Consider the following 57,671-nt stretch of genomic DNA (forward strand, 5'->3'; position numbering starts at 1 on the left):
TTCCCCCATAATCCGTGCCGCAGCATTGGGGGCATAACACTCCGCTGTAATCCGTTCATTCCAATCATGGTAGGGATACGCACTGTCCTGGCGCTCCACTTCTTCAATCCATGGATTTTCGCGCGGCGGTTGATAAAAATGTCCGTGAATACAAATCAATCTATCCATTGATCAGGAATCCTCCTGCTGAAATACAACCACCTGAAAAGCTTGTAACGTCGTGCTTTGACCGGACAACCTGCCTGGCTTGAAGGTACAACCCCTTCCTCCCCAGGCAGAATCCTCCGAATCCAAGATACAAATCCAGTTCCCTTGCGGGAGCAGACTTGAACAAACATGCTGTTTGGGGTCGCAATGAAAAACACAAAACAACCGTGTTTGCTTCCGCTTCAAATCCAAGGTAATGATTTTTTTGTCCACATCATCTTTGACTACCGATAATACGTGATCCCCGGCCTGACAATCAAGCACGGTTTTACGAATTTCCATCAATTTCCGATAAAACGCCAACAGCTTTTTATGCGCCCCGCGCCGGCGCAGTTCCCAATCCAATCGGGATTCTTTAAACACGGCAAGCGCAAAAGGATCAGGCGGTTCCTGCTTCCAGTTGAAGGTGCTGAATTCATTTTTCCGCCCTTGGCGCACTGCCGCCTTGAGCGCCTTGTCCGAATGATCCGCAAAGAATAAAAAGGGAGCTGTTTCACCGTATTCTTCCCCCATAAAAAGCATGGGGATGTAGGGCGAAAGTAATGTCATGGCTGCCATGCAGCGGACTGCTTCAGGCGAAACCAATTGGGAAATCCGTTCGCCATTGCACCGGTTCCCCACCTGATCATGGTTCTGATCATACACCACAAGTTTTTTGCCTGGCAATTGCTGTCGGGAGCTGCCATACCTGCGTTTTCTAAATTGCGATATCTGACCCTGAAACACATAGCCGTCCCGTAATGCCTGACTAAGTACCTTAAACGAACCATAATCCCGGTAGTACCCCTGTCGCTCACCCGTAAAAAGCGCATGCAGGCTGTGATGCAGGTCATCGCACCAGCTGGCATCCATCCCCAATCCGTTCTCAACCACCGGCTGATGCACCCGGCTTTCATTGAGATCACTCTCAACAATCAGACAAAAATGACGTCCTTGTTTTTGGGAAAAAATTTTCACCTGGTCGGATAGTTCCGCCAAAAAAGGATAGGCACTCTGATCAAAAATTGCCTGAATCGCATCCAATCGCAGGGCGTCAATACGATAATTATCAAACCAGTGCAGCGCGTTTTGAATAAAATAATTCCTCACCTCGTCGCTGTACTGATCATCAAAATTAATCGCCTCACCCCAGGGGACCTTATACCGTTTTGAAAAATAGGGTCCATACGCTCCCAAATAATTACCTTCCGGACCCAAATGGTTGTAGACCACATCCAGCATCACAGACAGACCCAGCTTGTGGGCCGCATTGACCAGCCGCTTCAAGGCCTCCGGCCCGCCATAGTGGTCCTGGACTGCGTAGGGATAGACGCCGTCATAGCCCCAATTACGCTTGCCCGGACAGGCTGCCACCGGCATAATCTCAAGCGTGTTGATACCCAGTTCCTTGAGCTGCGTGAGACGCGGAATCACAGCATCCAATGTCCCTTGAGAAGTAAACGTACCCACATGCAGCTCATAAATAATCATATTCGAGGCAGCAATACCCTGCCAGATTTTATCCTGCCATTTAAATTGAGTATGGTCCACAATCTGCGAGGGACCGTGCACACCCTTCGGCTGAAACTGCGACGCCGGATCAGGCAATCGCTTGCCCTTGTCCAATTCAAACCAGTATGCGGTGCCAGGCACCGCATTCACCTGCCCGGACCAGTAACCCAATTTTTCTGATTCCAATGGAATTGTAACGCTTTTCCCGCCCCGGAGCACCACCTTGACCTGCTTGGCCCAGGGTGCCCACACCCGGAATTCACACTGATTTTTTCCTAAATACGTTGCACCTACACGCATATATCCATCCCCGGCCCGGTTTATCAAGAATAATTATTATATATCATATTAACGGTAATAAGGCGGCCTAATTGATTGAAACAAGCCGATGAAATGATTATTTTTGAGAATAATTCCGCGCAGTTTTAGGTATCTTTTCTTGCCGCATAGGCAAATTGATCAAAGTATTTCCGCCATAAAACAGCAGACGTGGCAAATTGATTTTCTCCATAAAAATAATCAACCATACCTTCCCGCACACGGAACAATTCCTTCAAACGGGAGTATTGCCCAATGGGTTCGATCGTAAACTCCAATAATTCCAATGCTCTGACAAACGCTTTCTTCGCCATGGCATCCTTGCCTTTTTCCTGCCAAGTAAGCGCGCGGCTGACTTCGCTGCCGATATTTGCCATCTGCTCACAAAACGACATCTGCATCCAACGCCCTTGCGCGAGTTCGCTATGCTGAGCGCTCATTGTTTCACCCATTTCTTGACAATGGCCATCACTTTTCATAAGTGCCCTCTATTTGGATTATCACGGTACTATCGCCCGATTCGCGCACCAGAATTATACGCCATCGCAAAGAAAAACCCCACCTAAAAAAAACACCGGATTTTTCCCGTGCTTATGTTAGATTTTTTTTGTTTTTATTATATTTTTTCCTTGATTAATCGCAGGAAATGAATATCATAGTAAATCTTGTTGTTCAGACATTTTTATTCCCTGGTAGCTCAATGGTAGAGCATTCGGCTGTTAACCGAAGGGTTGTTGGTTCGAGTCCAACCTGGGGAGCCAGATTTTCGCTCCGCGAAAATCAGAGCAGTTGAGCAAATGAACAGTTGATCAGTAGAAAAAGCGAAACTGCGGTCTGCTGTTCCACTGCTCTACTGTTCTCGATTTTGCGGTTTATTCTTTCCAGGCCTGGAATCCAATTCCAGGCCTTTTCTTTTCTCATTTTTTTCATTTTCCATACGCCGAGTCCAACCCGTTTTCGCGGAACGAAAAATGCATAACAATTGATCAGTTGAACAGTAAAAGTTCAATTGCGCGCGCAGGGAGTCCCATACGACCCCCAACCGGCCGGGGCGGTCTACTGCTCAACTGATCTACTGCTCTCTCTTTTGACTTTGTTTTTATATTTTTACCCTGCTGATCTTTCAGCAGGTTTTTTTATTATTCAAACATCCGAACTCCGGGACTTCCCACACTCTCTCCTCTTGGGAGCGAGCCGGAGCGAAGAACTATGCTAATATACTAATCAACGTCCCGGATCACGGATCACAAAAGACCGCACAGTTCGCTGAAAGGCCGCCCACCTGTGCCGAAAACGATCACACCGGAAGATTCGGTCAGACTAACACAGTGGGTGGTACAATAATTGGGGGCAGGTCAATGAGAATAGAGAAAATTACCAATAACAAGAAGCAATACCTTGATTTATTGCTATTAGCAGACGAGCAAGAGGATATGATTGACAGATATTTGGAAAGTGGCGATATGTTTGCACTATACGATGATGACTTAAAGACTGTTTGTGTTGTTGTAGCGATAGACAAAGAAACCTGCGAATTGAAAAACATAGCAACATATAAAAAATATCAAGGTAAAGGATATGCTAAGGCTCTAATAAAGTTTGTCTCAGATTATTACAAAAACAACTATAAAACAATGCTTGTCGGAACAGGTGAAACTCCGACAATATTGTCATTTTATGAAAGTTGCGGATTTGAAAAATCTCATTTTATCAAGAATTTTTTTACCGATAATTATGACCACCCAATGTTTGAAGACGGAATACAACTTATTGACATGGTTTATCTGAAGAAAAAATTATAAATGCCTGCTGCTAACAAGCGGTCATACGCCATAGGGGTTTTAGTGGTATATCAATCGTTTCAGCTCGCATCAAGGTCTGTAACGGGTGATACAGACGCAGCTCCGAAATCCCCTACGGCGCATACCGCCAACCGTTGGCGGGCATAAAGGCTGCAGAAATTATAACGAACTGACCTGCCCCCGCTCAGGCCAGCCGGGTTTGCCTTGGTTGTATTTGCAGTCCTCACACCCTAGCCAATCCGGAAAATCCTGTTTTTGCTTGTCCTTGGTTTCATCTTTCATGAATATCCACTCCTTTCATGCGTAAAAATGCCACTTGATTTTTTAAAGGCTGGCTTATTAGGCTTCTGAGCATGCGTTCTGTGATGCGGATGGATGGCAAAGGATCGCCCAGGTTTTGTAGTGCTTGGATGATTTGGGGATTTAGTTGTAAAAGCCTGAGAATTTGGTTAACACGCATCCGAGAAGTACCAAGATGCCTGGCTAGGTCTGCCTGAGTGGAATATTCACCTGATTTTAGATGCGCTTGATATGTTAGAGCTAAAATGATGGAATTTTTATAGACTTTCGGGGTTCGTGGATTTGTTCTTTCGATTATGGGAATTATGAAAGTGTATTGAAAAGTTCTATCTATGGAACAGTATGGGGAGCCTGATTTTCGCTCCGCGAAAATCAGAGCAGTTAAGCAAATGAACAGTTGATCAGTAGAAAAAACGAAACTGCGGTCTGCTGTTCCACTGCTCTACTGTTCTCGATTTTGCGGTTTATTCTTTCCAGGCCTGGAATCCAATTCCAGGCCTTTTCTTTTCTCGTTTTTTTCATTTTCCATACGCCGAGTCCAACCCGCTTTCGCGGGGCGAAAGATGCAAAAAAAATTAATCAATTGAACAGTAAAAGTTCAATTGCGACCGAAGGGAGTCCCATACGCTCCCCCAACCGGCCGGGGTGGTCTACTGATCCCCGCCCCTCTCTTTTGACTTTGTTTTTATATTTTTACCCTGCTGATCTTCCAACAGGGCTTTTTTTTATTATTCGAACATTCGAGCTCCGGGACTTCCCACACTCTCTCCTCTTGGGAGCGAGCCGGAGCGAAGAACTATACTAATATACTAATCAACGTCCCGGATCCTATACAACAGTACTTGAACATCAGCAACAACTAGAAGACTTTTCAAATCCATCATTTTAAGTTTTTCTGATTGTCCTTCAAGGCTTTTATATGCAGCATCAATTTGTGCTTGTTCTTTTTCTGTATAGGCTCCCCAAACATTACTTGTACCTATAATAAATGCAAGGCTTAAAAATATCAGTAACAGATGTTTATTCATAGATAACGCCTCTCAGTTTTAAAATTTAGCTTTTATTAAAAATCATCTTTATTAATTTACTTATTTTTATTTGCTATGCAATCGTTATATTCCTTCAATTGTTTATAATATACTTCACAACCTTCGTTGAATGAGTCTGAATTACCATCACATTCACCACCATTTTCTTTAGCCCATTCAAATCCTGCATAATGACCACTACCTTCAGAATAGGGATTTTGTGGTTCAATACAGTTTATGGTTGAATTCACACTATTATTTTTTCTGTAATTATTTGTATCATTAGAACAGCTAAACAAGGGGATTGATAAAACAACTGTGATTAATAGTATCGTGATTTTTTTCAATATCTTTTCCTCCGAATTAAATACTGTTCGATATTTTAAGCTGCTTTTGTCAGATTGGGAATGATTATTTGACTTCCATATCTCAATAGTACGGTTCTAACATCGTCCACAGTGGGGAGCCTGATTTTCGCTCCGCGAAAATCAGAGCAGTTGAGCAAATGAACAGTTGATCAGTAGAAAAAGCGAAACTGCGGTCTGCTGTTCCACTGCTCTACTGTTCTCGATTTTGCGGTTTATTCTTTCCAGGCCTGGAATCCAATTCCAGGCCTTTTCTTTTCTCATTTTTTTCATTTCCCATGCAAAAATTTTCCATTTTTTCAGTCTAACCATACGAACATGCTTTTCTACTAAAACTGATGAACAATTGATCAGTTAAACAGTAAAAATTCAATTGCGACCGAAGGGAGTCCCATACGATCCCCCAACCGGCCGGGGCGGTCTACTGTTCTCTCTTTTGACTTTGTTTTTATATTTTTAACCTGCTGATCTTTCAGCAGGTTTTTTTATTATTCGAACATTCGAACTCCGGGACTCCCCACACCCTCTCCTCTCGGGAGCGAGCCGGAGCGAGCCGGAGCGAAAAACTATACTAATATACTAATCAACGTCCCGGATCACACACCTCTGTTACGCTCTCTGCATTTTACCCCCGCATTTGGGGCAATTTATTTCATAACAAGGAACACTTTGCTGATGATACAGTATTTCACCGCAACTGGGACAAATGCATTCTCCACTGGGACCTGCCCCCGGGGCATTGCCACCCATTCTGCCCCTGCCGCCACCTTGGCCCATACCCCGGCCTCCTCCTCTGCCACTACCTTGACCCATACCCCGGCCTCCTCCAAACTGACCTTCTCCATCACCTCTTGGCATTTTTCAACCTCCTTTGAAATCCGAAACATTCACGAATTTAAAACTTAGCCTATTTACTAAGTTTCTAATTCAGCAACGTTCTCAATTACCTGAATACTTCATTCAATATGCCGGTTATCTGTTGCTCGTTTTGAATACTGGTTGTGGCTTTAACAACTTTGCCGTTTTCAAAATATACAGTAAAAGGCAGTCCCATAAAATTATTGCATTCCGGAAGATTCTTAATACAGTCAGCAGCCGAAATATCAAAATCCATGTCCGCCATCTTAATATGTGTGTATTGCTTTTCCAATTTTTCCATCAGTCTATAAACCGGAATACACATGGGCCCCATTCTTCCGCAACAAATCATTACATTTTTATTGTTTTTCAATAAATCTTCAAATACTTCAATGCTTTCTAAATGCTCGAGTTTGGTATTCAACATTTATATTTCCTCACTTTTTATTTATTGCTTGGCTGAAATAAAAACAAAGTACCAATAGTCCGGCGATTATTGATATTCTAAAACAAGTCCAGAACCTACTTCCTGTATATCAAAATGTTTCCCGAGTTCTATTTTCGCCTTGAGATCCGTGCAATGACAGGGATGAAAATTTACAATTCTACATGATTCAAGATATTTAATCGTCCTTTGCAATGTTTTTCTTTTAGTATTCAAAAGGTGAAGCCCACCGATAACACCCCATATTTTATCCATATGGCAAACTTTTTTGGCGTATTCAATTGTATTTGAAATACCAGAGTGCGCGCATCCGTTAATAACGACTAATCCTTTTTTTGCTTTGTAGGCCAAGGCGCTGTCATCCATCAAATAATCAGGATATTCCCGGTTGTTTTTTATCACCCTACCGAGCGGCTGCTTTGCTTCATAGTTATTTTTCCTGGGAATCTGGCCCAAAAAGCACAGATTTTCCGTCAACCACAATGGTTTTTTCGATATTTTCAATTTAAAATATTTCTGCATTTCGACTCTTCTTTTTCGGGTCCCAATATCACCAATGCCCTCATAGTTTTTCCTGTTAAAAGCCAACGGGTGGGCCACCAACCTGATGCTTTTTGTTCTTTTCCCGGCAAATTGAATAAACGGCTCTATACCGCCCGTATGGTCAAAATGACCGTGGGATAAAACAATCGTATGCGCCTTTTTTAAATCTATATTCATCATTTTTGCGTTTTTTATAAATATATCCGAATATCCAACATCAAATATTATTTTCTTACCATCAACTTCAAGCCAATAAGAAACCGCCGGTTCGCCAAAATAATATTGATCAATTATCGTATTATTATCCACGAGAACTGTCAGCTTCATAATTTCACCATCTTTTCAATCTCTAACGTACATAATTTATTTCTTATTATGTATGCGGATTCAAACCAAGTTATTATCCTTTTAATTTCACAAGCTCTTCCAATGTTTTTTCGGCAACGAGTTTTTCTCTTTGGAAATGCTTCACTATTCGATTCAAACACTTGTCTTGCTCCCGCTCATCGTTAAGATGCTTGGCACAAGCGTCCATACAATGTTTTGTAAATTCTACATTGTTTTTCACGTCTCCGGGGGTTTTCTCGGCGTCATGCTTTACTGCTTCCTCCGGACACACGTCATGGCAGGTTCCGCAGCGAATACAACCGTCCATGTTGATATTTGCCTTTTCCTTTTCCATTGCAATGGTGTCCACAGGACACCTCGCGACACAAATTCCACAACCGCTGCATTTTTCCACATCAATCCAGGGCATTGAAACCCTCCTCATAATAATTATATATTTCGTGATCAATTGATCGTCCTCTGTCAATCTGGGTTTTGTTCATAATTTTCTCTTTCACTTTATTTTATTTTGCACAGTATTGATCTTGCCTTTCATCGTTAACTTTTTATCAAGCCTATCATCAATCTTAATTGTGGTTACCACCCTTTTAATCTCTCCCTGCAATACCGCATGGTGCATTTCATCCGCTATTTTTAATAATCGCGACGTTGTATCCGCTTCTATAACCGTTCCCATTGAGGTCAATGTATATTTGATATTTTTTTTGCCTTTTATTTTTTTTATACAAACTGCTACATAATCACTGACAGAAGGCGTTCTCGTTCCCAAAGGAATAACGCTGATCTCCATAACCGGCATTCGAGTTACCTCCTTTCTATCCGATTTTCTTTTTCACCTTCGACCGCATTTTTTGTCTCGCAGCTTCTCGCGCCAAATACAACCGTTCCCAACCTCACCATATTCGCGCCTTCTTCAATGGCGATCTTGTAGGAATTGGACATGCCCATGGAAAGACATTTCAAATCAGTATTGGGAATACCCGCCTTTTTCAATTGTTCATAATATTTTTTGATCTTCCTAAAAAAAGGCCTTACCTTTTCCGGGTCCCCCACCCTTGGACCCATGGTCATTAATCCCTCCAGTTTTAAGCAATCCAGACCCGCAATATGTCTGGCCAGTTTTTCAATGATGTCATAGTCCGGTTCAACTCCCGATTTTGTATACTCACTGCCGATATTCACCTCAATATAAACCGCCACCTTCTTTTGCATAACCTGCGCCCTTTTGTTTATCTCATCTGCGAGTCCGGCTGAATCAACGGTTTGTATGCAATCGAATATTTTCACTGCTTTATTAATCTTGTTTTTCTGCAAAGATCCAATCATGTGCCACTTGACTTTTCCGGCTCTTTCCCCCAACGCTGCTTGCATTCTTTCTGCTTCCTGCACGTAGTTTTCCCCAATAATGTCCGCTCCCGTCGAAAGGGCTTCACTTATTTCGTCCGCGCTCTTCATTTTAGCGGCCAAAACAATTTCCACGTGATCAGAAATTGCCCTGCTAACTTGTAAATAATTTTCTTTTATACTCATTATCCCGCCTTCGTACTTCGAATTATTGCTTAGGCTTCTTTAATGTGTTTGGGGGATAGAGTCAGTTTGTCAAGTTCCGGGAAGTTCCGGGGACACCATACTTAATTCCTGTCCGTAGCCCCTCACGCCATCTTCCCCGGCCCGGCAAAATGCTCTGCCAAAGCAATTGAACAACAGAACAATCAGGCCAGAGAAAGGCCTAAAAAACCTAAATTTACTCCATATACTATTCCTTCCGGTTTTGATAGGCAAGGAAATTAATCGCCCCGCACCACGTAGGATGCAGGGCAAGAATTAGACACTGGGAGGGGGGGAAACATTAAATGGGTCTTCTCCCGAACGAGTGGGTAAAAAAACTAGCAAAACTGTGACTTGATACAGCCCTGTATTTGTGAATTGTAATTACAAGTGCGACAGTTTGACGAAAAGGTAATAGAGGTCTTGTTATTAAAAGGAGGCTCCTTGCGTTATCATCCCGGCAATCGTTAAGCCGGGATCCAGTGACTTTAAAACATTTAAAGATCAAAAACAGTGGTCCCCCCCCGGGCAAGCCCGGGGGGCCCTATTCAGCATCTGGATTCCCGCTATAATCATGCGGGAATAACGATCTAAATAAAGAAATACTTTCAGTTAAGGATGTCGCACTATAAGTTACAATTCACCCTTAATTTCCTAGTACCTGAGCTTCCCCCAAAAATACCAACACATATTTAATATCTCCTCACAGGGCAAGATTTTTTTTCGCCTGCTTCACTGCCAGTTTTTGCTTCATTTTAAATTGATAATTATTAAACCCTCCCAGGATGTTTTCCCGATTGAACAAACCTGGATTCAAAAGTATGTCGTCGATCTGCAAAAGCCGGTCATGGAACCACTCCCCAATCATGCCTGCAATGGTCCAGGCCGGAAGAAAAGAAAACGTAACGATTCCGAGCACGTTCAACGGCAAGTTTCTGTAATCCCAGGCACGGGTATGCAGAACATAGACCATAAAAAGCCCGATCACAAATTCGATCAACATGAATACCAAACCGTAGATAATGCCTCTAATCACCCGCCCGGCATTCGGGATAATCAAATCATTTTTTATGATTTTTTTCAGTGGATTGGTCATAAAAGTGAAAGGGATCGCAGCCCAACAATAAACAAAAAAAGCAAAAATCCCAACATGCCCTTGGGTGGCCTGGTTCAGGTCAAAGATGTAATTCGGCACCGTGAAATAACTATAGATCGCTTTAATTAGTGAAATGGTTCCGGTAAAATATATTTCTACAATATACGAAGTCATCCCGATAATAAAAAATCGAATTAAAAATAATCTCAACTGATAGTATTTCATATTGGACATGACCCTGCCTCCTTGATAAAAATCCACAGGCTTACCCGGCATCCGGCATGCGCCGGACAAGTACGCCAGGCAAAAGTCCCGCCGGGCAGGCTGCTCGCAATAACTTCATAGGGGGTTTTGCAGCAGAATCATCCGTTGTAGAGACGTTGCATGTGTAAGTGCCCGTTTTTAGGGTGCAACGGCGCTACAACCAATCCGGTTTATTACCGTATTACCGAACTACTCTGGATTCCGGCTAAAATCATGCCGGAATGACGAGTAAAACATACCAATAGAACGCCAATAGCACACTGGATAAAGTACCAACAGCGTAAGACGTCCCCTATTGCACAACCGCGATTTTCAATGTTTGTTTTTCTGCTCCGTCCATATGGACTTTGACCAAATATATGCCGGGTGCTGCATCTGCACAATTCCAGATCATATACTGCCCTTGTCCGGTTGGCATTGATTGATCAATCGTTGCGATGCGTTCACCTGCCAGATTATAAATATGAATCATCACTTCTGTTGCTGCTTCCAAATGCATGAGGAATCGCACTTCAGTATTGGCGGGATTAGGATAGGCCATTACTGTTTTACCCTTTAAATCAACATTGAGTAATGGATTGTCTGGTGTGACCGTAACTGTCGGCGTTACTGTTGATGTGGGTGTTATTGTCGAGGTTGCTGATATGGTTGGTGTTGGTGTTACTGTTGGCGAATGAGTTGATGTCGGGCTGACTGTTGAGGTTGCTGAGATTGTAGGTGTCAGCGTAGCTGTAGCTGTAAAGGTCATTGTTGGTGTTCCTGTCGGTGGACCCAAAATTTCTAAATTGGTTGATAATTCCGATGTGCCATTGGTCAAATCTGTGGCAGTCGTCACAACATACTCACCGAGTGATACGGCGGGTGAATTCAAGATCCAATTCCCACTACCATCAGCTGTGGCACTGCCAACATAGCTCAGGCTACCGTCCTGACCGGCGACATTTTCCGCTTTAAAAATTTCTATAAAATCATTGGCTGCTGCTGTGCCTTCTATATAAGTATCATATGCTCCGGTAATAGTCGGGCTGGCTTTATCATTATTCGCAGTGGTGCCGCTGGTCATAAATTGAATATTGACTGATGAATTTGCACAAATTGTATTGCCATACATAAACATCCGCATCACATCACTGCCTAAGCGAATACCATTGGTACAATTGGCAACAAGGTTGCCAATCCCCGAATCACGAATACCAATAAAATTATCTTGCGAGGCGCTGGCATAGATTCCATTTAGCGGAGGATCTGATGATGCTGACAGATCAAGGTTCACGCCGATATAATTGCCTACTATGGTATTCCCCTGCGAACTACTGGAAAAGTTAATGCCTGACATGCTGCCACTAATATAATTTCCTTCACCGCTAAGTTGACCACCCAATTTAATTGCTGTTGAGGTTTGCAAGCGAATGCCGGTATTGATATTTTCAATGGTGTTGTCACCGGTACCATTGAGACCTACCCAGTTACCGATAATAGTATGCTCTGAAGTCTCGTAGATACGGATACCGTCATAGGTATTTCCGGAAATAATATTGGCCAGCGCCGGACTACTGCCGCCGATGAGATTGCCTTGCGAACTTGGGTTTGCGATTTGCACACCATAATAATTTGGTATGGCAGCATCACCGGCCGCATTCAAACCAATAACATTACCGACAACAGTATTGCCCAGCCCTCCGCCAAAAGCGATTCCATTACGACCTGTGCTGTTGTGCCCGGAGATGACATTGCCATACATATTCGCCGCATCTGTATTTGGCCCGCCAATCAGGTTACCTGATCCTGTGATATATATCCCCTGGGCGCCGGCATCTCTGGCCGCAGATCCGTCAATAGATGTCCCGATAAAATTTCCGCAAATAGAATTGCTGACAGCCGAAGACCATATATAGACATCATAGGATGTTTGTCCACTGATGACGTTTCCCTGCAACGCGCCCGTACCCCGGTTGCCGCCAATTTGATTTCTTGTTCCCTGATATACATAAACACCATAAACATTCCCAGCAGGATTACCCGCCAAGTCCAATCCTATGATATTATTTTGTACAATATTATCGCTACACAAATCACTATCAACGCCATTGAAATACACAGCAGAATCATTCCCTGAAATCAAGTTACCATAGTTACTGACAGGCAACCCCACCCAATTTCCAGATGCACAAAAAAAATGTATACCACTATTGCTATTACCCGTACCTAATGTCCCGGCAGCGGTTAAACCGATGATGTTCCCGCAAAGTGTATTACCACTAACAGTTGAATCATCAAAAAAAACACCATGCATTGTGTTGCCGGAAATAACATTTCCTTCCGAGGCTGAGCTATCACCGCCAATCAGACAGGTCCACACATTGCTCTGAAAATAAATTCCCGTTGTATTAGGTAGCGCTGTTGCGCCGTCATTGGCCACGCCAATATAATTGCTTTGAATAACCACGCCGGCAGCACTTTGACTTCGTATGCCATTGGTGTTGCCACTGATGATATTTCCATGACCAACAGAACCGATGATTGTCCCATCGGCATTATTGACCACTATTCCTTCATTGCTGTGTCCCCTGCCTGTGCTGCTGGAAAAATCAGTGCCAATAGCACAATCAATGATTCGTACATTATCAGCGCCAAAAATGTTGATACCGGTAACCGCGTCAACAATCGCCAGACCACTTAGAGTTGGACCGCCAAATGGTGATCCCGTGATATAAAACAAATCCCCCACACCTGCATTTCCGCCTACCACCTGTATACCACCGCCGTCAATAGTGACCCGCTTTGTAACATTGAGTGTTGAGTAAACTGTAATCGAATTCCCACCGGTACTGAAATCAATGGTGTCGTTATCTGAAGCTGTGGAGAGTGCCCAACGCAAAGTACCTGCACCGCTGTCTTCAATGCTGGTTACTGTAATTGTTGCTGAAAAAGCCGGTAGGACGATAAAAATCATTGCGAAAGTAAATATTATGCCACTGATCATTCTTTTTAGCATGGTGCGCCTCCAATGGATTAAAATATATCGTAATCACCGAAGAAATCTTACAACGGCTTTGTGTTCCCGTCCATGAGATTTCGACCATTTTTCCCAACACTCTATTCAATATTTTTGGGAGACAAAGCCCCCCCTAAATCCACAACGTCAATGGCTACTTTTGATTCTTCTTAAACTTCTCCGCCTGTTCAAAAATCTCAACATAAACTTCATCTCGTTCTACCGGTGGCTAGTCAAACTCATCTAACAGTAGGATCAAACCGACTTTCAAGGCGGATTTTATATCATCTCGCTTGTTCCAGTCGGGAAATTTCGCTTGCCCTTCTACTAATACTTTTACGGCTTTTGCCAATTCAATCAATTTATCTTCAGGATAAGTAAAATCATTATTCCGGCTTCCTCATTTTTTTTATATCCGCTTCAATTTCGTTGAGGCTTTGTTTGTGTTCGATCTGTTTTTGGGCAACACTGTGTTTTTCAAATTCCGCACCTGCTTTTTCCAATGCCATGTCACGGCTTATTTTCCCTGCATGGTTAAGCAATTCCCTGTCATTAAGTTGCAAGATAACATCGAGCCGCTCAATCCAGTTTTTCATATACATAGGCGTATGTTGTTGCGCCATGGTCTCGGCAAATGCCAAATACTGTTCAACTAATAAGCCGAGTAATTTTATTTCATCTTCGTTCAGATAATTTTTAGCTATGCTTACATCTGATTTTTTAACTGCTTCCGAGCTCTTTTTATCAAGGAATTGCATGCCCAATAATGGCAGTGACGCATCAACCCTGCGATACACCAGTTCGGCAGCTGTTTGTTGGCTAATAGCCCAAAGCAATTTATTTTGTACCATTTTAAAAAAATCTATGGTTTTTTCATCTTTGGGGTTGTAATCAATACTGGTGGTATAAATGTCTTTGATCTTCTGGTAAAAAAAACGTTCCGAAAGGCGTATTTCGCGCAGACGGTCTTGCAATTCATTGAAATAATTCATGAAATCGCCTGATTTAAAACGGTCATCATTGAGTGCAAAACCCTTTATGATATATTCCTTGAGCCGCTGCGTTGCCCAAATGCGGAATTGAGTACCTTGCGGAGATTTGACCCGATATCCAACGGATATAATGACATCGAGGTTGTAGTAATCAATCTCTCGTTCTACCTTCCGGCTGCCTTCCTGACGAACCTGTCGGAATTTCCGACAAGTTCGATTTTGCTCCAATTCGCCTTCTTCATAAACATTTAATATATGCTCGGTTATAGTACTCCTGCCTTTGCCAAACAGCATTGCCATTTGCTCTTGCGAAAGCCAGACCGTCTCATCTTCCAGACGGACATCAATTTTGATAGTACCGTCAGGGTTTTGGTAGAGGAGAATTTCGCTGTTGTTCATGGACTTATTCCTCCACCGTGGCGAGCCTGGAAAGAAGTAAATCTTGCATCTCCGATAGCTGTCGGTTTTGTTGAACTGTATTCAGCAGGTTCTACGCTGCCTCTGAGTTTAGTGGCAGAATCCCATAGGGTTTCTTCGATTGATTTTTGTTTAACTTCTTTTTTCTGCCTGGCCATGGTACTCCTTGGTAAGTTTATTTATTTAATTGTTACTGCTTATTTTTCAAAGATAAAAATCCACGGGCTTACCCGGCATCCGGCATACGCCGGACACAATTCGCCGGGCAGGCTGTCCATCGTGTTCGCGCTAGCACGATAATTCCAGAAATGCAATGCACGCATTATAATACAAGCAATTGATAATATAAAAGCAATTTAAAATGGAGAATTGATAATGATATTTATTCGAAAACAGCATTGGTTTATCTGTTTCCGACTCCGGCTCCTATTTTTTTGCTGCCAAAAAGCCATTGCGTACAAATGAATTTAAGGTTAGGATTTTGTCCGCTTGTATTCTCTGAAAGGACCAACCCATTGCAACTCTTCATGGATGCGGATGCCTGCCCCCGGGTAATCAAAGAGATTGTCTATCGCGCTATTGCCCGAGTAAAGCTGCCGCTGATTATGATTACCAACCAAACGATGTCCGTGCCCCAGTCACCCTTCATCACGCTGATCAATGTCGATGCCGGGGCTGACATGGCTGATGATAAAATTGTCGAATTGGTCCAACCGGGTGATTTGGTAATCACTGCGGATATCCCGCTGGCAGACCGCGTTGTTGACAAGGATGCATACGCGCTTGATCCCAGAGGAGCTTTCCATACCAAAGAAACCATCAAACAGCGTCTGGCAATACGCAATCTGATGGATCATTTAAGAAACAGCGGCATCCCAACCGGCGGTCCGGCAGGTTTCAATCCTAAAGACCGCAAAGCCTTTGCCGATCAACTGGATAAATTTATTGCCAAACAGTGAGTTTACAAACCCCGCGCGTAAAGCCGGCCATCATTGCGGCCAAACCCCTAAAACACCCTATTATTCTGTATCTTTTCCTATTGTACAGGCGTATGCTTGATGCATTGCAGTTTCGCCAATACCACCCTTGCCTACAACACTTCCCGCCAGTCACTTTCTCAATACTTCCCTTGAGGCGAAACAAGCCTGCAACTAAAAAAGTTTATTATATTGCCCTTGCATCGGATCATCGATATTTTTATTAATAAATGGTCCCATCACTGCGCTCTCCGGGAGAACATGATGAATATACTATTGGTTTACCCCCAGCATCCGGAAACTTTTTGGAGTTTTAAATATGCACTAAAATTCGTTGGCAAAAAATCCGCTTTCCCGCCATTAGGATTGCTCACCATCGCTGCGATGCTGCCGGAAGATTGGAATTTAAAGCTGGTTGACTTAAATGTCCAGAAATTACATGACCGGGATTTGCACTGGGCGGATTATGTTTTCATGAGTGCCATTTCCATTCAACATGATTCCGTTCTCAACATTATTAAACAGTGCCAAAAAGCCAAGGTTAAAATCGTGGCCGGTGGGCCGTTATTTACGACTGCGCACACTGATTTCCCGGGTATTGATCACTTCATATTAAACGAAGCGGAATTAACCTTACCGCAATTCATACAGGATATTCAGCGCGGCCAGACACAACACTTATATGCCTCAAATCAATTTTCACAACTGTGCCAAACGCCTATTCCCCGCTGGGATTTGATCAAACAAAGCAAGTATGCCACCATGAGTATCCAGTATTCACGCGGTTGTCCCTTCAACTGCGACTTTTGCGACATCACCAAGCTTTACGGGAAAAAAACCCGCGTAAAATCCCAAACGCAAATCATCGCTGAATTGGACCAAATCTACAGCACCCATTGGAAAGGCTCGGTCTTTTTTGTTGATGATAATTTCATCGGGAACAAACAGGAACTCAAAAAAAACGTCCTCCCGGCAATTATCAAATGGATGAAACAACACCGTTATCCCTTCACTTTCTTTACGCAAGCTTCCATCAATTTAGCCGATGATGATGACCTCCTAAAACAGATGGTAACTGCCGGATTTGATATGGTTTTTATCGGCATTGAGTCACCCAATGAAGCGAGCCTGACCGAATGTTTGAAAAGCCAAAACACCAACCGTGATCTGCTTGATTCGATTAAAAAATGTCAGCAAGCCGGCTTACAGGTCCAGGGAGGATTTATTGTCGGTTTCGACAGTGATCCGCTCACTATTTTCAATCAGCACATTCGTTTCATTCAGCAAAGCGGCATTACCACTGCAATGGTGGGATTGCTCCACGCCATGAAAGGCACGCAATTATTTCAGCGTCTGGAAAATGAAAACCGTATTTTAAAGACATCGACCGGCGACAATACGGATTTCTCCGTCAACTTCATCCCCAAAATGGATATGAAGGTTTTGGTTGACGGCTACAAAGAAATAATCAACCATATTTATTCTCCCGCCAATTATTACAAACGGGTTATTACTTTTCTGAAAAACTTCAATGTCCCGCAAGTCCACCCGCCCAAATTTAAATTTAAGTTAATGATTGCTTTTTTCCGTTCGGTCATACGCCTAGGAATTATCGGCCAAGAGCGCGTCCACTATTGGAAACTGGTATTCTGGTCATTGTTTAACCGCCCGGCTTCTTTCCCCTTGGCCATCAATCTGGCAATTACCGGGTTCCATTTTCGCAAGGTTTTTAAAAACATCAATGCATGATACGGATGACATCACCGCAAGCCATCTTATCCGATGCTCACTTTCCCTTCCGGATATTTCATGTGCGAATTCCGCGTATAAAGCGCCGCCGCCAAACCAATGGTAATCGGGCCCAAACGGCCAAAAAACATCGCGGCAGTCACCAAAAGTTTTCCGGAAGTGGAAAACAAAGCCGACATACTTAAATTGCCGCCATCACCCATGGATAAACCTACTGTTCCAAACGCTGATGTCATCTCGAATAATATTTTTCCCACATCCAGGTTTTCCATGATTTCCAACAGCAAGGTGAAAACAACAAGAAAAACACTCATGATCAGAAAAATAATCAATGATTTATAAATGATATTTTGTGAAAGATGGCGGCGAAAAACAACAATTTCATTTCGCCCCCTCAGCGTAGCCCAAATTGCCAGACACATGATGGCAAACGTAGTAGTCTTGATGCCCCCGCCGGTCCCGCCGGGTGAAGCGCCAATAAACATCAAGGGCGTCATAAAAAACTGTACACGCGGCGCCAAAGCACCGGTATCCTGAATATTAAAACCGGATGTCCGGCCCACTGCGGAAAGAAACAACGCTTGACCCCAATCCATATCCGCCGTGAAATAAAACACCAGTGCACCGATCACAACCAATGCAGACGTGGTAATCAAAACCAATCGGGCGTGCACTGATAATTTTTTCCGTTCTTTTTTATGCCAATAGAGCAATTCATGAATCACCATATATCCCAATCCGCCGAGAATCGCCAGAAAAGAAATGGTGGCCACCACCAAGGTATGATTTCCCTGAGACATTAAATTGTCTGAAAAGAGACAGAACCCGGCATTATTAAATCCTGAAATGGCATGAAAAACACCCAGCACAATGGCCCGGCCGGGTGAATGATCGCCCCAATAGGTTGCTGTGATGATGATGGCGCCTATGAATTCGAGAGATAACGTCACCAAAACGGCATTGCGCACGAATTTCAGCATGCCCTCGCCGGTATCGAGATTCAAGGCCTGCCGAATGGCAACCTTGTCACTCACACCAATGCGGCGGCCCAATAAAATGGCTGCCATGGATGCCATGATCATATACCCCAACCCGCCCACCTGGATCAGCAGTAAAATAATCACCTGTCCAAACGGTGTAAACGCCATGGCCGTATCACGCACGATCAAGCCGGTCACACAGACCGCCGAGGTCGCGGTAAAAAGGGCATCCACCAGGGATAGCGGTTGATCCGTCGGCACGGCCCACGGTATCAAGAGCAGCAATGTGCCGGTTGATATAATAATAGCGAAAGCCGCCACCAAGCGAAGCGCCGGGGTAAGATTGGCAAGGGCGCCCTTGCGGGCATCCTTGCGCGATGTAAACAAATCGTTGATGGATTCTTCGGTTGATTTCATCAATTCCCCTAAAAAATTTTCAACCATTTTAGCATTTTGATTGGATTTGTCATGCATTTTCCTATGCATTCATCCCAGGCTTTTTCTTCTTTCACGCTTATTCCCGGAGCAGCTTTGAAAAACTCCGCTGTTCCGCCGGGCGAAAGCGCCTCACCCCTGCATGGTCACTTAAACGAATGCACTCATCTACCGATACTCTATTATCTCTATCAAGGAAAAAACTATGTCCGAGCAAGCAGTCACACAAGCATGTCCTGTGCACGACACTCTATCTCCCCAGCCCCGGCCCACCGGAAATTTCTGCGCCGCCCCCTGGATCGAAGGGGTCCTCAAACAAAATGGTGACTTGCAAGCCTGCTGCCGCAATTTAAATGTGCTCGGCAACTGGCAAAAAGACGGACTCCGGACTGCCTGGCACAGCAAAGCATTTCAGGCATTTAGAAATCAAATCGCAAGCGGTATTTTCCCGGACGACCAGTGCCAAAAATGTTTTTTAAACGGCACGGCCCGCAATCTGGCCAATGAATTGGCTGCGCCTTTCAACCGGAACCGGCAGGTATTATATCAATTCACAAAAGAAAGCCTGCCCCTGCTTGATGCCGCAGAATCGCTGCTCACCCTGACTGAAATTTCCCCGGCCAGTGCAAGCACCCTCAAAACATACATGCTTGTCTTGGAAACTTTCGAAAACAGTTGCTCCCTGCTTCATGACTATCCGGCGGAAGTAGAACAGGCTGTTCAAAAGCTCATGGTCATCGGCCGCATTATCGAAGCTTTTTTAAACCATGACCCAACCCCGCCTGACATCGTGCCTTACCGGCAGGTCGGTTTGCAGGCCAAGTGCAATGCCCGGTGCATCCACTGCATGTTTTTACCCAACCGTGAAATCATCGAAGGTCCGGAACTGGCTCCCAAGCACATTGACGAGGCTTTTTACGGGAGCAACCAGATCATTGATTTTTTCATGCACGGCTCGGAGTTTCTCTGCTATTGTTCCTGGAAAAGTATTGCCAGGCATTTGAAAAACCATGGCGTTCCGCTGGGCATTTCAACCAATGGTATCGCTTTAACTCCCCCAAACATCATGTTTTTAATTGACCATAAAATCATCCACGCCTTGAACATCAGCCTGGACGGCGCCACCAGGGAAACTGTTGAACGTATCCGCGTCAATGTGAAATTTGACCGCCTGATTCAACAAATCCGTTTTTTGCTGGATTACAGCAATGAGAAAAACTATTTCTTTGCCCTGATTTTTTCCTTTGTCCTGATGAAACAAAATTATCACGAACTGCCCGGTATGATCCGGTTAATGGGAGAACTGCTGGACAAACGAAAATCACCGATTGCCTATGTTTCATGCCAATCATTAATCTTCTATCCCGATCCCCGGTATGAAGCCTTTACGGCCCAGGAACACCATACCTGCATCCCACTGGAAGCATTGCTTGCCATGTTCCATGACGCCCAAAAAGCGTCGCATGAAACCGGGATCCAGACCAATGTATTTTCCTACCCAACCATCGACGCCTTCATTGAAGCCGGCTGCCCCATCCCCACCCTGGACAATAAAATCATCCTATTGGAGAAACAGTGTGCGGTCGCAACTTAATAAAACGCTACAGGTGTAAGCCTGTAGCGTTTTATTATCCCATCAGTTCTTCCACTGTTATGCGCAGCGCAATCAGTTCAAACGGTTTGGCCATGCACCTGTCCACACCCGCAATCAGTGCCTCCTTCACCAACGCCTCATCCATCCGCGCCGAGAGCAAAATTATACGGGGGCATTTGACATGATTATAATATCGTAGGGAGCGGTCGCGACCGTTCCCTACAAATAATTATTTTTTCTTCAAAATGGTTTTTATCTCGCAATAATTCCAGAATTTCTTGGTCTAACAAACAAGACCCAATATTTCTAACAAATAAAAACAAACAGGATCATACCCATGCGCCGTAACAGAAAATTAACCCGATTACCTGATTATGATTATTCAAGAACCGGAATGTATTTTGTTACCATTTGTCCACATGATCATGCAGCATGGTTTGGTCAGAATCAAGATGGACAAATCATATTGAATCAATGCGGAAAAATTGTTGAAGAACAATGGAAATGGCTGGCAAATCAGTATAATTATATCTCTTTAGATGAATACATCATCATGCCCGATCACTTTCATGGAATCATTAACCTCGTAGGGAATGGTTATGTTGTAGGGAATGGTCGCGACCATTCCCTACAACATAACCATTCCCTACAACATAAAATCAAACCTTTGCCGGAATTAATTGGTGCATTTAAAACCACCAGTTCAAAATTAATTCACAAAACCGGATATGTTGATTTCAAATGGCAAAAATCATTTTATGATCATATCATCCGCAATGAAATAGATTTAATCAGAATACGGAAATACATACACAACAATCCGATTATGAAAGAAATTGGTTTAACATTGTAGGGAACGGTCGCGACCGTTCCCTACGAAGCGACCGTTCCCTACAAACCATCAACACGCCTGTTGGTTCTTGGGAAAAACCGATTGCAGCCAATGTTTTACGTCCCGCGAAAAGCCGTAGAGACACGGAATCAAGACCAGGGTGATGACGGTACCAAAAATGAGTCCCCAGCCCATGACCAGCATCATTTCCGAAAGCATGGAATCGTAGCCCGCCCAGCCATAAGCGGTTGGAAACAACGCGGCAATGGTTGTCAACGTAGTTAAAAGGACTGCCTGGAGGCGTGTTTTGGCAATGGCGGCGATCTGTATACCGGACATTTCCTTGTGTCCGCACTTATCATATTCCCGATCCAGTTTTGTCAGCATGACGATCGAATCATTAATCACCACGCCCATCATGCCCAAAGCACCGATCAGCGAGAAAAAACCATAAACACTCATGCCATGTCCGATCAGGCACCAAACGACCCCCACCACACCAAAGGGGATGGTAATCATAATCATAAACGGCTTATACGGCGAACTAAAAAGCAGGGCCAGCACCGCATAAATCAGTGCCAATGCTATCATGACCGCCTTGAGCATATCCTGCTGTGTCTTGCGCGAATCAAAAATCTCTCCGATAAAAGAAACTGCGGTCGTAGGGAATTTATTCTGCAAGTCAGGAAAGACCGTTTCTTCAAATTCCCTGGCAATTTCCAGCGGGGTTTTCTTGCTGCCCGGTTTCATGTCGCCATACACCACCAGGGTCCTGATATAATCCTGACGTTCAATGCTTGCCGGGGTTTCTTCCCGCCGAACCACAACGATATTTTTTAAAGGAACCAGATAATCGCTCCGGTTTTCTACGGGCACATCCAAAACATCTTCAATCCTTTTTTTTGATGCCTCAGGAATCGTGAGCCGAACATACAACTCCTCATTCTCCCCCTTCAATTCATACAGCAGCAATCCTTCCACGGACGCACGCAGGGTCGATTTGATATCCGAAGCACTGATGCCCAACCGCTTCATCTCTTCACGGTTGATCTCGATCTTGTATTCAGGATTGGTAATCGGCTTATCGATCTCGACATTGTCAAGCTCCGGATGCATTTTCATTTTTTGCGCCAGACTTCCGGCAAAAGCCGCACGGTTTTTATCGTTATTATCTTTTATCAAAATTTGAATAGGCGATTCAGAACCACCCCACCAACCCCTGGAAAATTTCAGCTTTTTAAATTCACGCCGCCGGGGCTCCAAGACCTTTTCCCATTCTTTGATCAATTGATTCAATGATTTTTTCCGCTCCCCGCGCGGAACAATCTGAATCCTGATTCTAAATTTATTTTCTTCCACCGCCCGGCCGCGGCGGCTCCGTGCGATTTCCGTCCTGAATCCGATCATTTCCTTACCAATATAGCGCGAAAGCATCTCTTCAACCGGCCGGACCAGCACGGCGGTTTGTTTGGCCACCATCCCGCGGGGTGCTTCCCCCATCAGGTTGATCTGATCCGACTCGGTGCGCGGAAACATTGTAAATTTCATAAATGTAGCCGCCGACCAAAAAGACCCGGCCAACAGGATCGCTGCCAATAAAAACACCCAATATTTCACCTTTAATAATTTTTCAAGAATATTTCCGTATGCTGTCTCCCACACCAAAAACCAGTGCCGAACACGTTTCTCTGAAACAACCTTTCCCTTGGAAACGCTTCTCTGCACGGATTTAGGCGGCAACGTATTTTTTTTCACTGGCTTGCGGGCTCCCCCCATCAACCAGGCCGGCATCCGAATACTCATATGACCGGGGAGTATCAACACCGATTCAAATAAAGATGCTCCCAACATCAAAAAAATCACCGGCGGCAAAAAACTGATCATCACACCATGCCAGCCGCCGAGATTCATGTACAAAGGCGTAAAGGACAGACCGGTCGTTATAATGGCTGCGGTAATGGGGAGCAACACATACGATGTTCCTTTGATGGCTGCTTCTTCAAAACCCATCCCCTCGGACCTGTATCGCGAAATATTTTCCGCCACGATAATGGCGTCATCCACAATCATCCCCATGACAATGATGATGGCACCCAGCGTGATATTGTTAATCGTATACCCAAACATATTGATACCGACCACGGTGAAGGCAAAGGTGAATGGAATTCCCATGGCAACCCAAAAAGCAGTATGGAAATTGAGAAAAACCAGCAGTACCACCAGCACCAACCCAAGACCAATTGTCCCGTTGTAGAGAATAATGTTTAAACGATTCCTGAGTTCCCGCGACTCATCATCCAACAAGGCAATTTCATATTCCGTTCCCTTCAGCGTATTCTCATTAAATTTTTTCACCAATGCCTTCACCGCATCGACCGATTCTAAAATATCCGAGTCGGCGGTTTTGACTGCGTTTAAAAAAACACCTTCACGCCCATTTACTTTTTGAATAAGTTTGGTCTTCTTAAAATTTTCCGTCACCTGTCCAATATCCTTCACACGCACTTTTTGACTGTCAAAACCACTCCGGATAATCACGTTTTCCAATTCCTGAACAGTGTCCAATTCCGAATCCAGAGTCACTTTGGATTCCAGCAGGTCTTCTAAGTCTCCGGCCGGTTGGCGGGAATTTTGCGCCCTAATTTCATTGGCAATCATATTGAGCGGAACGTGAAATTTTTTCAGTTTCACCGGGTCCGCTTCGATTCGGATTTCCGGTTGACGATAGGCTCCGCGCCTGACCTCGCTGATGTAAACCAGGTTGAGAAGCTGGTTTTCCAATGCCAACACATACGTATGGAGTTCCACCCTTTTCTCTTTGGTCAACAAATTTTCATTTTTATTAAAAACACCGATATCAATAATCGCTTTTTTGGATGACTTGTATTCCCGAACATTGGGATCATCCGTCACCTCATCCGGCAATTTGGCGTCATAAACCGCAGCTTTAATCTCATTGACGATTTCATCCCGATCCGGACGCTTAAGCTCCAGTTCGACACTTACGCTGGATGAACCCGCACCTGAATTACTGGTCACCTGGTAAATGCCGTCAATTCCTCTTAGCTTGTCCTCAATTTCTTTGGTGACAAAATACTCTACTTGTTCAGCCGAAGCACCGGGATACGATGCAGAAATACTCACTCGGTCCCGGGTGATATTGGGTAGCTCCTCTTTATTGGTAGTAAACCAAAAATACATCCCGGCAACCATAATTCCCAGAAACATTAAATTGGCGAGCATATGCCGCTTGGCAAAAAATTCTATAAATTTATCCCACATACTTATCACTATTTCCTTTCAAACCGTTTGGATGAATTATCGCACCGCAATAAAAAACATTTTATCTGTATTTCTTCCTTTCATCAATTCAATTTTCCGCCACCATCACGGATTTGTTCGAAAATCAGATGACTGAATATCAATCCTGCTTTACAATGCTTTCCTGCTCCCGCCAAAAACAAAAAAGAACGTATATTTATCCGCTTATTTCGCCTTGTCTAATCCTAATAGTCTGTTAATATATTCCAAAGAATTTCCGACGCAGGAGGTCGTGAGCATGGCAAAAGTAGTATTGAAAAATGTGTGCAAAAATTTCGAATCCCCGGAAGGTTTAAAAAAAGTTGTTAAAAACATCAGTTTCACGTGCGAGGATAAGGAGTTTGTTATTTTGGTCGGTCCTTCGGGATGCGGCAAATCCACCACCTTGCGCATGATTGCCGGCCTCGAAGACGTCTCGGCAGGTGAAATCCATATCGGCGGCCAGATGGTCAATGAGGTTGTTTCCCATGACCGGGATATCGCCATGGTTTTCCAAAATTATGCGCTTTATCCGCATATGAATGTTTTTAGCAACATGGCCTTCGGATTACGGCTGCAGCATCTGCCTAAAAAAGAAATTGAAAAACGGGTGATGGAAGCTGCTGAGATCCTGAGAATCACCGAACATCTCACCAAACTCCCCAAGGGTCTTTCCGGCGGCGAGCGTCAACGTGTTGCGGTTGGACGCGCCATTGTCCGTAAACCCAAAGTATTTTTATTTGACGAACCGCTCTCCAACCTGGATGCGGAGATGCGCGAAAGCATGCGGGCTGACATCCGCCAGCTGCATTCCATTCTCAAAGCCACCATGATCTATGTAACCCATGACCAAATCGAGGCCATGACCATGGCTGATCGGATTGTCGTATTGAAAAAGGGCGAGGTTCACCAATTTGACAAACCGCTTAACCTGTATAAAAAACCCTGTAATAAATTTGTGGCCGGTTTCATCGGCAACCAACGCATGAATTTCATTCCCGGTGAGCTAATAAAAAAAGGCAAAGACATTTACTTCTTCAACGAGCACCTCACACTCAAGACCCATACGACACATGCCAAAACACTTTCCAAACGTATTGGCCAAAAAACCACAATGGGTATCCGGCCGGAAAACATTTATGACAAAATTTACGCCGCCAATGCATCCGCCGGTAATACTTTAAAAGCCAAAATCAAAGTCATGTTGCCCACCGGCGAGTATGCCATTTTACACCTTCAGGCGGGTGAGCAAACCATCATCACCAAAGTAAATACCTATGACAAACTTTCAGAAAACAAACAAATTGATATTGTACTGGATATGGGCAAGGCGCATTATTTCGAACCCCGGCCTGACAAGGTGGATCCCGAAAAAAACCAGACCGGCTTGGAAAAAGTCATTTGTTGAGCAGGGAACGGTCCCCCGACCGGAAGAATATTAATTGACGGGATTCCCTGCGGTCGCGACCGTCCCCTACTTTGAAATTTTTCTTTTCGTCTTCGCAACTTTCTTTTTCCTGACCGCGTGTTTCAGGATTTGAACCGGCGGAATGGCTTGCGTTTCCATTTCTTCAATCATGCCTGTTTTCAACACCGGCCGATAGATGGATCCATCCATTTTAATCCCCACCCAGCCAAGTACTTTGGCCGCGCCGCGCTTATAATCTTCCGCAATGTGGTAAAGACAGGGAATGAGCACTAAGGTAATAAAGGTGGCAAAAACAAGACCATATCCAAAAGCCAATGCCAAAGGTGCCACAAAATGATCCTTCCCACCCAACCCATAAATGGTTGGCAATAAACCCAATACAGTTGTGCCGCTGGTTAAAAGAACAGGTCGCAACCGCAGCACACCGGCTTCCAGTAAAGCCTCTTTAATCGGCAGACCTTTTTTACGTTGAATATTGATAAACTCAACCAGAACCAAGGTATTGCTGACAATAACACCCGCCAAACTAAAAAAACCTAAAGTACTCATAAATGAAATGGTTTCATGATGCGCCCAAAGCGCAATCATCATGCCAACCAAGCCAAAAGGAATCGCACTCATAACCACAATAGGCATAATGAGCGAATTCATAAATACCGCCAGAATAATAAAAATAACAAACAATGCAAAAATAAACAAAACGCCCAATTCCCCCATGCTTTCGTTGGTATCTTCCTGCTCACCGCCATAGGAAATATTATATTCAGGATAGGCCTTTTCCAGTGCAGCGAAATGTTCTTTCAGCATCCGGTTCGCTTCCAGGGACGTGATTACATGCGTATCCACCTCTGCTTGTACTTGAACAATCCGCTTGAAATCCAGACGATTAATCATTGAGTAACCGGGCTGCTGCGTCATTTTAGAAACACGACTCAATGGAATCAAGCCATCCATTTTATTTGCAACCAACACTTCCTTAAGGCTCTCTTTGTCTTGTCTGGCTTTTTCCGGAAAACGAACCCGAATATCAATATCTTCTTCACCTTGTTGTACATTGGTTGCGACTGACCCGCTAAAAGCCGCATGCAAAGTTGTTGCAATATCCCGGGCAGATACCTGACCTTTGGCAGCCATCTCCTCATCAATCGTATAACGATACTCTGTTTTACCTTCCTCCAAATCAAAGTTAATATCTTTTACTCCCTCCACCTTTTCCAGATAGGCCGTATACTTTAACGCAATTTCCTTTAAGATTTGAATATCCTGTCCCCGAATTTCAACATTAATCGGCTTTCCCACCGGAGGTCCGTTTCCCTGAATCGTCATTTTCAATTCCATTTCATCCGGCAGTATCTTCGCCTCACGCGCCCGGGCAACCTGATGACGTAATTCCTCTAAAATCCGATACGCATCACGTTTGCGCTTTTTCTCAGAGGTCAAGGCAATTTGAAAAGTGGCTTTATTCGTACCCGCGCCGGGTTTAGGATCTAAAATACTGGCGGTTTCCGTACCCACCCGCACTTGCAAAGATTCCAATTCATGTTCAGGGATTTCTAAAATAATTTTTTCCAGTTTCCTAACTTCCCGCAGGGTTGCGTCCAAATGGGTCCCTTGGGGTAATTTGGCAATAACCTGCATGTTTTCAGCACCACCATCGGGCATAAAAACAAATCCGACTCTGGTCCCAAGATAAAGGGAGCCGACCAGCATTAAAATCAGAACAAACAATGTTACATAACGATGTTTTAATGCACCTTTTAAAAAACCCTTATACTTCAATTGAATGCGTCCGAAAAAACCCCGTTCACAGTTCTCATCTTTCTCAATACAGGCATCAGGCTTTTTAGTCGATGCTGCATGCGCAAAGGTATTAAGATAAGTCGGCAAAACAAACATGGCCACAACCCAGGAAGCAAACAAACAAATCAACAGCACCGCAGGTATTGCCCAGATAAATTTGCCAATAATACCGCTCAAAAACAAAATCGGACTAAAAGCCGCACTGATACATAAGAGGGTTACTGTTACCGGCCAAAAAACTTCCGTCACACCTTTTTGAATGGCCTGTACTTTCGGCAGTCCCTGTTCCATATAACGATGACTGTTCTCAGAAACAACAATACCGAAATCAACAATCATACCCAGTACCATCACCATACCAAAGAGACTGACCACATTAATCGTAATATCCATTATGGACATGCCCACAAAGGCCACCATAATGGATATGGGAATACTCATACTCACAATGGATGCCATACGGACACCTAACAGCATCAACAAAATAAGCGCCAACAAGACAAAACCCGTTAATGCATTGGTTAAAACACTTGAAATCCGTTCTTTGGTGAATTCGCTGGTATCTTCAAAAATTTCAACTGCAACCTCGTCTGCATGCAGCGAGGTATAGGTTTTCATTTTTTCTCGAATAGCGTCAACCATTCGAATTTCATCGGCGCTTCTCTTTTTGTAAACATTAACAATGATGGCTTTCCGGCCATTAAACCGCTCATAAATATCCGGATCTTCAAACGTATCCATCACTGTCGCGACATCTTTGAGTCTCACAACAAACCCCAGATCATTCGCCTGGATAACAGTATTTCGTATTTCCGTGATATTTTGAAACTGCCCTTTGGTCCGAAGCACATATTCTTTGTCTCTGATTTTTAGCGCGCCGCCCGGAAGATCAATATTGCGGGATTGCAATTTGTCGGTAATAGTGTTAATCCCTATACGATTGCGCTGCAAAGCTGCGGGATCAACTTCAACCAAGTATTCCCTATCGCGATCACCAAAAATCTCTACGTCCGCCACCCCATCAATTTCATAAAAGAAATTTTCAATATGATCCGCAGCGGATTTAATTTTATGATAAGCCACACCCGGCCGCTTGCCGTATAAAGCCACCTGAATGGCGATGGTCTTATCCAGTTTCAACTCTTTAACCACCGGCGCTTCCGCACGAACAGGAAAATCATTGATGCTGTCAATCGCATCTTTTATATCATCCACTACCTCGTCTTTATCCGACTTATCTTCCAGATAAATGGCAAAAACCGAGACATTTTCAATATTGTATGCTCTTAATTTATCAATCCCATTTACCTCACGCAATTTTTTCTCAATGGGAATTGCGATTAGTTGCTCGATTTCATCAGGCGAGGCCCCGGGATAGATTGTCGTTACGGTTACCATATCAAAATTAACTTCCGGAAAACCTTCCCGATTAATATTAAGTGCGGTGAACACTCCCAAACACACCAACAGAACAACAATCAAATTAACCAATAATTTTTTATGGATTAAATTTCCAATAAGTTTTAGCACGACGGATACTCCTTCATTAATTTCATACTCAATTTTTGCAAATTTCCCTAACGCGATATTCGAACTCCGGCGGGATGCGTCCTGCATCCGGCATTCGCCGTACAAGTTTTTTTCTTTAAAAATAAGTATTCTGACAGGCTTTATCACGCGCTATATTACTTAATTTGGACAAAAATGTTTATAGATCCCTTATTCAGGAATATAGTCATTGGGATCAATTCCAAATGTTTCAAACAATTCGTTCTTCGTCACTATAAATTGCAGTTGTATAGTATTAAATTGAATAAGCGTTTCTAATTCCTGCTGCCTTCCCTGCGTCAAAGCATCCACGCCATTCTTCACCATCGCGGCGTTCAACCGGCCGCGACGAAGCTGATTCATCATGGATTTATAGAAAATTTCCGCTTCGATTCTGGCTTCTTTCGAAATCCGGTATAATTGATAAACAGTCTTCATCTGTTCCACCTGCTCATCAATCTCATCCGCAATCAACCGCTCATATTTTCTAACTGAAATCTCCGCCTGCGTATGCGCAAACCGGGCATTGCGTTCTTTTATGGTCTGCACCGGGTCCCCCAAGGGATACACCAGCGCCAGTTTACCGGCATACCCTACCTGCTCCGCACCCAACATATCCTGCCAGGCGCCGGAAGCATCGGTCTGCTGTCCCATTGTATTGACAGACAACTCTGCGGTCAAACTTGGCAGCGCAAGATTCCCGGCAATTGCCAAATCCCAAGCCGCGTGATCCAGCATGCGCTTCGCACCCAAATAATCAGCCCGCTTGGCATACGCCCGGTCCAAAGCATCCTTTTTATCAATCTCCGGCAGCTCATTCACCAAGACGGCAGCCCCCTCAAGAACGGCGCCATCCGCCAAATTCACTGATCGCAGGAATCCACGCCTGGCATTTTTATAATCCTGTTCCGCAAACATCCATTGTGCTTTTGCGCCTGCTACCAGCACATTATAGTAATGTAGTTCAAACCGATTGGTTGTGCCCAAATTCACATTACGTTCTGTAATATCCCTGACCGATTTGGTTTCTGCATATTGTAGTGCGGCATTGGTGAGTGCCGATTCTTTGAGCACAACATTCCAGTACTCCATGATGACTTTGACTACCACCAATGACAATTGATAGAGAATGACTTCTTTGCGCACAAAACCGGCGTTGGCAATTTGTTTTTGCTCCAGCTGCTCATTAACGCCAAATCCATTTTGCAGCAGCTCCTGCTGCAATGAAACAAATGCAGTTGCACGGGTATAATCAGGATCACCGAAGGATAATCCCGGAATGCTGATAGTCATCGGCAAAAAGGTCGTACTGCTTTTGTCATGCGACACACCCAGCGTCAATTGCGTCCCGGTAACGTATTTTTTCGCCAAAGCGGCAGATGCAGACCAAGTCTTCGAGTCTGTGCCTGTCAAGGAGCTGGTGCTTTCCGGGTATTCCTGGTAAACGCCGCCTGCCGCAACCGAAAAAAAAGGACTGTATTTCTTCTGATACATCCTGAAATTGGAATCCAGCATGGCCAATTCATAGGCTCCGGATAAAAGATCATAATTCGATTCAATCGCCAACCGAATGGCATCACCAATGGATATCCGTTTTCCTGCGATCGTTACTGCGGCTTCTTTCCCAAATTCAATATTACTGGGTTGTGCCTCCAGCCGATGGAAAGGCGCTTGCAGACCTATACTGAATGAAACCATCATTATAATCGTTACTGTTTTTTTATTTAAACCACTCATCTTTTCCTCCAAGAAACCAAATAACTGAAATCCAGCCATTATTTATTAACACTCATACATGTCCAAACTATAAAATACACTGTCTGCTAGTGTAGTGCCTCTTAATTAACAGCACAAACGTCACCCCGGCATGATTGCAGCCGGGGTCCAGAGACTGTGACTTTTTCAAACAAAACCATTGGATTCCGCCCCGGTTAACTACATACCGGGGTGACAAAATGCCGGCTGCGATAGCGTCCCAGAATAGTATTTGATATCTTTCCGGTCGGGAAATGACGATCGAAGCATAAAATCAAATGTACTCATATTTTAAAGACACTACACTAGTGTCGCCCTCAGTGCTTGTTTTTAAAGAAAAACTGATACTGTATCCATACGCCAGAGCCTGATTTGACGATACAGTCCCCTGATGCCCCACTGAAACTCGTGGTGCGTCCACGGGTCCGCCGGACAATTTTTTTTCTTTAAAAGCAAGCATTCTGACTGGTTTTATCACATGTTTCAAGCAAAAATTACCGCCCCTGATCCCGCACGTATGCTATGATGTCTTCCATATTTTTAATTCGAGGTTTTTATATGCATCTTTCTAAAAAAATCCATCTGAGTATTTTTGCCTTCACCGCCCTTTTGGCTGTTTCGCTCTCCCAGGTCAGCAGCATTCTGGTTCGCACTCATCTGGAGATCGGTGAATCAACGATTGTTGCACCCTTTCTTTGGCTGACCTATGTTCAGAATCATGGCGGTATTTTCGGTGCTTTCCAGGGACAAGGATGGGTTTTCGCTCTCATCACCCTTTTTATCTTGGCAGGTCTGGTGATTTATCTGATCAAAGCGACATCTCTGAAATTATATAATTTTATCTGCTTCGGCCTGATCATGGGCGGCGGATTGAGCAATATTCTTGACCGACTGCTCTATGGCGCAGTCATTGATTTTATTGATATCCGTAATATCCCCTATTGGAAATATATTTTCAATACCGCCGATACTTTCATCCATCTGGGTATCTGGCCAATGCTTCTACTGAGCCTGTCCGAGCTCAAACACACGAACCCGGTCGAACCGAAAAACATCCAGACCCCGCCACTACCCTAACCAACACGGCATCAAACTTCAAACATCCCGTTGCATAGCCGTACCGGTGTTTTCCCGGTAAAAATTGAAATCCCGCATCCGGATCGATATCCCGCTTCAGGCGACAGCTGTAAAAGATATTTTTTAAAGAGGTTGAGAATCAAGCTCCGAGGTCAGGCGAAAAGCAATATCCGCATACTGTTTTACATAGTGGTGCAGCATCCATTCGGATTCAACGAAAAAAACCGGGCGTTCATCTTTGTCCAGGGCGATGCGGTTTGCCATGAATCTGCAAAACCCCTCCCACTGGGCGGGATTGTCCGAACTAATCCAGCAGGCCTTATAAAAATCCAGGGTATGAAACCGGCACTCAGCCCCGTATTCGTGTTCCAACCGGTATTGGATGACTTCAAATTGCAGCTGACCCACCGTCCCGACAATCTTACGCCGGCCGTCATCCATCAAAAATAATTGCGCCACCCCTTCATCCGTAAGATGTTTAATCCCCTTCTCCAGCTGCTTGCCTTTCATAGAGGTATTGCTTAACTCCCTGAATATCTCCGGGGAAAAACTGGGAACACCCTGATACTGAAAGCCTTCACCCGCTGTAAGCGTGTCGCCGATTTTAAAATTCCCACGATCATACAGTCCGATGACATCTCCGGGATAAGCTTCATCGATCACATCTTTTTTCTGTCCCAAAAAGCTGGCCGGGTTGGAAAAGCGCAGATCCGTCCCTGATCGCACATGCCGGTAAAATTTGTTCCGCTCAAATTTTCCTGAGCAGACTCTGAAAAAGGCTATCCGGTCACGATGACGCATATCCAGGTTGGCATGAATTTTAAAAACAAACCCGCTAAACGCATCTTCCGTCGGAGCGACAACACGCAGATCGGCAGCCATGGGAGCGGGCCCGGGCGCAATCTCAACAAATGTATCCAACAGTTCCTTCACACCAAAATTATTGAGTGCGCTGCCAAAAAATACCGGCGCCACCTCACCGCTGAGATACTCTTGCTTTTCAAAAGTACCGTAAACCCCGGAAAGCAGCTCCACATCCTCACGCAGCTTGGCAGCCAAACCTCCACCAATTGTATCCCCCAATGTTTCACTGCTCAGCTCAGAAACGGCAACCGTTGCCTCGGACATACTTTGATGCGCACTAAAAATTCTGAGTTTTTTTTCATGCAAACTGTACACACCTTTAAATTCCGCGCCGCGGCTGATGGGCCAGCTCAGCGGCAAAACCTTGAGCGAAATTTTATTTTCAATCTCATCCAGCAAGTCAAAAGGACTGAGGCCCTCGCGATCCAGCTTATTGACAAAAATAATCACCGGAGTTTTCCGCATCCGGCAGACTTTCATCAAATTCTCGGTTTGCTCTTCCACCCCTTTAACACTGTCCACAACCAGAATCACACTATCCACAGCGGTTAGCGTCCGGTAAGTATCTTCAGAAAAATCTTTATGCCCCGGTGTATCCAGTAAATTGATTTTCAAACCGCAATATTCAAAGCTCATCACTGCGGACGCCACGGAGATACCCCGCTGGCGTTCAATTTCCATAAAATCCGACATGGTGGTTTTTTTAATTTTATTGGATTTGACTGCCCCGGCATTTTGAATGGCCCCGGCAAAAAGCAGAAATTTTTCCGTGAGCGTGGTTTTCCCCGCATCCGGATGGCTGATGATGGCAAATGTCTTACGCTTACCGATTTCAGATTCGTAACTCATGATTTCTTTCCTATGTCAAAACACCCTGCGTTTGCAGGATGCTTGAAATATATGCTTCATAATAGTCTATTAGCGCGGAGCAGATTGTACCGTTTTCAGTCTGGTCTGTAAAGTGTCGATCGAACTATTTTTATCCAAATTCAAAAATACGGCAGCCAACTGATTCGCCCTAAGTGCATATTTTTAAAGGAAAAAACGCACCACAAGTTTTGGTAGAACATCAGAATACTTTATCGTCAAATCCGGCTCTAGCGTATGTATACAGCATCAGTTTTCCTTTAAAAATATGCACTTAGGGCGAATAGCAAACAGTATGTTTTATTGTGCTAACTCGAATACGACAAGACAGCCGGAAGGTCTTTTTTAAAAAACATTGCGCGGCAACTGCGAAAACACAGTGATTTTCAAAACCTTTTTCGGTCGGGCAAGTTGTGAAAACGATTTCCGCTTCAATATTTTTTAAAAAAGACCTTCCGGCTGTCCGTCAAACTACGTTTATTTTACAATGATTTTTATCACTCCAAAAGTGTCTCACTCTTGTGTATTACTTAATCCGGACAAGAATGTACTTGTATCCTGTTTTCAAACTCTGTATCATCATTCCTATTCGTAATATCAAGGGGGCGGCATGCGCAAATTACTGGAAGGCATCCTGGATTTCCACGCCAAGCGCGAGGCGGGAAATGATCTTTTATTCAAACACTTAACCGCCCGCCAGCAACCTGACGCGCTTTTCATCACTTGCAGTGACAGCCGGGTGGTGCCCAATCTTCTGGTCTCCACCAATCCGGGAGATCTTTTTGTCATGCGCAATGTGGGTAATGTTGTCCCGGCCTGCTGCGATCACTCCGGTTATTCCAAAACTGACGACTCGGAAATAGCCGCACTCGAATATGCGCTGAATTGTCTCCAGGTAAAAGATATTATTGTCTGCGGCCACTCCAATTGTGGTGCCATCCACGCTATTTATAAGAATTCCACCGTAAAGTCCGCGCCCCATTTAAACTCCTGGCTGAGCCATGCCAAGGATGCGCTGGATACCTTTGAGCATCCGCTCACGTTTGATAAAGACTGGTCCGTCCCGGACCGCATCTCGCAAAAAAATGTCCTTCTCCAAATTGAACATTTAAAAACCTATGATATCGTGCAATCTGCATTGCAAAAAAAACAGACCGCATTGCATGCCTGGTGGTTTGACATCGAAGAAGTGGAAATCTACTCCTTCAACCGTGATGAAAATAAATTCAAGGTTATCAATCCGGCTGAAGCACAGTATATTCTTCAAACGAGCATCTAACTTTCCGGATGAAAACACTCCCCATTTTCCATAAACTGGATGACATTATTCAATTATTCCTAAAAAACGGTCTGCTGCTCCTCACTGCTGAAACCGGCGCAGGCAAAACCACCCTTTTCCCCTGGAAGCTGCTCACACATCCGGATTTTTCTCAAAAAAAAATTATTTTGCTTGAACCACGCCGTCTGGCAGCCCGGGCTGCAGCAGAGCGTATCGCCTCCCTTTTACAGGAATCAGTTGGACAAACAGTAGGCATCCGCACCCGTTTAGAGACCCGCGTAAGCCCGCAAACCCGATTGGAAGTCATCACCGAAGGTGTCCTGACCAGGCTTTTACAGCAAGATCCCGGTTTGAAACTTTATGATACCCTTTTGTTTGATGAATTCCACACCCGCAGTTTGCAAGGTGATTTGGGATTGGCTCTGGCTTGGGAGACGCGAAAACACCATCGCAAGGATTTAAGAATCGCCATCCTTTCAGCAACGTTGCCGGCCAGGGATATTTCTGAAATCTTCCCGGGGTTTCCTCTCATCAGCGTACCGGGTCGTGTACATCCGGTCGAAGTCTTCTACCGGCCGCCGGTGAACACGCATGAAAAACCCTGGGATGCAGCTGCCCGGCTTTGCTCAGAGGCACTACAACAAATCAAGGACAGCGCGCCTGCCACAATTCTATGTTTTTTACCCGGCTTCTTCGAGATGTACAAAACCCAGGCAATTCTAACAGGTAGACACCCTGCCCTACAGAAAGAAATTCACCTTCTGCATGGTCAGATGCCTTCCTCTGAACAGCGACTTGTGCTTGATCCTGATAAAGCCAACACCAACCGCATCATTCTTGCCACCAATGTGGCCGAGACCAGTCTTACGATTCCCGGTGTGAAAGTCGTGGTGGATATCGGTCTGGAACGCCGCGTACGTTTTTTACCGCGTACGGGTATGGATCACTGGGATACCCTCCCCATCAGTCTGGCTTCTGCTGAGCAGCGCAAAGGCCGGGCAGGACGTTTAGGTCCGGGCTTTTGCTTTCGCTGGTGGCATAAAACTGACTTCCGCGAACCCTTCGCACTCCCCGAAATTGCAGAAGCTGATCTGGCCCCTCTGGTGCTGGAAACATCTGCCTGGGGTGCCGCCTCTCCTACCGACCTTACCTGGCTTACGGTCCCTCCGGCAGCCGCCCTTTCCCAGGCAACCGGCTTATTAAAAAAACTCGACCTGCTTGACACGCACGGCCGGATTACCTCCGTGGGCCGATATGCCAATCAATTCCCCATCCATCCCCGTTTGGCCAGAATGATCATGGCTTTCAAGGACACACCGGATATCGAGACTGCTGCTGTATTGGCCGCCTTACTGGAAAGTGATGATTTACTCTCTCGCAAAGATCCTGATTTCCGTGAACGGGTCCAATTGTTCGAGGATTGGTCCCAAGGAAAAGCGCTGCCCCAGCACCGCGGTCAGTTAAAAAAAATTTGGGAAGAATGTCTGCGTATTTTGCGCATCTTGGGCAGACACACTGATCTGCCGCAAAAACTTACGATCAACCTGCATGCGGTGGGCCGGCTCCTTTTAACCGCTTATCCGGATCGATTGGCCAAGCGGACCCGGCTTGATGATCCGGTTACCTCCCGTTGGCTGTTGGCATCCGGCAGAGGCGGGTTGCTCAAAGGCCGGCTCTCACAAGCCGATTATTTGGTGATCACGGATTTGGATGGCGGTGAACAAAATGCCAAAATCTTTTCAGCCGTCCCCATCCCCTACAAAGAACTGCTCACCAGTCCAGTGGTCGCAACCAAAGAAAGCTGGCGCATTGATTGGAAAGGTTGGAAACCCAAAGGCAAATCAGAAATAAAAATCGGCGCCATTGTATTGAAAGGTCAACAAAGCGGCCTGCCTGCTAAAGATATTCTCCAAACTGAAGTTTTAAAAAAAATCAGGTCCAAAGGTTTCTCGCGTCTGCCCTGGAGCACCGGCAGCGAACGATTTTTAGCACGTTGCCGCTTTGTTGAAAAATGGGGCAACCAACCTGACTGGCCTTCTTTTGACGAAGCGACATTGCTTTCCCGAGCCGAGCAATGGCTATTGCCGGTCGGCAACTGGACCGGAAATAATGTCTGGTCGGAACAATCGCTCCTCACCGGATTGAAACGTTATTTGAAACCCGAACAGCAGGAATTCCTCAATCAGTCGGCACCGGAAATCATTCGTCTGGCTGCCGGGTTCAAAAAAACACTGAATTACCAGACAGATGGATTCCCAAAATGTTCTGCGCGCTTGCAGGAGTTTTTCGGATGCCAGACCACACCCACACTATGCAACCAACCCATTGTCCTGGACATCCTCAGCCCGGCCAACCGCACCGTACAGCTAACCCGTGATCTGGAAAGCTTTTGGAAAAAAACCTATCCTGGTATAAAAAAAGAATATGAAGGAAAATACCCAAAACACCACTGGCCGGACAATCCCAAAAATAAAAAATACATCAAGCATCAAAAGTCGTGATATCTCAGTGTTAAAGTATGTCCCGGCTTGTCCGCTTTGATTTCATGTATTCCTCCAAAATTGCCATTCAGATTGTTGCAATGGTTCATCATATATCTTCATGGCTCTTCAGCAGAATCTGTGGGTGAAAGTGTGGATGAATTCGGCATGGCTTGAATAGTCACCTTGTTATTCCCGCAGGTTTTAAGAAATTGTGTCATAATTCAAAAATGTTCGTTTTTGATCGTCTTGCCGGCCCCGGCTTACGACATGCCGGGGTAAACTCCAGCCGGCATCCAGGAACTTTAATTTTAAAGGCTTTTCTGGATACCGGTTTAGAGCATACCGGTATGACGAACAAAAAAACAACTTATGATACAGTCTCTAAAATTTCCGGGACACCATACTTAATTTTACCTTCTGTAAATCAAATTACGTATGATGTCCCGGAAACTTAATTCAGAAAAAACACAGAATTGGTCAATACGATGGTGTCCCGGAAATTTAATTGTCGCTCATCACTTGCTGAATAAAAATCGTCCCTGAATCCCCTAAGTCTGTGTTATCCCGACCAGTTTCAATAAAAACATGGCATTGGTTGTTTTGCTTACACCGGATTTTAACAGATAATCAAAGGTAATGCTTTGATCCCGATACTGCTCTTCAAAATGACCATTTATAAAAGTGTGTTCTTTTTCAGCCAGCTTAGCCAGATCATAATCATGAGTGGTTATCAATCCGAGTGATTTATTCCGCTTCAATATATCCAATACAATCGCGGCGGCATCATGGCGGTCTTTGGAGTTGGTCCCTCTGAATATTTCATCAATTAAAAATAATGTGACCATCTGCCGACCGACAGCTGAAATAATACTTTTTATACGCAACAATTCGGCATAAAAGGTGGAAACATGATTTTCCAGATTGTCATTTTGCCGCATGGAAGTATAAAGATCAAACAAAGAGCACTGGATAGCTGAAGCGCATACAGGTGCTCCGGCGTATGCCAACACCAGGTTGATGCCAACTGTCCTGAGCATAGTGCTTTTGCCTGACATATTGGAACCGGTAATAATCATGATTCGGCGGCGATTATCCAATTCGAGATCATTGCAAATCCGATTATGCTTATGAATTAAGGGATGCCCTATTTGTTCTCCGACAAAAGTAGCGTCTTTTTCTTCCAGCCGGGGGAACGCCCATTCCGGTTGCTCGAATCGAATATTGGCCAAACTTGCAAGGGATTCCACTTGCCCTAAAATTTCAAGCCAGGGCTCAATATGCCGGCAACAGGCTTGTTTCCATTTTTGCAAAGCCAGAACGCAATAAACATCCCAGAAAAACCCTATACCTAAAATCGGTCCTATCATATTATTTTGGAGAACGGCAGACCAGTCGGCAATCTTCCCGAGTTTTTTTATGCTCTGTGAAGCTTTATGACCATCTGAATCGACCAGCCTCTTTTGCATACTTAATAAATATTCGGTTTTAAAATTCTCGGTTTCACAAGCAGTGATTAACAACGAGTAGAGATCGATTTTATCCCGATTTTTATCTATGGAATCCAGTATACGTTTATTTTTTCTGTAATTTATTAAAAACAATATGGATTGCAGGATAATCATCAGGCATAAGAGAGACGGCGTTTTCAACTTAAGTATCCCGTATGTTCCGATCAGTAATGAAAAGAAAGGTAATCCCAGGTAAATATAACTAAGTACTTGATTATACATTTTGGATTCTACGGTTGATATCCAATCCAAAAACTCCCCCGGCTTTTTTTGAGCCTTTGGGATTAACCGCCCTTCTGCCTGAAAATTTTGGCGCCAATCGATTTTTTCAGCAAGTTCCTTTATGGCGGATTGCTTTCTTTTGATTATAGCGGTATCCTTCACCGGATTCAGCAAAACCTCTTTTAAAGTCTGTCTGCCAAAATAAGTGTTGGTTGAATTAATCCATTGGAAAATCGAATAATGACCAAAAATATCCAAATCAAACGAATACTGATGTTGATAGTCTACAAATTCATTGCCAACATCTTCAGTTTGCGTCCAAGTTCCTTCCAGACGTCTTACTCCTGTTTCGTTAATATAAAGAAGTTGCCGGTGTTTTTGAAGGGCACGGTCGTTTCCGGAATGAAGTACTACTAAACAAATAAACAAAATTAATCCCGACACCCCCATCCCCAAGCTTGCAAAATACCAGGTGTTTTCCCAAAACAACACGGTGATGATCACAGAACCCAAAAAAACAATTCCTCTTAACCAACTCAATAGATTGTTTGTTTTTTTATTTTTTTTCAGTTTTTTTTTATACCTGGATTGGTTTCGTAAATAATGACTTTTGGGGTCGGTATTTCGCAGCACTATAAACTCCTTGTTTTGTCATTCCCAAATACCTGCCTGTTTTAGAGCCAAGTACCAACTTGATTTAACCTTGACTAATGGGGAATTTTTTATTGTATTATCGCTATTTTGCCTTTTCGTTCCTGACCATTAGAGGTGATGATATAAATATAAACACCTGATGCCACATGCCATCCTTGCTCATTCTTCAAATCCCAGCGAATCCAGCGTAGATTACTGTTTTTATACAGGGTCTTTACCAAACTCCCGGTAATAGTATACACACGAATTTCGGCCTCCATTGGCATGCGATCAAAACTGATCTCCTTTTCAGGTTTGATATCCAACCGATAGGGATTTGGATAGACAACTACACTGTCCAAATCATCAGGTATAATATATTCCGGCGTCCGGGTTGATGTTGTTGTAATAGTAGACGTTGCTGTAACAGTCAATGTAACTGTAATGGTTGCTGTCAGAGTAATAGTGGGTGTGTAAGTAAAGGTCAGTGTATGCGATGGTGTTGGTGAAGCAGTTGCTGTCTCGGTTACGGTACTTGTTGGTGTTGCAGTAGGTGTCACAGTAGGTGTATGAATCGGTGTTACAGTTGAAGTCATGGTAATTGACGGTGTTGCTGTAACTGTTGCCGAATGTGTCAGTGTTGCTGATTCGGTTGCAGTCAGCGTGACTGTTGGTGTTGCTGTCATAGTCGGTGAATGAGTTGGTGTTGAAGTTAATGTCACTGTCGGTGTATGGGTTGGTGTGCCTGGCACTGTATCATTTTCATCTGCACCGGCACACCAGTTCACTGTTCTTGTTTCCAAATCAATATCATCACTTATGGAAAGTACCGGATCACTGGATAAATCAACACCCCAATTTTTGGCTGCTGTATCATCATCAGCCAAGTGAAAATCATCACCGCCTTCATTTTCAAAAAGAACCGTTGTGCTGAGCTTGGTATTCGTACCCGGTGCATCTGTGTCACTGGAAATATTATAATCAGAAGCACTATCAAAAGTATCGCGATAACAATTAGGCGCGACAGAACCCTGAACAATATTATTCTTAGCAATAAACGGATCATTACCTGTTCGGATACCAATCGAACAATTCTGAATAGTATTATTATAACCATAGACAGTAAAACCGGCATCATCCAAACGAATGCCATGTCCATTATTAGCATCCAAAAAATCGTAGATAATATTATTCCAGATATATACTGTTCCAGTATCAGCACCTATAATGTAAATACCATTATTATTATCATTATTTGATGAACTATAGCCACGCAAAATACAATGGGATACACGGATATCAGTACCTGTCCCGGTCGAACCGTTAATATACACTGTTGATTCATTATTGCCATTGGTAACATCAGTATAAATCTGCAAGCCCTCCAGCCGGATAAAACCATCTTGCAAGGTTATGCCGTCATCATAGCTTTCAATAATATGATAAGCAGAAGTATTCCACACTCCACTATGCCGTTGACTGGTCCCAACTTCTGTTGTCAGATAAGGAGTATAAATTTTCAAATAATAAACAGCACTTAATCCCCATCCATCCCAGGTAATATTCCCTACATCGGCTGTGGTTCCATTAGAGTAACAGGCTATATGCATAACCTCTTTATTGGTTACACAATCTCTATTACCTACATCAAAATTTTCAACTGTATTATTAATGCCGGTATTTTCTATTCCTGCTTCTGCATTAAAAAGGGATGTATACGCACGAAAAACAGCCCAATTCTGATCAGCAGTAGTTGCCGTTGGAACAGCGCCTGTAGCTGTTCGTACTGTGTAGACTGTATTAGATGTTCTGGCATGAATAAAAGCAATGGCATCAACATTATTATCCCCGGTAGAATCATACTGAAGCGCATCACCCACCCCAACAATATCATGAAGTGCGCTGCTAAAAGTAGCTGTGGTTCCTGCAATCGTTAGTGTGGTGGTGAAACTACCCGACTCCAAAGCACCGGTGGTACCTGGACCTACAGATCGATAACGATCAGAAACGCCACTTATTTCATTACCTACATTATAAAAAGCCGCCGGACTGCTTTGATTATTATGACACGTTGCCATCCAACCGGCAGAACGAACAATTGTACTAAGCCGAATTTCATCAAGTTGGCCTGTAAAGTCATACGTGCCATTTCCCTGGCGACCAATAGTGACGGCTTCTGTCCCTGATACCAAAGCATTTACTGCGGCTGAACCTGTTGCATTACCGTCAAAAAAAGCACTTGCTGTTGTATTATTAATGGTTCCGGTGACAAGATGCCAATTGGTTGTAAAGTCACCAATGTCAAAATTCTGCCAGCTTAAACCGCTACTAGCCACATCAATATCATTACCCATCGGATACAGCTCTAAATAATAACCCGTTCCATCATCCCAGGCATTTTTCTTAGTCACAATAACATCATATTCCATCAGTTCATCATTTGCCAAATTAATCCAGGCAGACATGGTCAGTGTCCCGGTTATTTGAAGCGTACTATGATTGGCGACTGTGATGTAATCACTAACACCGTCAAAATTCAAAGCATTACCAATTTGACCACCAACTGAATTACCCGCCATACTGGTTGATGTTCCGGCATTAGGATTCGCCGTACTCTCAGCAATATCTCCAGCACCACCTGTTGGTGTATCATGCATATGCCATACAGCAACAAAACTATTGCTCCATGTATCTGTGCTATTAGGTTCATTGGCACCAGCATATCCATAATACATATAGATAACCGTATCTGTTGCATCAGCCAGATTGGTTTTTACCCATGCCTCCAGTTCCTGACTACCACTGCTAAAATGCACAATCTCCCGGCTTAGCTTGGCATCTTCCGCGCTATTCGTAAAAATAATATCCATATTTGAAATTGTTGATTTTGCGACATGGTTAAAAAAGGCTGTATCCAGATCAGCTTGGGTAATGAGTACGGGAAAATCAGTCTGCGCTCCTGAAACCTGTCCATTTTGAATGGTAATTTGTTGTTTGTATTGAAAATTAGTATCAAACCAAGCAGCCCAGGTTATTGATGTGGTGGTAGAAAAAAAAACCAGGCATACTCCAAACCAAAAGGTTTTCCGCAGCATATTCAGCTCCCATGAATTACTAAAAAAAATCATGGTTTAAGAATATCATATAAAATAAGGGTTCACAATAACCCGTGTAATTATCATTATGTGTTTTTCGGCATTCAAATTATCTGATGATGCAGGAAAGCATGATCTGTATTTATTCTCATCATATGATTCTAAGCACTCATAATCATTGTGTACGCGAAGTCACACTGAATGCGACCAGAAAAAAACCGAAGTGCACCAGCACAATGGTTGCGCCGGAAGGAAAGTCAAATAAATAAGAAATAAAAATGCCTAAAATCACCGATAAGATTGCGGTCAAACCTGCAATCACCAGCGCTCCTTTGAACCCGCGTGCCAGCCGAAGCGCTGTGACCGTCGGAAAAATAATCATACTTGAAACCAGCATGGTACCGACAATTTTTATACTGAGCACGACCGTCATGGCCGTCAATAAAATCAGGATCCGGTTGATCCGATGTGTCCGGACACCGGAAACCCGTGCAAACGATTCATCAAATGTCACCGCGAACAATTCATTGTAAAACAAAAGGATAAGACTGATCACGACCAAGGAGAGCACTACAGAAAGAAACATTTCCGGCTTGCTTACTGCCAGAATATTACCAAAAAGATACCCAAACAAATCAACATTGAACCCGCCCGCCATACTTGCAATGATCACCCCGATTGCAACCCCGATTGAAGACACCATGCCGATGGCTGTATCGCCATGAACGTTCTTCTCCGCCAACCGTAAAATCCATAAAGATGCCAGCATGACCAGGGGAATGGAGATATAAATAGGATAGACACCCAACAACAATCCAATCGCCACTGTTGCAAAACTAATATGGGCCAGTCCATCCCCGATCAAGGCGAATCGTTTCAGCACCAGGAAAACACCTAAAGAACTACAGGACAAAGCCACAAAGCAACCGGCAATTAAGGCACGCTGAATAAAAAGATACCCCAGCGCCTCAGACAGTTGTGCAAAAAAACCGGTTTCCATTTATATGTCCTTTCCCGGATCAATAACCTGATGGTCATGCTGATGACAAATGTGGTGTTGGGCGCGACTGCCAAAGTAAAGACCCATTTTAGGGTCTTTGCAAAACCCTGCAAAAGTATCGAAAAAAATTATTCTGCGGTCGAGATAAAGCATTTTTTTTGCGTACTCGCCCACCGAACCCAGGTCATGCGAAACCAGCAAAATCGTCATATTTTTTTCTTCATTTATTTTTTTCAGCGCCTCATAAAAACCTTCGCGGGTTTCAGGATCAAGCGCAGAAGTCGGTTCATCCAAAATAAGCACCTGGGGTGAAGCAACCATGGCCCGGGCCAACAAAACCCGTTGCTGTTGACCTCCGGAAAGTTTCCCAATCAGACGTTTTCTCAAACCCGAAATACCCAGCATTTCCAAAACCCGCACCACTGTCTCCTGATCAGCTTTGGAATAACGCTTGGGAAAGCGTTTGGCGGCAAGCAAGCCGGTAAAAACCACCTCCTCAACCTGAGCTGGAAAATGCGGATCTGTAAAGGCGCGGAGTTGGGGAAGATAACCGATCTTGGCCCAGTCCTGAAAATCCTGCAGACGTGTGCCGAATAAAAAAACATTTCCCCGGACCGCAGGCACCAGATTGAGCAAACACTTCATAAGCGTACTCTTCCCCGATCCGTTGGGCCCCACAATCCCAATATAGTCCCCGGCTTGAACTGAAAAAGTGATGTCAGATAATACGCTATACTGTTCATAGCTCACTTCCACATTTTGAACCGTAATGACTGAGTTCATTGGCCACCCAGACCTTTTTTCAAATTTTTCAGGTTGCGCTGCATAATGTCCACATAGGTAATCCCTGATACCATCTCCTGCTTGGTTACATTATGCGCTCCATGCAGCAGCAGCATTTCAGCCCCGGTCTCTTCCGTAATAATGCGGGCAATCTTAGGCTCAATCAATTCCTCGATGAAAATATAGTGTATCTGATGTTTCTTCATTGCTTTGATAAGTGTGACCATCTGTTTGGGCGTCGGTTCGCTGTCCGGAGAAAAACCGCGAAACGCTGTCATGTATTCCAATCCGTACCGTTTTGTCATGTATCCAAAAACAAAATGACCGCCATGCACAATCATTTTCCGGGGACATTGTGCCAAGGTTTCCCGGTATCGTGTATCCAGTTGCCGAAGCGTCTGCTTAAAGGCTTCTGCATTTTTCATATAAAACGACTGATTTTTTCCATCGACCCGAACAAGCCCGGCCAACACAGCATCCGTCATCTGCTGTGCATATATAAAATCAACCCAAATATGCGGATCCACACTTTTTCCCCGATGGCGACGACCCTGTTTATCATGACCGGCTTGCGATTCATCCGGCCGGACTACCTGTTCAATTCCCTGGCTGGCGTTGACAACCACGATTTGCTTATTAACAATTCCGGCGACCACATCCGCCGCCCAGGGTTCCATAGCCGCGCCGGTGTACACAAATACCTCCGCTTGGTTGATACGGACAATATCCCGGGGAGTGGGTTCATAGCTGTGTGCTTCCACACCCGGCGGCATCAATAGTATAACATCAACCTTTTCTTTACCGACCTGGCGTACAAAATCGAACAGCGGAAAAAGCGTTGTTATCACTTTGACTTTTTTCTGTTCGGCATTCCCCAACCCCGGCATTACCGGCACCAGCAACAGTATCGCTATGATAATTTTAATGCAAAATCTCATTGGGCCCCTCCCCGGATATGCATGGACTGACAAATCTTACATTCAAAAACATCATGCATTTTTTCGAATTTTTTCCAGTGTTTGCGTTGATGTTCGGTCAGCATCCCGGTTCCCCGGCACATCGGGCAAGTACTTCGGGATGCCGCCAAAACAGCGGAACGGATAAATGCGGATTTATTAGGAAGTGTATCCAGCAGCATTTTCAAGTCATGATCCACTTTAAAGGTCATAATCCGGTTATTTTTAATTGCCATATACCACCCCCGTCAGTAATTAGTATTACTTTTTAATACATCACGGCGGTGTTTCTGTCAATGGTATTCAATTACCCATCACTTGTTGGCAGGCATTTAATACTCCGATTTTCAACTCCGGTATCAAAGACACAATTGTTCTCCCTTCAAGCTGTTATTTTACACAATTTCCAACCACTGGTATTTTGCTGCGTATCCCAATACCGGGCATACAAGCCGTTATTATTAAGCAATTCGGAATGTTTCCCCTCTTCTATAATATGTCCGTTTTCCAGTACTATAATTTTATCGGCATTACGAATGGTCTGGAGTTTATGGGCAATCACCAGCACTGTTTTCTCTTTTACCAGTTCAGCCATAGCCTGCTGTATATAAATTTCATTTTCCGGATCCAGCGAAGCAGTGGCTTCATCCAGCAATACGATAGGAGCATCTTTAAGCAAGGCACGCGCAATTGAGATACGTTGTTTTTGTCCGCCCGAGAGATGCGAGCCCCCTTCACCCACTTTTGTATTAATTCCCTGTGGCAAAACATCCAAAAATTCTTTAACCTGGGCTTTTTCCGCTGCCTGCATAATATCCGCTTCAGTGGCATCGGGTTTTCCGATTTTTATATTATTGTAAACAGTATCATCAAAAAGATATACATCCTGAAAAACCTGACTAATAAGACTATAAACCGTTGAAGGAGACATTTCTTTTACATCTTCGTTGCCAATAGTTACGCTGCCTTTTTGAACATCCCAAAACCGCGCCACCAGATTGGCGATCGTTGTTTTTCCTGAGCCCGATGCCCCGACCAGGGCAGTAAGTCCTTTTTCCGGAACAGTAAAACTTACATCTTTTAAAATTTCCCGGTCAATATAGGAAAAAGTCACATTTTTAAACTCTATATTATATTTCTCCGGTTTAATATCTTTTCCCACCGCCTGCAAAGGAGATTTCATTAATTGAATGATTCTTTTCACACTAACACTCATATAACGCAACAAGGCATAATCAACCATCAGAAGTTTAAGCGGCTCAAATAATCTGTAGCCTACAATTAAAAATGCAATAAAAACCGGAATTGTCATGGTGGCGCCGTTAATTCTTCCGATTCCCAGGTAAACCATAAGCAGGAAAAAAAGTTCAAAAACTACAAACGAGGTTATAACAAACGGGCCGGGAATAACTTCAAGTTTTATACTGTTTTTTCTAAGCTCATTAAATGCCTGCTTTAATATGGAAAACCGGTCGCCGGTCCGGTTAAACGCTTTTAAATGCCGTATTCCCTGGATATATTCTATAAACCGGCTGCTGGTTTCATTACGTGAGGCTATATGTTTTTGGCCGGGCTTTTGCATTACTTTACCGGCAATAATGACAAATAAAAATGCCAGCGGTATTGCCAAAACCATTAGCAGCGCCAATTCCCAGCTTAATACCAAAAGAAAAAGCGACAGAAAAAATGTTCCGAATATTGCTCCAAATATCTCCTGATTCGTATGCGAAAATATTATTTCAAAATTGCTTACATCCTGCAGTACCACTGACGCCAAATCTCCCGGGTCACGCCGCTTATAAAAACCCAGCGAGAGTTTTTGCAGATGGTCTCCCAGTATTATCCGTAGCTTTGAGGTCATGGTGTGAATAACCTGGTTCGTATTCAGCATGACCCGGCGAGCTATCCACAATTGCCCGACAAACATTATTGCCATTACAATAATTTGTGTCCAAATCTTTTGTATGTTGGGATCGTCTTTAAACAATTCCCAAATCACGATCAAAAGTATTCCAGTGGGCGCTGCCAGAAACATGCCATGCAAAAACTCACCCCAGGCAATTTTACTAATCCTGGTATCGGTTATTTTAAAAAAATATAATATGTTTTTTAACATGACGATACTGCCTCCTGATTAATGATTTCAAATTCTTTTGCACGGGTATGTGCGTTCCACATCCTGGTATAGAGCTCGCTCTTTTTCAGCAATTGGGAGTATGTGCCTATAGCTGCCACTTCTCCCTTATCCAACACTACGATTTGTTCAACATTAGCAATTGTGGAAAGCCGGTGCGCAATGATTATCACGGTTTTATTTTGAATCAGCTCGCTGAATGCTTCCATGATTAAATGTTCGTTTTCCGGATCACTAAAAGCAGTTGCCTCATCCAGAATCAGTACTGGCGCATTTTTCAAAACCACTCTTGCCAGTTGAATCCGCTGCTGCTCGCCGCCGCTAAGATGAACACCTTTATCTCCAAAATGCGTAGCATAGCTTTCCGGCAGTTTCATAATAAATTCATGACAACGGGCTTTTTTGGCGGCTGCCATAACCTCGTCTTTGGTTTTATCCATTCCCATAAGAATGTTGTCATATATACTCTGATAAAACATCATATTATCCTGAAATACAAATCCGACATTCTGCATCAGGCTGCCAATATCCAGATCATTAATATTAATCCCGCCCAGGGTTATGCTTCCGGATTTCACGTCATAAAAGCGCGCTACCAGTTGTCCGGCAGTAGATTTCCCGGAACCCGAAGGCCCTACCAATGCGGTTATACTGCCCGGGGGAACTTTAAAACTCACATCTTTTAAAACTTTAATTTCTTCAGTATAGGAAAAATTAACCTGATTGAATTCCAGCGTAAAATTTTCGGGGTTTGCTTTTGTTCCGTTTTTTTGTTCTTTTATTTCAAATAATATTTCATCCATTCGTTTCACACCATGGCTTATCATAACAATCTGTGTGCTAAGTGAAACCAGCGCGAATACCGGACGTATATAGCCTGCGCCTAAAATCAAAAACAGGAAAAACACAGACAAACTAAGACCGGCTTTAAAATAAAGATACAAACCAAAGGCTAATACCGGAAGCAGAGCATTGGTTAAAAAACTCATCAGCATTCCCCAAACCGGTGCTGATATTTTCGCCCACTTTTTTACATATAAATCAAATTCATTTACAGTTCCGCTATATCGGGTAAAGGCAGCGGCCGATTGTCCAAATATTTTCATAACCGGCATAGCGCGTACAAATTCCACAATCCCGGCATTCATGTCTTCCAGTGAATCATGATACTTTTTCATGGTTTTCTTTGATCTTTCCGTTCCCATCATCATTGAAACCGCAAATACCAAAATGATCAAAGGGACAAAACTAATCAAGGCTAATCGCCAGTCGGCAATAAAAAGGTAGGTAAGCATAATCACCGGCAGTGCAACGGCTTTTACCATATCCGGTATGCCGTGGGCGATAAAGGTTTCAATCCGTTCAACATCATCGGATAATATTTTCTTTAATGCTCCTGAGCTGCGCGTGCTGACATATCCCATGGGCAGCTTCCCCAGTTTTTCAGCAATCTTCACACGCAATTCATACAGTATATTAAAAGCCGCTATATGCGATGCCATTCCCGCAGCAAACATCAGTAAAAATGATATGGCAATAGCAACACCCGCCCACATCAAATATGTTCCGATATTCGGATTTGCCACCTGTCCGCCTAAAAGTTCTTTTAGTATATAAAAAATCAGTACATAAGGAATCATGGTAAGCACAGCATGAAAGGTCACTGTTATTCCGGATACTATCAGCAATCCTTTTCTGTCTCCCGCTATTTCCAGCAAACGGGCTATCCCTGATTTCGGTTTTTTTTGTTTCATTATTCATTCTCCCTCAAAAAAATTAAAATATACCGCGGTACTTGTTTCATATACTTGCGATACGATTCTCCATAGGTTTTTATACAATATACTTCTTCAGCTTTAATCATTTGGTGAGTAAAGGCTAAATATACTCCGGTTATAATCAGCATAATCCACGAAGCAGCCGCTATGGAAATACCAACAAGAATAAAACTACTGAAAAAATAGAGAGGATTACGCGATACTTTATACAGCCCTTGTGTGATGGCTTTATTCAAAGGAGCCTTGGCGTAATTAATATTGGCAATAGTATAGAATACAAATCCTATAATACTGATAAGCAGACCAACATAAAACCCCATAGAGCCTGTTTGTAAAGGCACCCAGACGGAATATATAAACAGCCCATACCAAAAAATAAAGGACATGATCATCAGATTTTTTTCTCTTTTCCCAAACCATGACGTATCCACGGCACGTTTCGCGCCTTTTTCGTTTATTAATAGCGGGAAAATCATCATAAAAACATTAAACAAAAGCACAGGTATCCAGGCATTCAATAAACCAATTTTTAATTCAGGCAGAAAAGACACAATTCCCCTCCTTTTCTTACTCCTTCATCTTTTGAATTCCAACCTTACTTTTTCAGCGTTTCGGGAAATTTATATCCTTCAGTCTCACTAATTTCAAAAACACCCTCTGGTTTTGTCAGCAGCACTTTTTTGACTAATGCCTGTATTTCCGCCCGCTTTTCCTCCTGCTCTTTTTGCGAAACTTGATTGTCTTTGGCTGACATTTTTTTAAAATAACTCCCAAATTCTTTCTGTTGTTCGGAAGACATTAGCTTAAATTTATTAAAAACCGCTTTCACCATTTTTCCGTTATCTTTACGTTGAAATATCAAGACCAGCTTTCCCGGCGAAGCGGGTTTTAAGGCTTCATCAACCGCCAGATCACCTTTATTTATCTTCCCCCTTCCATAAAAAGAGCGCGCGCCCGTTATATGAGAAGCAACATCGAGCAGACAATTAGGCGCCATACCGGCAACCCGAACATTCCCCCTCACGGGCGTGCTGTCCGGATAAAGTAGAGCAAGCGCTTTTTTGGTAAGCATAAAACCAGCGGCAATTCCCGGACAAACATGTCCGGTATATACGGCAACATCCGTCACTTTAATGACAAGCGCAGCTTTTCCCTCAGGCATCGAACCCACCAGACTAATCAACGGATCAATCACCTCAATAACCGGCGCTTGTTCATAAAATGGCTGCCAGTGATTACCTGACGCCAGCGCCGCCTCTCCCATACTTAAAAAAACCATTACCCCTAAAATTCCCTGCAATATTCTCCTCAACATTATTTCCACCTCTCTCTGGTAATATATTAGCGGATCGGCAATTAAGCTTACCTCACTGCCTTTATCCACATCATGCTTCCCTTTCCTTGCCAAACGGCTTGGTCCACACAATCAGCACCGGGGTGACCAGATAATCCGTAAACAAAGCCGCAAAAATCGCCACAATGGTATAAAGTCCGATGTTAGAATACATTTTGTCCATAGAGGTTAAATACGCCGCAAATCCCAGTCCCAGAATTAAGGTGGTCATAAACAGCGCTTTACCTACGGTCCGGAAGGTTTCCCGTATGGCATCCCGGTAATTTCCCCTTCTAAAAAATTCCAACTTGCAATGATTAATAAAATGAATGGTATCATCCACTGCCAGGCCGATAATCATGGGTCCGATTATCATGGTCATCATATCCAGCGGGGTTTCAAGGAAACCCATCAGACCGCCGGCAAAAAGAGCAGGCACAGCATTCGGTATCATGCCGATTAATCCGGTTTTCAGGCTGGCAAACACAATTATCATGAGAAGCGTTATAACTATTATGGCTATTCCCAGCGAACGAATCTGTCCCTTGGTTATATAAAGCGACATTACGGAATACTGGACTGCCACGCCTACTACTCCGGATTTCGCGTCAGTAAAAAGTTCCTGCGTCCGTTTCCCAATGTAATCCCACTGTTTTTCAAACTCTTTAGCCTCAAAATCACCTACATCCGCGCTTATCCGAAGAGTAGTATAGTCATAATCAACCCAATTTTCAGCCTCGGTTCCTCCGGAATTTTCGTACAAGAGCAGAAGCTGGGCTATGAGATTCTTATCATCAGGAATACGGTAATACTCAGGATCATCGTTGTGCATAACCTGATTCAGATCTTTTACAATATCCGCCAGAGAGGAAGCTCTTTTTACGCATGGTAATTTGCCGATCTCAGTTGTAAACACATCCAGGTTTTTCAGGATTTCCGGATCTTTGGCCCTATTTTCTTCCTGAAATTTAAGGATAACATCGTAAGACCACATAGCGCCCACTTTGGTATGATTAATATGCCAAAGATCAGCTCTGAACGGCACTTTTATCCCCATTTTTTTCATGCTCATATCAACTTCCAGTTTAGTAATCCCGGCAATCAGCGCAATCACAATCAGCGAAAAAATCACAATAATTTTCCTGGGATTAGCCAAAACCCAATCACTTAGTTTCATAAAACCCTGTTCAGCCCAACCGCCGCCTCTGGCAATAAACTCCGGATGCGGGTCCTTGTTTTTTCCAAAAGAAAGCAACGCGGGCGTAACCAGCATAACGATAATATAAGCGGCGATTACGCTGCATCCGGCTACAATCCCCATCCAGCGAACAGTCCTGATGGAAACAGCCAAAAAGGAAAAAAGCGCGGCAATCGTAGTAGCAGCCGTAAAAAAGATAGGCCAGCCGGTATGCTCTATGGCATGACAGATTGATTCTATTCTTTTCCCGGTAGCCAGAAATCTTTGTTTGAAAAAGTTGAAGACATGAACCGAGTAGCCCACGGAAACCGCCAGGGTCAGCAGCATCGGAACAATCATAACCGTATTATCAATCTTAATCCCCAGCCATCCCATGGCGCCGAAGACCCAAAGAAAGGAACTAACCGCAGTAAACAAGGGAACCACCACGCCTCTTAACGAACGTAGAAACAGGATAAGCGCAATCGTGATAATCAAAATGGACATCCCAAATATCCGGCCTGCCTCTTGGCTGTAAAAACCTCTCTTTTGGTAATTCAGCACCGGCATGCCGCTGGCCATGAGATTAAATTTCCTGTATTTATCCTGCGCAACAATTTCACACACTGTTCTTCCCACTACCAACTGGGGATAGTCTTTCATGCTGGTTTTACCGTTTTCCGGATAATTATTAAGCCGTAAAAGAATCCAGGCCTGTTTACCGTCATCTGAGAAAAGCCGGTTCACAAAAAGTGGTTTGGAAAACGCCCGTTGCTTTATTTTTGCGATTTTTTCCGGATCATCCGGGATCTCATCCGGCACAATATTGCCCACCACAAAACCATCATCCGTCCCTTGGGTAAAATCAAGGTCGGTTATAGACGTTAATTTGTCCGCATAAGGAACTTTGGCTTTAAGTTCTTGGCCGAGTTCCCGCATCATCTGCAAAACATCCGGCGAAAAAACATCCTCCGCCTCTACCAACACAGCTGCGTATTCACTATTCCCGAATATTTCTTCAAACTCTTGCTTGGCAATCACCAGCGGATCATCCGCCAAAAACCAGCTCTCATTTGACAGGTCCATCTTGATTTGCTTCATGCCCACCACTGCCCCCACATCCAGAACAATTAGACCGACTATGATCAGCCAGCGAAATTTAATTGCTGTTTTGGCCGCCCGGCTGAACCATTGGTTAATTCTTTCAAGTTTTTTAGTCATTTTTTATTTCCTCCTGTTGTTAGTCTTGTCTAACACTTATTTCAAATTTTTTTATCAAAAACTATATTTACACTGCACCCAGCCGTGATCATTTTTATCTATTTGCGCCATATAGCCGCTTTTTCCAAAAATACCATTCACTCCCAGCGCCACATGTAACGCATCGGTCAAAGCATAATCCGCATATATTTGAATATAACCTTCTTCAAATTCCAGACCACAAAAACCACTTACGCTTATTTCCAATAATTGATCGATTAGTTTTTTGGATAAGCTGAGTGTTACCATCCAATCCTGTTCCTCTTTCTCCAGCGCATTATTAAAATTTAGTATCCACTCATTAACTATTTGACTGCTGATTGCCCAATCATTTCCCGGCGACCAATCAACACCCAGCAGTGTTTTCAAACAATGATGGGTATAAACCGTCTCATCCGTCATCACCTTCCCCAATAGCGGTTCATTAATAAAAAAACCGCTTTCAAAACGCCAGACCAGATTCCCCCAGGGCTTGGCAGCATCCAGTCCTGTCATTTGCCGGCGATAAAATTCCGGTATAACACTTATCTGCAATGGATCCCCGGTTTGCGTAATGCTCCTGTGCTGTAGCGGTTCATCCTGCCAGCCGTAATACCCATACCAGGAAGCATCCATCCAGCTTGTGTTCATGGTAACCCTAAGACCCAGTTCGCTGTTTTCGACCTTGTTTTCAGGTGGGATGGAATCAAGCAGTTGTAATTGAATCGTATCAGGTACCTTCATCCGGCAGGCCCATTGCGAGCCAGGCTCAGGCAGTATGGAAGGAGTAAAACCAGATATCCATATTCCTGCTATACGAATAAACTCAAAATGTTTCTGAATTTTTACAGCATCAACAGCCATACGCATGTCAGCAAACTCTCTGGTTATAAAATCCGACTGATCTTTGGGCGAGATAATATCGGTTATAATTAAACCATCAGCTTTGCCCCATATAATAATTTGGCGGCCAATACGTATATCCCACTCGTCTTCCAGATAATCCATATAGGCTTCGCGTATTTGAATCGTACTTTTTTCATCTGACAACCTATCCTGCCGGGCATTCAAACGAACCGTCATCTCAGCCTGCTGTTCACGTATGGTTGTTTCCAGCCGCAGCCCGGTTTTTGATGCCAGCCAGGAATAATCATCATGAAGAATCACGGCATGATAACTTTCTAAATACCCTTTGCACTCCGCATCCCATGCGTTGCCGCTGTTGGCAACCGCCAGACAAAACAGCAGCATAACCGTTTTCTTTATATCTCCCCGGTTCATCTGATGCGCCCTCTTTCCAGCGTGTTGATTCGGAAAAGCGAATCCTTTAAGTCCTGATTATATTGCACATCGGAAAATTCCAGAATAGTGCTGTGCTTTCTTACTTTATTTTCCATCTTCATTTTCATAATAGTCCAGAAGCCATCAACCTGCTTTATTTCCAGAATATGCAGTGTTTTTAAAAGCCTTCCCTGGCGGCCGTAGTACTCCACATAGATTGGCATGAGATTATCCTTATTGATCCAGCTTATTTTTTTGGAATACATATAATCCTTGTCTTTTGAAACAGCCTGCAAAACCCAGCATTTATTTCCTTCTCTTTCTTCTTCTTTTAATAACTGAAAGATATCTTCATCAATATTACGATTACCCATATCATCATAGGTAAAATCCGATCCCATAAAATAATCATTTTTACCGGCTCCTGATATACGTCTGGTTTTCCGCAAAGCCGGCATATAAAGCCATTTATCATCATCTTTTTTGGGATCATCATAATCAAATTGTAAAAACCCGGTTCCCTTCACATCAGCCGGCGCTTTAAAAACCATAATGCTTTTGGAATCCCGGCCATATTCTTTTGAATAAGAAATAATCTCCCGAATCCGCTTACGCCCTCTTTTATTTACCAAAGTCATGGTCAGATTATTTTTACGCTCATCACCGTCCGGCCGGTTGTCAACCGCAATTGCAATATCACGCCCGGTTAACACGCTGTTTTCCGCAGCATAAACCATCTGCCCTCCGACCACAATGACTGCAATTACTCCTGTTAAAAATATTATTCTTTTCATTCGTTTTTCCTCCTGGTTGTTAGTCTTGTCTAACTTTAGAATCATAAAAAAAACGTTCATCAATACTCCGAACATCTGGTTATTACTTGTTTTTATTTGTCTTCTTTTTTAACGTTCTTTCCTGATTCTTTATCAAGGCCGCATATCCATAATATGAAAACTTAATAACCTGTTCAGCGCACCTTTGCATCTCTGCATAACCGACATTATGCATCAGCATTTCTACAATAGTATTCACATAAAAAGCGCTGGTATTATGAACGAAAAATTTTGAAAACTTAGTTGTTATTGCCCGGCTTTCTGATTTCCTCAACCGCTCCAGATAAGCAACACAAATATCGGTATATTCATCAATTACATAATCTTTAAAATCATGCAACCGCGATCCTTCCGCGCTAAATGCTAAAAGCTTCAGATCATCCCGATAACACTCAACGAATTTCATTACTTTTTCCGTCATTACGCTATTCTGTTGATAACTCACCATCAGCTTTCCCGGAGGAGGAGACTCATTTTGTATATTGCGCAACGCCTGTTTGATTTTAGTGACCGTCGGCTTCAGGACTTCCGTAAACAACATATCTTTATTCTTAAAGTATGTGTATACATTACTCAATGAACAGCCCGCATTTTTAGCAATTACACGCAGCTTGGCGTCTCTGAAACCATTTTTGCTAAACTCCCGCCTGGCCGCATTCAGGACATTTTGCCTTACTGCTTCTTTTGTAATCTGCACTTACATCATCTCCCTGCAATACCGTTCATTGTTCGTTATTAATTATAGCATTTGTTGCTGCGTTGTCAATTATTTTATTTGCCTTGACGGAAGCTATCCGTTACGCCTTGACATAAGTTTTTCTTGTCTATTGAAATAGCGCATGATAATATCTCGGAAAATCAATAGAATTACCTGGAGGTTCAAATTATGAAAAGATTTGGGAAAATCGGAGCAGGTATTATTTTCGGAGTTATTTTCGGCATTGTTGATATAACACCTATGATCTTTATGAAAATGACCTGGGATACATTGCTGTCCGCATTTTCTATGTGTGTAATCGGGGGCTTCCTCATAGCAACCTCAAATTTAAAACTGAATAATATTTTAAAAGGAATAGTGATTTTCTTTTTGATAGCTATTCCCATGATAATAGTAGTCGGTACCGGCGCTCCCCAAGAGTTGCTTCCCATGCTGTTTACAAATCTGATTATAGGCAGCTTGCTGGGATATTTCATTGGCCGTTTTGGAGAAAAACAAATTGGCTAAATATGGATAAATCATAAATTCAGAAAAAGATTTTGAGGTTGTTGGATTAATATATTTGCTGTTTATGAAATATATTTTATCCGCTTTAATATTCGTAATACAAAAAGAGTGATAATGCGGGAATCCTCTTTTTTATTCGAAAATTCCTGCTGTTTATAAACCATATAAATGCTCTCCGGTCTAAAGCACATTGATTTGCCGGTTTTTGCCAAAAGTTCCTTTATCATTTGCTTGAATCGCTTATCCGCATGATATGCCGAATAGCGGCTGATCACTTCCAGCATATGTAAAAGATCATACCAAACCAATGGAAATTTCAATTTGCGAAAATTAGTTCCAATGCCGAACAAATAATATTTTTTCTCCTTCTGTTTCTCCCAATGCACTAAAAGCGCTTCCACCGCTCTCTTTGCCGCCGGGCTTTTTATCGCCTGGCGGTCTTCACTAAATGCTTTGGCAACAATTAAATTTGCATAGGGACAAAAATC

General features: G+C 43.6%; 47 protein-coding genes, 1 tRNA gene and 1 pseudogene (2 of these 49 cut by a window edge). 11 read left to right on the plus strand and 38 right to left on the minus strand.

The genetic code is table 11. The features are described 5' to 3' along the window. The 3 genes from K8S19_01220 to K8S19_01230 all read right to left on the minus strand — a co-directional run. On the minus strand, window positions 1-168 hold the start of the coding sequence (locus K8S19_01220) for a DUF3536 domain-containing protein (GenBank protein ID MCD4812306.1). 2,274 nt of this gene lie to the left of the window's left edge; the window shows 168 of its 2,442 coding nt (coding positions 1-168); it begins with the start codon at window positions 166-168; its stop codon lies off the left edge, out of view. 3 nt (window positions 169-171) lie between these two features. Then, window positions 172-1,998: a malto-oligosyltrehalose trehalohydrolase gene (treZ, locus tag K8S19_01225; GenBank protein MCD4812307.1), complete on the minus strand. Its 1,827-nt coding sequence runs from the start codon at window positions 1,996-1,998 to the stop codon at window positions 172-174. Between the two features lie 125 nt (window positions 1,999-2,123). Then, complete coding sequence (locus K8S19_01230) at window positions 2,124-2,495, minus strand: hypothetical protein (protein MCD4812308.1); 372 nt, start codon at window positions 2,493-2,495, stop codon at window positions 2,124-2,126. 207 nt (window positions 2,496-2,702) lie between these two features. On the opposite strand from K8S19_01230, the gene K8S19_01235 reads away from it, so the two are divergent. Continuing rightward, window positions 2,703-2,777 (plus strand) — tRNA-Asn (locus K8S19_01235). 19 nt (window positions 2,778-2,796) lie between these two features. On the opposite strand, the gene K8S19_01240 is transcribed toward K8S19_01235, so the two are convergent. Continuing rightward, window positions 2,797-2,946, minus strand: a complete 150-nt coding sequence (locus tag K8S19_01240; protein MCD4812309.1) for a hypothetical protein — start codon at window positions 2,944-2,946, stop codon at window positions 2,797-2,799. 428 nt (window positions 2,947-3,374) lie between these two features. On the opposite strand from K8S19_01240, the gene K8S19_01245 reads away from it, so the two are divergent. Then, window positions 3,375-3,818, plus strand: a complete 444-nt coding sequence (locus K8S19_01245; protein ID MCD4812310.1) for a GNAT family N-acetyltransferase — start codon at window positions 3,375-3,377, stop codon at window positions 3,816-3,818. 1,109 nt (window positions 3,819-4,927) lie between these two features. Here K8S19_01245 and K8S19_01250 read toward each other — a convergent pair. The 14 genes and pseudogenes from K8S19_01250 to K8S19_01315 form a co-directional block, all read right to left on the minus strand. Then, complete coding sequence (locus K8S19_01250; GenBank protein ID MCD4812311.1) at window positions 4,928-5,146, minus strand: hypothetical protein; 219 nt, start codon at window positions 5,144-5,146, stop codon at window positions 4,928-4,930. A gap of 56 nt (window positions 5,147-5,202) precedes the next feature. Further along, window positions 5,203-5,493: a hypothetical protein gene (locus K8S19_01255; protein MCD4812312.1), complete on the minus strand. Its 291-nt coding sequence runs from the start codon at window positions 5,491-5,493 to the stop codon at window positions 5,203-5,205. A 141-nt stretch (window positions 5,494-5,634) separates the two neighbouring features. Beyond that, window positions 5,635-5,775, minus strand: a complete 141-nt coding sequence (locus tag K8S19_01260) for a hypothetical protein (GenBank protein MCD4812313.1) — start codon at window positions 5,773-5,775, stop codon at window positions 5,635-5,637. Between the two features lie 383 nt (window positions 5,776-6,158). Continuing rightward, complete coding sequence (locus K8S19_01265) at window positions 6,159-6,356, minus strand: hypothetical protein (GenBank protein ID MCD4812314.1); 198 nt, start codon at window positions 6,354-6,356, stop codon at window positions 6,159-6,161. Window positions 6,357-6,454: 98 nt separating this feature from the next. Continuing rightward, window positions 6,455-6,796, minus strand: a complete 342-nt coding sequence (locus tag K8S19_01270; protein ID MCD4812315.1) for a thioredoxin family protein — start codon at window positions 6,794-6,796, stop codon at window positions 6,455-6,457. A gap of 66 nt (window positions 6,797-6,862) precedes the next feature. Further along, window positions 6,863-7,684, minus strand: a complete 822-nt coding sequence (locus K8S19_01275; GenBank protein MCD4812316.1) for an MBL fold metallo-hydrolase — start codon at window positions 7,682-7,684, stop codon at window positions 6,863-6,865. A gap of 73 nt (window positions 7,685-7,757) precedes the next feature. Continuing rightward, the gene (locus K8S19_01280; protein ID MCD4812317.1) at window positions 7,758-8,114 is read right to left on the minus strand and encodes a 4Fe-4S binding protein; all 357 of its coding nucleotides are present in this window, start codon (window positions 8,112-8,114) and stop codon (window positions 7,758-7,760) included. A gap of 84 nt (window positions 8,115-8,198) precedes the next feature. Further along, entirely contained in the window at window positions 8,199-8,504 is a 306-nt protein-coding gene (locus K8S19_01285) for an MTH1187 family thiamine-binding protein (GenBank protein MCD4812318.1), read from the minus strand. A gap of 5 nt (window positions 8,505-8,509) precedes the next feature. Beyond that, on the minus strand, window positions 8,510-9,235 hold the full coding sequence (locus tag K8S19_01290; protein MCD4812319.1) for a YggS family pyridoxal phosphate-dependent enzyme: 726 nt from the start codon (window positions 9,233-9,235) through the stop codon (window positions 8,510-8,512). A gap of 721 nt (window positions 9,236-9,956) precedes the next feature. Next, complete coding sequence (locus K8S19_01295) at window positions 9,957-10,583, minus strand: putative ABC transporter permease (GenBank protein MCD4812320.1); 627 nt, start codon at window positions 10,581-10,583, stop codon at window positions 9,957-9,959. 322 nt (window positions 10,584-10,905) lie between these two features. After that, window positions 10,906-13,608 (minus strand): hypothetical protein, encoded by a 2,703-nt coding sequence (locus tag K8S19_01300; protein ID MCD4812321.1) that lies wholly within the window; start codon window positions 13,606-13,608, stop codon window positions 10,906-10,908. 154 nt (window positions 13,609-13,762) lie between these two features. Next, a pseudogene (locus K8S19_01305) lies at window positions 13,763-13,993 on the minus strand (DUF3387 domain-containing protein). Window position 13,994: 1 nt separating this feature from the next. Continuing rightward, window positions 13,995-14,999 (minus strand): virulence RhuM family protein, encoded by a 1,005-nt coding sequence (locus K8S19_01310; GenBank protein MCD4812322.1) that lies wholly within the window; start codon window positions 14,997-14,999, stop codon window positions 13,995-13,997. Continuing rightward, on the minus strand, window positions 14,996-15,175 hold the full coding sequence (locus K8S19_01315) for a hypothetical protein (protein MCD4812323.1): 180 nt from the start codon (window positions 15,173-15,175) through the stop codon (window positions 14,996-14,998). The genes K8S19_01310 and K8S19_01315 overlap by 4 nt, the downstream gene beginning before the upstream one ends. Before the next feature lie 357 nt (window positions 15,176-15,532). Between K8S19_01315 and K8S19_01320 the strand changes: the two genes are divergently transcribed. Continuing rightward, window positions 15,533-15,976 carry a YaiI/YqxD family protein gene (locus K8S19_01320; protein ID MCD4812324.1) on the plus strand — a complete coding sequence of 148 codons (444 nt, stop codon included), beginning with the start codon at window positions 15,533-15,535 and terminating at the stop codon, window positions 15,974-15,976. A 282-nt stretch (window positions 15,977-16,258) separates the two neighbouring features. Beyond that, window positions 16,259-17,743 carry a B12-binding domain-containing radical SAM protein gene (locus tag K8S19_01325; protein ID MCD4812325.1) on the plus strand — a complete coding sequence of 495 codons (1,485 nt, stop codon included), beginning with the start codon at window positions 16,259-16,261 and terminating at the stop codon, window positions 17,741-17,743. 26 nt (window positions 17,744-17,769) lie between these two features. Here K8S19_01325 and K8S19_01330 read toward each other — a convergent pair whose 3' ends face one another. Next, window positions 17,770-19,209: a Trk family potassium uptake protein gene (locus tag K8S19_01330; GenBank protein ID MCD4812326.1), complete on the minus strand. Its 1,440-nt coding sequence runs from the start codon at window positions 19,207-19,209 to the stop codon at window positions 17,770-17,772. Between the two features lie 154 nt (window positions 19,210-19,363). On the opposite strand from K8S19_01330, the gene K8S19_01335 reads away from it, so the two are divergent. Together K8S19_01335 and K8S19_01340 are read left to right on the plus strand one after the other, a co-directional pair. Continuing rightward, complete coding sequence (locus K8S19_01335) at window positions 19,364-20,752, plus strand: radical SAM protein (GenBank protein MCD4812327.1); 1,389 nt, start codon at window positions 19,364-19,366, stop codon at window positions 20,750-20,752. A gap of 337 nt (window positions 20,753-21,089) precedes the next feature. Next, the gene (locus K8S19_01340) at window positions 21,090-21,605 is read left to right on the plus strand and encodes a transposase (protein MCD4812328.1); all 516 of its coding nucleotides are present in this window, start codon (window positions 21,090-21,092) and stop codon (window positions 21,603-21,605) included. Between the two features lie 48 nt (window positions 21,606-21,653). Here K8S19_01340 and K8S19_01345 read toward each other — a convergent pair whose 3' ends face one another. Beyond that, window positions 21,654-24,866, minus strand: coding sequence for an efflux RND transporter permease subunit (locus tag K8S19_01345; protein ID MCD4812329.1), 3,213 nt, complete (start codon window positions 24,864-24,866; stop codon window positions 21,654-21,656). Window positions 24,867-25,143: 277 nt separating this feature from the next. Here K8S19_01345 and K8S19_01350 point away from each other — a divergent pair, with 277 nt between their 5' ends. After that, the gene (locus K8S19_01350; protein MCD4812330.1) at window positions 25,144-26,292 is read left to right on the plus strand and encodes an ABC transporter ATP-binding protein; all 1,149 of its coding nucleotides are present in this window, start codon (window positions 25,144-25,146) and stop codon (window positions 26,290-26,292) included. A 66-nt stretch (window positions 26,293-26,358) separates the two neighbouring features. Here K8S19_01350 and K8S19_01355 read toward each other — a convergent pair whose 3' ends face one another. Continuing rightward, window positions 26,359-29,643, minus strand: coding sequence for an efflux RND transporter permease subunit (locus K8S19_01355; protein MCD4812331.1), 3,285 nt, complete (start codon window positions 29,641-29,643; stop codon window positions 26,359-26,361). Between the two features lie 189 nt (window positions 29,644-29,832). Then, complete coding sequence (locus K8S19_01360) at window positions 29,833-31,398, minus strand: TolC family protein (GenBank protein ID MCD4812332.1); 1,566 nt, start codon at window positions 31,396-31,398, stop codon at window positions 29,833-29,835. 576 nt (window positions 31,399-31,974) lie between these two features. Here K8S19_01360 and lspA point away from each other — a divergent pair. Then, window positions 31,975-32,493 (plus strand): signal peptidase II, encoded by a 519-nt coding sequence (gene lspA, locus K8S19_01365; GenBank protein MCD4812333.1) that lies wholly within the window; start codon window positions 31,975-31,977, stop codon window positions 32,491-32,493. A 123-nt stretch (window positions 32,494-32,616) separates the two neighbouring features. Here the strand turns inward: lspA and K8S19_01370 are convergent, their stop codons facing one another. Then, window positions 32,617-34,206, minus strand: coding sequence for a peptide chain release factor 3 (locus tag K8S19_01370; protein ID MCD4812334.1), 1,590 nt, complete (start codon window positions 34,204-34,206; stop codon window positions 32,617-32,619). Window positions 34,207-34,834: 628 nt separating this feature from the next. Between K8S19_01370 and K8S19_01375 the strand changes: the two genes are divergently transcribed. Both K8S19_01375 and hrpB read left to right on the plus strand, forming a co-directional pair. Beyond that, window positions 34,835-35,503: a carbonic anhydrase gene (locus K8S19_01375; GenBank protein ID MCD4812335.1), complete on the plus strand. Its 669-nt coding sequence runs from the start codon at window positions 34,835-34,837 to the stop codon at window positions 35,501-35,503. An 8-nt stretch (window positions 35,504-35,511) separates the two neighbouring features. Beyond that, entirely contained in the window at window positions 35,512-38,004 is a 2,493-nt protein-coding gene (gene hrpB / locus K8S19_01380; protein ID MCD4812336.1) for an ATP-dependent helicase HrpB, read from the plus strand. Between the two features lie 530 nt (window positions 38,005-38,534). On the opposite strand, the gene K8S19_01385 is transcribed toward hrpB, so the two are convergent. The 14 genes from K8S19_01385 to K8S19_01450 all read right to left on the minus strand — a co-directional run bounded on the left by K8S19_01385 (window position 38,535) and on the right by K8S19_01450 (window position 56,655). Further along, window positions 38,535-40,349: a DNA mismatch repair protein gene (locus K8S19_01385; GenBank protein ID MCD4812337.1), complete on the minus strand. Its 1,815-nt coding sequence runs from the start codon at window positions 40,347-40,349 to the stop codon at window positions 38,535-38,537. 89 nt (window positions 40,350-40,438) lie between these two features. Beyond that, window positions 40,439-43,444, minus strand: a complete 3,006-nt coding sequence (locus K8S19_01390; protein ID MCD4812338.1) for a T9SS type A sorting domain-containing protein — start codon at window positions 43,442-43,444, stop codon at window positions 40,439-40,441. Between the two features lie 175 nt (window positions 43,445-43,619). Continuing rightward, window positions 43,620-44,444 carry a metal ABC transporter permease gene (locus tag K8S19_01395; protein MCD4812339.1) on the minus strand — a complete coding sequence of 275 codons (825 nt, stop codon included), beginning with the start codon at window positions 44,442-44,444 and terminating at the stop codon, window positions 43,620-43,622. Further along, the gene (locus K8S19_01400) at window positions 44,445-45,227 is read right to left on the minus strand and encodes a metal ABC transporter ATP-binding protein (protein MCD4812340.1); all 783 of its coding nucleotides are present in this window, start codon (window positions 45,225-45,227) and stop codon (window positions 44,445-44,447) included. Then, complete coding sequence (locus K8S19_01405) at window positions 45,224-46,165, minus strand: zinc ABC transporter substrate-binding protein (protein MCD4812341.1); 942 nt, start codon at window positions 46,163-46,165, stop codon at window positions 45,224-45,226. The genes K8S19_01400 and K8S19_01405 overlap by 4 nt, the downstream gene beginning before the upstream one ends. Then, window positions 46,162-46,419: a CopG family transcriptional regulator gene (locus tag K8S19_01410; protein MCD4812342.1), complete on the minus strand. Its 258-nt coding sequence runs from the start codon at window positions 46,417-46,419 to the stop codon at window positions 46,162-46,164. Before K8S19_01410 ends, K8S19_01405 begins: the two co-directional genes overlap by 4 nt. A 146-nt stretch (window positions 46,420-46,565) precedes the next feature. Beyond that, on the minus strand, window positions 46,566-48,299 hold the full coding sequence (locus K8S19_01415; protein MCD4812343.1) for an ABC transporter ATP-binding protein/permease: 1,734 nt from the start codon (window positions 48,297-48,299) through the stop codon (window positions 46,566-46,568). After that, window positions 48,293-50,044, minus strand: a complete 1,752-nt coding sequence (locus K8S19_01420) for an ABC transporter ATP-binding protein/permease (protein ID MCD4812344.1) — start codon at window positions 50,042-50,044, stop codon at window positions 48,293-48,295. The genes K8S19_01415 and K8S19_01420 overlap by 7 nt, the downstream gene beginning before the upstream one ends. Window positions 50,045-50,070: 26 nt before the next feature. After that, the gene (locus tag K8S19_01425) at window positions 50,071-50,646 is read right to left on the minus strand and encodes an isoprenylcysteine carboxylmethyltransferase family protein (protein MCD4812345.1); all 576 of its coding nucleotides are present in this window, start codon (window positions 50,644-50,646) and stop codon (window positions 50,071-50,073) included. 44 nt (window positions 50,647-50,690) lie between these two features. Continuing rightward, a complete protein-coding gene (locus K8S19_01430) occupies window positions 50,691-51,410 on the minus strand; it encodes a formylmethanofuran dehydrogenase subunit E family protein (GenBank protein ID MCD4812346.1) in 720 nt (239 codons plus the stop codon). A 70-nt stretch (window positions 51,411-51,480) separates the two neighbouring features. Next, the gene (locus K8S19_01435; GenBank protein ID MCD4812347.1) at window positions 51,481-53,826 is read right to left on the minus strand and encodes an MMPL family transporter; all 2,346 of its coding nucleotides are present in this window, start codon (window positions 53,824-53,826) and stop codon (window positions 51,481-51,483) included. 54 nt (window positions 53,827-53,880) lie between these two features. Further along, window positions 53,881-55,125: a hypothetical protein gene (locus tag K8S19_01440; protein ID MCD4812348.1), complete on the minus strand. Its 1,245-nt coding sequence runs from the start codon at window positions 55,123-55,125 to the stop codon at window positions 53,881-53,883. Then, entirely contained in the window at window positions 55,122-55,919 is a 798-nt protein-coding gene (locus K8S19_01445; GenBank protein MCD4812349.1) for an outer membrane lipoprotein-sorting protein, read from the minus strand. The genes K8S19_01440 and K8S19_01445 overlap by 4 nt, the downstream gene beginning before the upstream one ends. An 82-nt stretch (window positions 55,920-56,001) precedes the next feature. Then, window positions 56,002-56,655 carry a TetR/AcrR family transcriptional regulator gene (locus tag K8S19_01450; GenBank protein ID MCD4812350.1) on the minus strand — a complete coding sequence of 218 codons (654 nt, stop codon included), beginning with the start codon at window positions 56,653-56,655 and terminating at the stop codon, window positions 56,002-56,004. 189 nt (window positions 56,656-56,844) lie between these two features. Here K8S19_01450 and K8S19_01455 point away from each other — a divergent pair, with 189 nt between their 5' ends. Then, window positions 56,845-57,183: a hypothetical protein gene (locus K8S19_01455; GenBank protein ID MCD4812351.1), complete on the plus strand. Its 339-nt coding sequence runs from the start codon at window positions 56,845-56,847 to the stop codon at window positions 57,181-57,183. A 62-nt stretch (window positions 57,184-57,245) separates the two neighbouring features. Here the strand turns inward: K8S19_01455 and K8S19_01460 are convergent, their stop codons facing one another. Beyond that, window positions 57,246-57,671: the 3' end of a hypothetical protein gene (locus tag K8S19_01460; GenBank protein ID MCD4812352.1), read on the minus strand. 573 nt of this gene lie beyond the right edge of the window; only the last 426 of its 999 coding nucleotides appear in the window; its start codon lies beyond the right edge, outside the window — the gene reads right to left on this strand; the stop codon is at window positions 57,246-57,248.

The sequence above is a fragment of the bacterium genome, assembly GCA_021108215.1.
Lineage (GTDB): Bacteria > Oederibacteriota > JAAXVQ01 > JAAXVQ01 > JAUVAV01 > JAIORK01.

Excerpts from the sequence above, each read along its gene's own strand:
- hrpB (MCD4812336.1), top strand. The coding sequence starts at position 35,512 with ATGAAAACACTCCCCATTTTCCATAAACTGGATGACATTATTCAATTA.
- K8S19_01275 (MCD4812316.1), bottom strand. The coding sequence starts at position 7,684 with ATGAAGCTGACAGTTCTCGTGGATAATAATACGATAATTGATCAATAT.
- K8S19_01400 (MCD4812340.1), bottom strand. The coding sequence starts at position 45,227 with ATGAACTCAGTCATTACGGTTCAAAATGTGGAAGTGAGCTATGAACAG.
- K8S19_01310 (MCD4812322.1), bottom strand. The coding sequence starts at position 14,999 with ATGAACAACAGCGAAATTCTCCTCTACCAAAACCCTGACGGTACTATC.
- K8S19_01455 (MCD4812351.1), top strand. The coding sequence starts at position 56,845 with ATGAAAAGATTTGGGAAAATCGGAGCAGGTATTATTTTCGGAGTTATT.
- K8S19_01270 (MCD4812315.1), bottom strand. The coding sequence starts at position 6,796 with ATGTTGAATACCAAACTCGAGCATTTAGAAAGCATTGAAGTATTTGAA.
- K8S19_01280 (MCD4812317.1), bottom strand. The coding sequence starts at position 8,114 with ATGCCCTGGATTGATGTGGAAAAATGCAGCGGTTGTGGAATTTGTGTC.
- K8S19_01265 (MCD4812314.1), bottom strand. The coding sequence starts at position 6,356 with ATGGAGAAGGTCAGTTTGGAGGAGGCCGGGGTATGGGTCAAGGTAGTG.
- K8S19_01330 (MCD4812326.1), bottom strand. The coding sequence starts at position 19,209 with ATGCATAGGAAAATGCATGACAAATCCAATCAAAATGCTAAAATGGTT.
- K8S19_01375 (MCD4812335.1), top strand. The coding sequence starts at position 34,835 with ATGCGCAAATTACTGGAAGGCATCCTGGATTTCCACGCCAAGCGCGAG.
- K8S19_01445 (MCD4812349.1), bottom strand. The coding sequence starts at position 55,919 with ATGAAAAGAATAATATTTTTAACAGGAGTAATTGCAGTCATTGTGGTC.
- K8S19_01245 (MCD4812310.1), top strand. The coding sequence starts at position 3,375 with ATGAGAATAGAGAAAATTACCAATAACAAGAAGCAATACCTTGATTTA.
- K8S19_01350 (MCD4812330.1), top strand. The coding sequence starts at position 25,144 with ATGGCAAAAGTAGTATTGAAAAATGTGTGCAAAAATTTCGAATCCCCG.
- treZ (MCD4812307.1), bottom strand. The coding sequence starts at position 1,998 with ATGCGTGTAGGTGCAACGTATTTAGGAAAAAATCAGTGTGAATTCCGG.
- lspA (MCD4812333.1), top strand. The coding sequence starts at position 31,975 with ATGCATCTTTCTAAAAAAATCCATCTGAGTATTTTTGCCTTCACCGCC.
- K8S19_01435 (MCD4812347.1), bottom strand. The coding sequence starts at position 53,826 with ATGACTAAAAAACTTGAAAGAATTAACCAATGGTTCAGCCGGGCGGCC.
- K8S19_01370 (MCD4812334.1), bottom strand. The coding sequence starts at position 34,206 with ATGAGTTACGAATCTGAAATCGGTAAGCGTAAGACATTTGCCATCATC.
- K8S19_01345 (MCD4812329.1), bottom strand. The coding sequence starts at position 24,866 with ATGTGGGATAAATTTATAGAATTTTTTGCCAAGCGGCATATGCTCGCC.
- K8S19_01410 (MCD4812342.1), bottom strand. The coding sequence starts at position 46,419 with ATGGCAATTAAAAATAACCGGATTATGACCTTTAAAGTGGATCATGAC.
- K8S19_01430 (MCD4812346.1), bottom strand. The coding sequence starts at position 51,410 with ATGTTGAGGAGAATATTGCAGGGAATTTTAGGGGTAATGGTTTTTTTA.
- K8S19_01325 (MCD4812325.1), top strand. The coding sequence starts at position 16,259 with ATGAATATACTATTGGTTTACCCCCAGCATCCGGAAACTTTTTGGAGT.
- K8S19_01390 (MCD4812338.1), bottom strand. The coding sequence starts at position 43,444 with ATGCTGCGGAAAACCTTTTGGTTTGGAGTATGCCTGGTTTTTTTTTCT.
- K8S19_01285 (MCD4812318.1), bottom strand. The coding sequence starts at position 8,504 with ATGCCGGTTATGGAGATCAGCGTTATTCCTTTGGGAACGAGAACGCCT.
- K8S19_01340 (MCD4812328.1), top strand. The coding sequence starts at position 21,090 with ATGCGCCGTAACAGAAAATTAACCCGATTACCTGATTATGATTATTCA.
- K8S19_01440 (MCD4812348.1), bottom strand. The coding sequence starts at position 55,125 with ATGAACCGGGGAGATATAAAGAAAACGGTTATGCTGCTGTTTTGTCTG.
- K8S19_01395 (MCD4812339.1), bottom strand. The coding sequence starts at position 44,444 with ATGGAAACCGGTTTTTTTGCACAACTGTCTGAGGCGCTGGGGTATCTT.
- K8S19_01230 (MCD4812308.1), bottom strand. The coding sequence starts at position 2,495 with ATGAAAAGTGATGGCCATTGTCAAGAAATGGGTGAAACAATGAGCGCT.
- K8S19_01260 (MCD4812313.1), bottom strand. The coding sequence starts at position 5,775 with ATGAGAAAAGAAAAGGCCTGGAATTGGATTCCAGGCCTGGAAAGAATA.
- K8S19_01250 (MCD4812311.1), bottom strand. The coding sequence starts at position 5,146 with ATGAATAAACATCTGTTACTGATATTTTTAAGCCTTGCATTTATTATA.
- K8S19_01335 (MCD4812327.1), top strand. The coding sequence starts at position 19,364 with ATGTCCGAGCAAGCAGTCACACAAGCATGTCCTGTGCACGACACTCTA.
- K8S19_01240 (MCD4812309.1), bottom strand. The coding sequence starts at position 2,946 with ATGAAAAAAATGAGAAAAGAAAAGGCCTGGAATTGGATTCCAGGCCTG.
- K8S19_01295 (MCD4812320.1), bottom strand. The coding sequence starts at position 10,583 with ATGTCCAATATGAAATACTATCAGTTGAGATTATTTTTAATTCGATTT.
- K8S19_01405 (MCD4812341.1), bottom strand. The coding sequence starts at position 46,165 with ATGAGATTTTGCATTAAAATTATCATAGCGATACTGTTGCTGGTGCCG.
- K8S19_01415 (MCD4812343.1), bottom strand. The coding sequence starts at position 48,299 with ATGTTAAAAAACATATTATATTTTTTTAAAATAACCGATACCAGGATT.
- K8S19_01300 (MCD4812321.1), bottom strand. The coding sequence starts at position 13,608 with ATGCTAAAAAGAATGATCAGTGGCATAATATTTACTTTCGCAATGATT.
- K8S19_01290 (MCD4812319.1), bottom strand. The coding sequence starts at position 9,235 with ATGAGTATAAAAGAAAATTATTTACAAGTTAGCAGGGCAATTTCTGAT.
- K8S19_01360 (MCD4812332.1), bottom strand. The coding sequence starts at position 31,398 with ATGAGTGGTTTAAATAAAAAAACAGTAACGATTATAATGATGGTTTCA.
- K8S19_01315 (MCD4812323.1), bottom strand. The coding sequence starts at position 15,175 with ATGGCCAGGCAGAAAAAAGAAGTTAAACAAAAATCAATCGAAGAAACC.